Annotated in this window: 48 protein-coding genes (1 of these 48 cut by a window edge); 27 read left to right on the top strand and 21 right to left on the bottom strand. The window is 70.5% G+C overall.

The genetic code is table 11. The annotated features are described in order from the left end of the window. Window positions 1-75: the 5' portion of a hypothetical protein gene (locus AB0M27_RS00505; protein WP_356303381.1), read on the bottom strand. Its footprint begins 204 nt before the window's first position; 75 of the gene's 279 nt are visible here — the first part of the coding sequence; it begins with the start codon at window positions 73-75; its stop codon lies off the left edge, out of view. A gap of 136 nt (window positions 76-211) precedes the next feature. Between AB0M27_RS00505 and AB0M27_RS00500 the strand changes: the two genes are divergently transcribed. Further along, a complete protein-coding gene (locus tag AB0M27_RS00500) occupies window positions 212-958 on the top strand; it encodes an alpha/beta fold hydrolase (protein ID WP_365716365.1) in 747 nt (248 codons plus the stop codon). Window positions 959-1,204: 246 nt separating this feature from the next. On the opposite strand, the gene AB0M27_RS00495 is transcribed toward AB0M27_RS00500, so the two are convergent. Further along, window positions 1,205-1,519: a hypothetical protein gene (locus AB0M27_RS00495; RefSeq protein ID WP_365716363.1), complete on the bottom strand. Its 315-nt coding sequence runs from the start codon at window positions 1,517-1,519 to the stop codon at window positions 1,205-1,207. Between the two features lie 220 nt (window positions 1,520-1,739). Between AB0M27_RS00495 and AB0M27_RS00490 the strand changes: the two genes are divergently transcribed. Beyond that, complete coding sequence (locus AB0M27_RS00490; protein ID WP_365716361.1) at window positions 1,740-2,108, top strand: arsenate reductase family protein; 369 nt, start codon at window positions 1,740-1,742, stop codon at window positions 2,106-2,108. A gap of 121 nt (window positions 2,109-2,229) precedes the next feature. Further along, entirely contained in the window at window positions 2,230-2,961 is a 732-nt protein-coding gene (locus tag AB0M27_RS00485) for a hypothetical protein (protein WP_365716359.1), read from the top strand. Between the two features lie 3 nt (window positions 2,962-2,964). On the opposite strand, the gene AB0M27_RS00480 is transcribed toward AB0M27_RS00485, so the two are convergent. Beyond that, a complete protein-coding gene (locus tag AB0M27_RS00480; protein ID WP_365716357.1) occupies window positions 2,965-3,828 on the bottom strand; it encodes an alpha/beta fold hydrolase in 864 nt (287 codons plus the stop codon). Window positions 3,829-3,898: 70 nt separating this feature from the next. Here AB0M27_RS00480 and AB0M27_RS00475 point away from each other — a divergent pair, with 70 nt between their 5' ends. From AB0M27_RS00475 to AB0M27_RS00440, 8 genes are all read left to right on the top strand, one after another. Continuing rightward, window positions 3,899-4,375 (top strand): MarR family transcriptional regulator, encoded by a 477-nt coding sequence (locus AB0M27_RS00475; RefSeq protein WP_365716355.1) that lies wholly within the window; start codon window positions 3,899-3,901, stop codon window positions 4,373-4,375. A 158-nt stretch (window positions 4,376-4,533) separates the two neighbouring features. Beyond that, window positions 4,534-5,565 carry a glutamine synthetase gene (glnII, locus tag AB0M27_RS00470; RefSeq protein WP_365716353.1) on the top strand — a complete coding sequence of 344 codons (1,032 nt, stop codon included), beginning with the start codon at window positions 4,534-4,536 and terminating at the stop codon, window positions 5,563-5,565. Window positions 5,566-6,016: 451 nt separating this feature from the next. After that, entirely contained in the window at window positions 6,017-6,139 is a 123-nt protein-coding gene (locus AB0M27_RS00465) for a hypothetical protein (protein ID WP_365716350.1), read from the top strand. A gap of 118 nt (window positions 6,140-6,257) precedes the next feature. Then, window positions 6,258-6,824: a winged helix-turn-helix domain-containing protein gene (locus AB0M27_RS00460; protein WP_365716348.1), complete on the top strand. Its 567-nt coding sequence runs from the start codon at window positions 6,258-6,260 to the stop codon at window positions 6,822-6,824. Window positions 6,825-6,890: 66 nt separating this feature from the next. Continuing rightward, on the top strand, window positions 6,891-7,943 hold the full coding sequence (locus AB0M27_RS00455) for an NAD-dependent epimerase/dehydratase family protein (protein WP_365716346.1): 1,053 nt from the start codon (window positions 6,891-6,893) through the stop codon (window positions 7,941-7,943). 31 nt (window positions 7,944-7,974) lie between these two features. Further along, window positions 7,975-9,249, top strand: coding sequence for a sensor domain-containing protein (locus AB0M27_RS00450; RefSeq protein ID WP_365716344.1), 1,275 nt, complete (start codon window positions 7,975-7,977; stop codon window positions 9,247-9,249). Further along, a complete protein-coding gene (locus AB0M27_RS00445) occupies window positions 9,234-9,887 on the top strand; it encodes a response regulator transcription factor (protein ID WP_365716342.1) in 654 nt (217 codons plus the stop codon). The genes AB0M27_RS00450 and AB0M27_RS00445 overlap by 16 nt, the downstream gene beginning before the upstream one ends. A gap of 136 nt (window positions 9,888-10,023) precedes the next feature. After that, a complete protein-coding gene (locus tag AB0M27_RS00440; RefSeq protein ID WP_365716340.1) occupies window positions 10,024-11,559 on the top strand; it encodes a DUF1996 domain-containing protein in 1,536 nt (511 codons plus the stop codon). A 66-nt stretch (window positions 11,560-11,625) separates the two neighbouring features. Here the strand turns inward: AB0M27_RS00440 and AB0M27_RS00435 are convergent, their stop codons facing one another. Next, entirely contained in the window at window positions 11,626-12,027 is a 402-nt protein-coding gene (locus AB0M27_RS00435; RefSeq protein ID WP_365716339.1) for a hypothetical protein, read from the bottom strand. Between the two features lie 172 nt (window positions 12,028-12,199). Between AB0M27_RS00435 and AB0M27_RS00430 the strand changes: the two genes are divergently transcribed. The 4 genes from AB0M27_RS00430 to AB0M27_RS00415 all read left to right on the top strand — a co-directional run bounded on the left by AB0M27_RS00430 (window position 12,200) and on the right by AB0M27_RS00415 (window position 16,854). Next, window positions 12,200-14,113, top strand: coding sequence for a hypothetical protein (locus tag AB0M27_RS00430; RefSeq protein ID WP_365716337.1), 1,914 nt, complete (start codon window positions 12,200-12,202; stop codon window positions 14,111-14,113). A 78-nt stretch (window positions 14,114-14,191) separates the two neighbouring features. Beyond that, the gene (locus AB0M27_RS00425) at window positions 14,192-15,070 is read left to right on the top strand and encodes a metal-dependent hydrolase (RefSeq protein ID WP_365716335.1); all 879 of its coding nucleotides are present in this window, start codon (window positions 14,192-14,194) and stop codon (window positions 15,068-15,070) included. Continuing rightward, window positions 15,070-16,128 (top strand): PDR/VanB family oxidoreductase, encoded by a 1,059-nt coding sequence (locus AB0M27_RS00420; protein ID WP_365716333.1) that lies wholly within the window; start codon window positions 15,070-15,072, stop codon window positions 16,126-16,128. Before AB0M27_RS00425 ends, AB0M27_RS00420 begins: the two co-directional genes overlap by 1 nt. 36 nt (window positions 16,129-16,164) lie before the next feature. Then, complete coding sequence (locus tag AB0M27_RS00415) at window positions 16,165-16,854, top strand: TetR/AcrR family transcriptional regulator (protein ID WP_365716331.1); 690 nt, start codon at window positions 16,165-16,167, stop codon at window positions 16,852-16,854. 6 nt (window positions 16,855-16,860) lie between these two features. Here AB0M27_RS00415 and AB0M27_RS00410 read toward each other — a convergent pair whose 3' ends face one another. The 7 genes from AB0M27_RS00410 to AB0M27_RS00380 form a co-directional block, all read right to left on the bottom strand. Further along, window positions 16,861-17,226, bottom strand: coding sequence for an isomerase (locus tag AB0M27_RS00410; RefSeq protein WP_365716329.1), 366 nt, complete (start codon window positions 17,224-17,226; stop codon window positions 16,861-16,863). Window positions 17,227-17,258: 32 nt separating this feature from the next. Then, complete coding sequence (gene pulA, locus AB0M27_RS00405) at window positions 17,259-22,670, bottom strand: pullulanase-type alpha-1,6-glucosidase (RefSeq protein ID WP_365716327.1); 5,412 nt, start codon at window positions 22,668-22,670, stop codon at window positions 17,259-17,261. Window positions 22,671-23,186: 516 nt separating this feature from the next. After that, a complete protein-coding gene (locus AB0M27_RS00400) occupies window positions 23,187-24,563 on the bottom strand; it encodes an alpha-amylase family protein (protein ID WP_365716325.1) in 1,377 nt (458 codons plus the stop codon). 155 nt (window positions 24,564-24,718) lie between these two features. After that, the gene (locus AB0M27_RS00395) at window positions 24,719-26,446 is read right to left on the bottom strand and encodes a glycoside hydrolase family 13 protein (RefSeq protein WP_365716323.1); all 1,728 of its coding nucleotides are present in this window, start codon (window positions 26,444-26,446) and stop codon (window positions 24,719-24,721) included. Between the two features lie 195 nt (window positions 26,447-26,641). Next, complete coding sequence (locus tag AB0M27_RS00390; RefSeq protein WP_365716321.1) at window positions 26,642-27,547, bottom strand: ABC transporter permease subunit; 906 nt, start codon at window positions 27,545-27,547, stop codon at window positions 26,642-26,644. Window positions 27,548-27,566: 19 nt separating this feature from the next. Next, window positions 27,567-28,571 carry a sugar ABC transporter permease gene (locus tag AB0M27_RS00385; protein WP_365716319.1) on the bottom strand — a complete coding sequence of 335 codons (1,005 nt, stop codon included), beginning with the start codon at window positions 28,569-28,571 and terminating at the stop codon, window positions 27,567-27,569. A gap of 100 nt (window positions 28,572-28,671) precedes the next feature. Continuing rightward, window positions 28,672-29,955, bottom strand: a complete 1,284-nt coding sequence (locus AB0M27_RS00380; RefSeq protein ID WP_365716317.1) for an extracellular solute-binding protein — start codon at window positions 29,953-29,955, stop codon at window positions 28,672-28,674. A gap of 382 nt (window positions 29,956-30,337) precedes the next feature. Between AB0M27_RS00380 and AB0M27_RS00375 the strand changes: the two genes are divergently transcribed. After that, window positions 30,338-31,372, top strand: coding sequence for a LacI family DNA-binding transcriptional regulator (locus tag AB0M27_RS00375; RefSeq protein ID WP_365716315.1), 1,035 nt, complete (start codon window positions 30,338-30,340; stop codon window positions 31,370-31,372). Window positions 31,373-31,440: 68 nt separating this feature from the next. Continuing rightward, a complete protein-coding gene (locus AB0M27_RS00370; RefSeq protein WP_365716313.1) occupies window positions 31,441-32,313 on the top strand; it encodes a phosphatase PAP2 family protein in 873 nt (290 codons plus the stop codon). A 54-nt stretch (window positions 32,314-32,367) separates the two neighbouring features. Here the strand turns inward: AB0M27_RS00370 and AB0M27_RS00365 are convergent, their stop codons facing one another. Further along, entirely contained in the window at window positions 32,368-35,367 is a 3,000-nt protein-coding gene (locus AB0M27_RS00365) for a bifunctional [glutamine synthetase] adenylyltransferase/[glutamine synthetase]-adenylyl-L-tyrosine phosphorylase (RefSeq protein ID WP_365716311.1), read from the bottom strand. 405 nt (window positions 35,368-35,772) lie between these two features. Here AB0M27_RS00365 and AB0M27_RS00360 point away from each other — a divergent pair, with 405 nt between their 5' ends. Genes AB0M27_RS00360 through AB0M27_RS00350 form a run of 3 tightly spaced genes read left to right on the top strand, consistent with a single transcriptional unit; the run spans window position 35,773 to window position 38,937 of the window. Further along, the gene (locus tag AB0M27_RS00360) at window positions 35,773-36,660 is read left to right on the top strand and encodes an alkaline phosphatase family protein (RefSeq protein ID WP_365716309.1); all 888 of its coding nucleotides are present in this window, start codon (window positions 35,773-35,775) and stop codon (window positions 36,658-36,660) included. Window position 36,661: 1 nt separating this feature from the next. Continuing rightward, complete coding sequence (locus tag AB0M27_RS00355) at window positions 36,662-37,921, top strand: MFS transporter (RefSeq protein ID WP_365716307.1); 1,260 nt, start codon at window positions 36,662-36,664, stop codon at window positions 37,919-37,921. Continuing rightward, entirely contained in the window at window positions 37,918-38,937 is a 1,020-nt protein-coding gene (locus AB0M27_RS00350) for a TolB-like translocation protein (RefSeq protein ID WP_365716305.1), read from the top strand. The genes AB0M27_RS00355 and AB0M27_RS00350 overlap by 4 nt, the downstream gene beginning before the upstream one ends. A gap of 13 nt (window positions 38,938-38,950) precedes the next feature. Here the strand turns inward: AB0M27_RS00350 and AB0M27_RS00345 are convergent, their stop codons facing one another. Genes AB0M27_RS00345 through AB0M27_RS00335 form a run of 3 tightly spaced genes read right to left on the bottom strand, consistent with a single transcriptional unit; the run spans window position 38,951 to window position 43,475 of the window. Continuing rightward, window positions 38,951-39,925, bottom strand: coding sequence for an antibiotic biosynthesis monooxygenase (locus AB0M27_RS00345; RefSeq protein WP_365716303.1), 975 nt, complete (start codon window positions 39,923-39,925; stop codon window positions 38,951-38,953). Between the two features lie 5 nt (window positions 39,926-39,930). After that, a complete protein-coding gene (locus AB0M27_RS00340; protein WP_365716301.1) occupies window positions 39,931-42,648 on the bottom strand; it encodes a molybdopterin-dependent oxidoreductase in 2,718 nt (905 codons plus the stop codon). Then, a complete protein-coding gene (locus AB0M27_RS00335) occupies window positions 42,645-43,475 on the bottom strand; it encodes an FAD binding domain-containing protein (protein ID WP_365716299.1) in 831 nt (276 codons plus the stop codon). The genes AB0M27_RS00340 and AB0M27_RS00335 overlap by 4 nt, the downstream gene beginning before the upstream one ends. A 387-nt stretch (window positions 43,476-43,862) precedes the next feature. Here AB0M27_RS00335 and AB0M27_RS00330 point away from each other — a divergent pair, with 387 nt between their 5' ends. Then, a complete protein-coding gene (locus AB0M27_RS00330) occupies window positions 43,863-44,522 on the top strand; it encodes an NAD(P)H-dependent oxidoreductase (protein ID WP_365716297.1) in 660 nt (219 codons plus the stop codon). Window positions 44,523-44,543: 21 nt separating this feature from the next. Here the strand turns inward: AB0M27_RS00330 and AB0M27_RS00325 are convergent, their stop codons facing one another. After that, entirely contained in the window at window positions 44,544-45,653 is a 1,110-nt protein-coding gene (locus AB0M27_RS00325) for a SpoIIE family protein phosphatase (RefSeq protein WP_365716295.1), read from the bottom strand. A 157-nt stretch (window positions 45,654-45,810) separates the two neighbouring features. Further along, window positions 45,811-47,172: a type I glutamate--ammonia ligase gene (gene glnA, locus AB0M27_RS00320; RefSeq protein ID WP_365716293.1), complete on the bottom strand. Its 1,362-nt coding sequence runs from the start codon at window positions 47,170-47,172 to the stop codon at window positions 45,811-45,813. 304 nt (window positions 47,173-47,476) lie between these two features. On the opposite strand from glnA, the gene AB0M27_RS00315 reads away from it, so the two are divergent. After that, complete coding sequence (locus AB0M27_RS00315) at window positions 47,477-48,661, top strand: globin domain-containing protein (RefSeq protein WP_365716291.1); 1,185 nt, start codon at window positions 47,477-47,479, stop codon at window positions 48,659-48,661. A gap of 52 nt (window positions 48,662-48,713) precedes the next feature. Here the strand turns inward: AB0M27_RS00315 and AB0M27_RS00310 are convergent, their stop codons facing one another. Then, window positions 48,714-49,760, bottom strand: coding sequence for an FAD-dependent monooxygenase (locus AB0M27_RS00310; protein ID WP_365716289.1), 1,047 nt, complete (start codon window positions 49,758-49,760; stop codon window positions 48,714-48,716). Between the two features lie 85 nt (window positions 49,761-49,845). Further along, entirely contained in the window at window positions 49,846-50,298 is a 453-nt protein-coding gene (locus AB0M27_RS00305; RefSeq protein ID WP_365716287.1) for an Rrf2 family transcriptional regulator, read from the bottom strand. 153 nt (window positions 50,299-50,451) lie between these two features. Here AB0M27_RS00305 and AB0M27_RS00300 point away from each other — a divergent pair, with 153 nt between their 5' ends. From AB0M27_RS00300 to AB0M27_RS00290, 3 genes are all read left to right on the top strand, one after another. After that, window positions 50,452-51,129, top strand: a complete 678-nt coding sequence (locus AB0M27_RS00300; protein ID WP_365716285.1) for a DUF3105 domain-containing protein — start codon at window positions 50,452-50,454, stop codon at window positions 51,127-51,129. Further along, window positions 51,129-51,764 carry a DUF305 domain-containing protein gene (locus AB0M27_RS00295; protein ID WP_365716283.1) on the top strand — a complete coding sequence of 212 codons (636 nt, stop codon included), beginning with the start codon at window positions 51,129-51,131 and terminating at the stop codon, window positions 51,762-51,764. Before AB0M27_RS00300 ends, AB0M27_RS00295 begins: the two co-directional genes overlap by 1 nt. Window positions 51,765-52,009: 245 nt before the next feature. Then, a complete protein-coding gene (locus AB0M27_RS00290; protein WP_365716281.1) occupies window positions 52,010-53,947 on the top strand; it encodes a S53 family peptidase in 1,938 nt (645 codons plus the stop codon). 55 nt (window positions 53,948-54,002) lie between these two features. Here the strand turns inward: AB0M27_RS00290 and AB0M27_RS00285 are convergent, their stop codons facing one another. Together AB0M27_RS00285 and AB0M27_RS00280 are read right to left on the bottom strand one after the other, a co-directional pair. Then, window positions 54,003-54,290, bottom strand: a complete 288-nt coding sequence (locus AB0M27_RS00285) for a DUF397 domain-containing protein (protein ID WP_365716279.1) — start codon at window positions 54,288-54,290, stop codon at window positions 54,003-54,005. After that, window positions 54,262-55,125 carry a helix-turn-helix transcriptional regulator gene (locus AB0M27_RS00280; protein ID WP_365716277.1) on the bottom strand — a complete coding sequence of 288 codons (864 nt, stop codon included), beginning with the start codon at window positions 55,123-55,125 and terminating at the stop codon, window positions 54,262-54,264. The genes AB0M27_RS00285 and AB0M27_RS00280 overlap by 29 nt, the downstream gene beginning before the upstream one ends. A gap of 111 nt (window positions 55,126-55,236) precedes the next feature. Between AB0M27_RS00280 and AB0M27_RS00275 the strand changes: the two genes are divergently transcribed. Together AB0M27_RS00275 and AB0M27_RS00270 are read left to right on the top strand one after the other, a co-directional pair. Then, on the top strand, window positions 55,237-55,461 hold the full coding sequence (locus tag AB0M27_RS00275; protein WP_365716275.1) for a hypothetical protein: 225 nt from the start codon (window positions 55,237-55,239) through the stop codon (window positions 55,459-55,461). Next, a complete protein-coding gene (locus tag AB0M27_RS00270) occupies window positions 55,458-55,817 on the top strand; it encodes an ATP-binding protein (protein WP_365716273.1) in 360 nt (119 codons plus the stop codon). Before AB0M27_RS00275 ends, AB0M27_RS00270 begins: the two co-directional genes overlap by 4 nt. Window positions 55,818-56,356 lie beyond the last annotated feature (539 nt).

The raw sequence follows: 56,356 nt of genomic DNA, 5'->3' as shown, positions 1-56,356 counted from the left end.
GGCGAGCCACCACAGATGGTTTCCGATTCCGAGGATCACCAGGACGACGGTCCCGGACGCGACGATGCCACGCATGACGGACCTCCGTTGGGGTGAGTGTGGCGGGGTGGAGTGTGTCGGCTTCGTGCCGTTTGTTCAGAGTAGGGAGGCGATGACGGGGAGCGCATCCCGTTTTCCGCCCGGCGCGGGACGGCCGTGAGTGAATGAACCCGTGACCGAACTCTCCGATTTCATCTACGACTTCGACGGCGAACGACTCAGCGGCCTGACGGCCGGTCCGCCCGGCCGGGCCACGGCGGTGCTGCTGCACGGCGCGGGCAACGGCAGCAAACAGCGCCTCCTGCCGCTGCTCACGGAGTTCACCGAGCGCGGCTGCCACGCCCTGGCCTTCGACTTCTCGGGCCACGGCGACAGCACGGGAACCCTCGCGGAACTGAGCCTGCGCCGCCGGTTCGAGCAGGCGGTGGCGGTAGTCGACGCACATGTGCCGGCGGACGACCCGCTGGTGCTGGTCGGCTTCAGCATGAGCGGCCAGACGGTCGCCGATCTCGTACGGCACTACGGCCCACGGGTGGTGGCCGTCGGCCTGTGCGCGCCGGCCGTCTACGCGCCCGAGGCCTGGGAGGTGCCGTTCGAGAACGGCCAGGGCCGCTTCAGCGAGATCATCCGCACGCCGGCCGGCTGGCGGAGTTCACGGGCACTGGAGGTGTTCCGGGCGTACGAGGGCCGGGCGGTGCTGGCGGTTCCGGGCACCGACGCGGTCATCCCACCGGCCGTGACCGAGGCCGTACAGGACGCTCTGTCGGCGCGGGCCCGGTACACCCGCTTCGAACTTCCTCAGGCGGAGCACCGGTTGGGGTTGTGGTTCCGGGACCACGCCGGGGATCGGCGGGAGTTCGTCGAGTGCGTCCTGGCGGAGTCGGACGAGCGTGCTGCGGTGGAGGCCGCATCGGTCTAGGCACGGCCGGAGGGCGGGAGACGCCGGGTGCCTCCGGGAGGGCGGGGCACCCGGCGCCGGCGCGGGCTTTCAGCGGCTGTAGCGCATGAACGCGCGCACCATGTGACACGTCGTGTCGGACGGCGGGCGCATGCCGATCTCCTCCGCCGTGCTGCGGTGGAGGCCGCATCGGTCCAGGCACGGCCGGAGGGCGGGAGACGCCGGGTGCCTCCGGGAGGGCGGGGCACCCGGCGCCGGCGCGGGCTTTCAGCGGCTGTAGCGCATGAACGCGCGCACCATGTGACACGTCGTGTCGGACGGCGGGCGCATGCCGATCTCCTCCGCCGTGCTGCGGATCGTGTCGTCGCGGGCCTGGGCCGGCTGGTAGATCCCGGAGTCGAGCAGGGCTATCGCCAGGCGCATGGCCTTCAGGCGGCGGTTGTGGGTGACGTACCACTCGCGCGGCCGCCCGGCCGGCAGCGGTCGCTTCACCACGGGCTCGTAGGGCGAGTCGAACAGCACGGGATGCTTGGCGGTGGACTGGGTGGGCAACGGCTTCGGCTTCAGGGCGGCAGCGGGCACGGGCATCCTCCTGTCGCGGTCAGGGCAGCCCTCCGGGGTTCCGGCGACTGTCTCGAACACTGCTTCCAGTCTACCGGCGGCCACTGACAATCGGAGGTCCGCGACGGCAGCCTAATACCCAGGTGAGACACGGTATTTGGGGTGCGTGACAGGCGGTCGAGAAGGGGCTGCCGGGGCGTCGGGAATTCGAACAGAGTCGGGGCCGAGTACCGTGTGCGGCATGGAAATCTGGATCAACCCGGCCTGCTCCAAGTGCCGCAGTGCCATCAGCCTGCTCGACGCCGAGGGAGCCGAGTACACCGTCCGCCGCTATCTGGAGGACGTGCCGAGCGAGGACGAGATCAGGGCCGTGCTGGAGCGGCTGGGGCTCGAACCGTGGGACATCACCCGCACCCAGGAGGCCGAGGCCAAGGAGCTGGGCCTCAAGGAGTGGGCGCGGGACGCCGGCACCCGGGGCCGGTGGATCGCCGCGCTCGCCCAGCATCCCAGGCTCATCCAGCGGCCGATCATCACCGCCGACGACGGAACGGCCCTGGTGGCCCGCTCCGAGGACGCGGTACGGGAAGCCCTGTCGCACAACAAGGACTGAGCCGCTTACTCAACCCCTCTGTGACGCAGCCCACTTCACCGACTCCCGCAACCGCTGAGTAACCCCGTTCGGTATCTCGTACATAGCGGCGTACGCTCCCCTAGCTCTTCAGGAGGCGCGCATGTCGCGCAGGAGAACTCTCGGTACGAAGAAGAAGATCGCGCTGCTCGTCGGTGCCGCGGCGGTGGCGGGCGGCGGGGCCTTCGCACTGGCCACGACGTCCAACGCCGCCCAGCCCGCGCACAACGCGAAGACGCTGTCCGCCGGGGACTCGACGGTGTGCCAGGGACTGGCCACGGCCCACGGCAACAACGACCGGTTCATCGCGGACCAAAAGGCTCATCCGGACGCGCAGTCGGCGGCCCGGATCGCCAACCGTGAGGCGGTCGTCAAGCAGATCGAGGTCCAGCAGAAGGCGGCCGGTTGCACGGTTGGGGAGTCGGCTCAGGGCTCCCAGACCGGACACCAGGCGCAGAACGGCCAGCAGGGCGCCGGACAGCAGGCCGGCCAGCAAACCGGCCAGCAGGGCGCCGGTCAGCAGGGCGCGCAGCCCTCGCAGTCCGCCGCCGCGGGGAACAACGGCGGTGGCGCCGCCGCGGCCTCCGGTCAGCAGGTCTGCAACGGCTCCACGGTCACGCTCTCCGGTGAGGGCGGCGCCCCGGCCGCCTCCAGCAACCAGTTCCCGGCCGGGACCACCCTGAAGGTCACCAACCTGGACAACAACAAGTCCACGACGGTGAAGGTCACCTCCGTCTCCGGCAGTTGCGTGCTGCTCAACAACGCGGCCTTCGAACAGGTCAGGGAACCCGGCAAGTTCCTCATCCGCCACGCCCGGATCGAGAAGGTGGGGTGAGGCTCAGGCCGCCAGGAAGTCCGTGAGGCGGCGGGCCGGATCGCCCGGTGCCGACTGGGGCAGCCCGTGGTGCGAGACGTCCGGCAGCACGGCGGTCTCCACGTGCGGCAGCAGCGCCGTCGCCCGGGACGCCACCGCACGGGCGTCATGGGTCCTGCTGTTCGCCGCCACGAGCAGCAGGACCCGCGCATCCAGGGCCCGCAGCGCGTCCGGCGCCGGGCGCGGGCCGGTCACCGGCTTCGCGGCCGGGAAACCGGCGGCCGCCTCCTGGAGGGCGAGCCAGTCCGGGTCCAGCGGCGCTCCCCCGGTCTCCCACTCCAGGAAGGCGCGGACCCGGCGGGGCGTGGGCCGCAGCAGCATCGGCAGGGCGCGCAGCAGATACGCCGCCTTGTACCCGGCGAAGCACTGGGTCGGGTCCAGGAGGAACAGGCGGCGTGTCCGCGCGGGGGCGCGCAGGGCGTGGTGGAGGGCGATCCAGCCGCCGTACGAGTGGCCGCCCAGGTCGGCCGAGGCGGCACCCAGGCCGTCCAGGACCGCGTCCAGCCAGAGCGTCAGGTCGGCGACCGTACGGGGGTGGCGGTCGCCGGCCGGGGCGCTCAGGCCCGGGGCGCCGATCACGTCGACCGCGTGCACCCGGCGCACCCGGGCCAGTTGGGCGACCTGGGCGTACCAGGAGACGGAGGTGGCCCCACCACCGCCCGGGAGCAGGAGCAGCGGGGGTGCGTCGCGGGGGCCGCAGGTGTTGACGCGGGTGTCTCCGAAGGGCGTGGCGACCGTCAGCGCCTCGCGCTCGGCGGGCCATTTCGCCAGGACCTTGTCGTACGCAACCCGGAAGGCCTCGCTGTCGTATCCGGTGTCTCCGGCCACGGAACCGCCCCCTTATCATCTCGTTCAGCAAGATACTCGCCGAGCGAGATGATAGTCCGGGAGGCCCCGCGTGCAATCCGACCTCGAGACCGTCCACCTGCTGCGTGCCGTCGCCGTCGAACTCGGCCTGCACGGCGGCCGGTTCGCGCAGCAGAACGGCATGCACCCCACGGACGTACGCGCTCTGATCGCGCTCATGGACGCGCGGCGCGCGGGCGAGGAGCTGACCGCCGGGCGGCTCGGCGCCGCGCTCGGGCTCAACTCGGCGGGCACGACGGCGCTGCTGGACCGGCTGGAGCGGGCGGGCCGGGTACGGCGGGTGCGCGGGCGGAGCGATCGGCGGAAGGTCGTCGTGGAGGTGACGGACAGCGCCGTGGAGCTCGGCTGGACGTTCTTCGGGCCGCTGATCGAGCGCTCGCTCGACATGCTGCGCGGCTACGACGACCATCAGCGGGCCGCGATCCGGGACTTCCTCTACGGGGTCCGGCAGGCCGCGGCGGAGGGCGCCCATACCCCGCCCGCCGGTACCTCACAACGTGAGCCGTGACACAGAACGACCAGGTAACACCGGGTTCACACAAGGGCAATGATCGGGAAATCGCCTGTTGACAGGCTGCCCGGCAGATCGAGCGGCGCCCCAGTGCCGCAGCGCCGCAGCACCCGCGACGACGAGTGCGCCCGACTTACCCCTAAGGATGTGGCCCCGTGACCTTCAAGGCTGAGTACATCTGGATCGACGGCACCGCGCCGACGGCCAAGCTCCGTTCCAAGACGAAGATCATCGCGGGTACTCCGGCCGGTCTCGACGCGCTGCCGATCTGGGGCTTCGACGGCTCCTCCACCAACCAGGCCGAGGGCCACTCCTCGGACCGCGTGCTCAAGCCGGTCTTCACCTGCCCGGACCCGATCCGCGGCGGCGACGACGTCCTCGTGCTGTGTGAAGTCCTCGACATCGACATGACCCCGCACCGGTCCAACACGCGGGCCGCGCTGGCCGAGGTCGCCGAGCGGTTCGCCGCCCAGGAGCCGATCTTCGGCATCGAGCAGGAGTACACCTTCTTCGACGGCTCCCGCCCGCTGGGCTTCCCCGAGGGCGGCTTCCCGGCCCCGCAGGGCGGCTACTACTGCGGTGTCGGCGCCGACGAGATCTTCGGCCGCGAGATCGTCGAGGCCCACTTGGACAACTGCCTGAAGGCGGGTCTCGCCATCTCGGGCATCAACGCCGAGGTCATGCCCGGCCAGTGGGAGTTCCAGGTCGGCCCGGTCTCCCCGCTGGAGGTCTCCGACCAGCTGTGGGTGGCCCGCTGGCTGCTGTACCGCACCGCCGAGGACTTCGGCATCTCCGCGACCCTGGACCCCAAGCCGGTCAAGGGCGACTGGAACGGCGCGGGCGCGCACACCAACTTCTCCACCAAGGCCATGCGCGAGGGCTACGACGCGATCGTCACCGCGTGCGAGTCGCTCGGCGAGGGCTCCAAGCCGCTGGACCACGTCAAGAACTACGGCGCCGGCATCGACGAGCGCCTGACGGGCCTGCACGAGACCGCCCCCTGGGACAAGTACTCCTACGGCGTCTCCGACCGCGGTGCCTCGGTCCGTATCCCGTGGCAGGTCGAGAAGGACGGCAAGGGCTACATCGAGGACCGCCGCCCGAACGCCAACGTCGACCCGTACGTGGTGACCCGCCTGCTGGTGGACACCTGCTGCTCCGCGCTGGAGAAGGCCGGCCAGGTCTGATCCGTCCCGTTGCACCCAGGGGCGCCCGCCGTGATGGCGGGCGCCCCTGCTGCGTATCGTGCGCTGTCGTGGAGATCGACGGGGAGAACGGCACGGAGAGCGCCGGGCAGATCGACGGGCAGGCCGACTGGGGGAAGCTGTCGCACGCGTACGGCCCGGCGGACGACATCCCCGGGCTGCTGCGGGAGATGGAGTCCGAGGACGCGGACGTCCGCGAGGAGGCCATGGAGGACCTGGTCTCCGCACTGCACCACCAAGGGGACGTCTACGACGCGTCCGCCGCCGTACCCCACCTCGCCCGGCTCGCCCTTCGGACTACGTACTGCGCGCGGCGGCGCGAACGTTGCTGGCGAGCGCGACGGTGGTCGACTGAAACGGCCCTTGTCCGGATACCGAGACGACATTTCACGCGGGGGTCCTGTCCGGTGCCCGCGTCTGCTTCAATGGGCCCATGGCCAGCTTCCAGAAGACCACCGCGACGGGTCGCCATGACCTCGAGCCCTTCTGGCCCTCCCGTCAGCACCACGACTTCGACCGGGTGTGTTGCCGCGCGGTGAACGCGCGGGCCCTCTAAAGCCGTAACCCCCGGCCTTCGGCCAGCGCGGAACGACGTACGTCCCCGGCGCGCCCGACCACGAGTCGCGGCCGTCGCTCCCACCGACGAACTTCTCGCGCGAAAGAGCTGACCTCTCATGGCGACCACTCGTTCCCTCTCCTCCCCCTCCGCCCTCACCGCCCCCGCCCGGCACCGGCTGCGCGCCGTCGACCGGGACGAGGTGGTCGACGTCGCGGACTTCCTGCCGCCGGGCGCCACCTGGCTGCCCGCGCCGCAGCACACCCTGCCGTCCCTGCCCGGACAGCCCCCGATGGTCGGTTACCTGGTGCTGGTCCCGGCCGACCAGCGGCCGCCGTTCCTGCCGGTCGCGGTGCCGGACCGGCCGGAGACGGCCGCCGGGGCGGGCACCGAGCCGCTGGTGCGGATCGACCCCGTGCAGCGCATCGCGAGCGTCGACGGCCGTGAACTCGACCTCACCTACCTGGAGTTCGAGCTGCTCGCACACCTGGTGGCCCATCCGCACCGGGTGCACACCCGCGACCAGCTGGTCACCACGGTGTGGGGCTACGGCCACGTCGGGGACGGACGCACCGTCGACGTGCACATCGCCCGGCTGCGCCGCAAGCTGGGCGCCGAGCACCGTCAGACGATCCGGACGGTGCGCCGGGTCGGCTACAAGTACGCGCCGCCGACCGGCCGCTGACCGGGCCGCTCTGCCCTCGGCAGAGTCCCGTACCGCCGGGCGCCCGGAGCGGGCACGATCACCGGTATGAGACTTCTGGTGCTGGGTGGTACGGAGTTCGTGGGGCGGGCCGTCGTGGAGGCGGCGCTGGGGCGCGGCTTTGAGGTGACCGTCTTCCACCGGGGACGGCACCAAGCCCCGCCCGGGGTGCGGTCGTTGCACGGCGACCGCACCGCCCCGGACGGCCTGGCCGCGCTTGCCGAAGGGGCCGGAACCTGGGACGCCGTGGTCGACACCTGGTCGGCCGAGCCGCGTGCCGTGCTCGCGGCGGCACGGCTGCTGCGGGGCCGTTCCGCCCGGTACGTGTACGTCTCCAGCCGGTCGGTGTACGCCTGGCCCTGGCCCACCCTGGGCGGGGCCGCCGAGGCCGGGGCGCCGGTCGAGGGCGCCGCCGCCGACGCCGGACCGACCGACTACCCACGCGACAAGCGGGGCGGCGAGCTGGCCGCCGTCGAGGCCTTCGGGGAACAGGACTCGCTGCTGGTGCGGGCCGGGCTGATTCTCGGCCCGCACGAGAACGTGGGCCGGCTGCCCTGGTGGCTGACCCGGATCGCCCGCGGCGGCCCGGTCCTGGCGCCGGGGCCGCGCGAGCTGCCGGTGCAGTTCATCGACGCCCGCGACCTGGCCGGCTGGCTGCTCGGCGCGGTGGAACAGTCGCTGAGCGGGCCGTACGACCTGATCGGCCCGCCGGGGCACAGCACCATGGGCGAGCTGCTCGACCTGTGTGCCCGGGTCACCGGAGCGGACGCCGAGCTGCGCTGGACCGACCCGGAGGTGATCCTGGCCGCCGGGATCGAGCCGTGGACCGGGCTGCCGGTGTGGGCGCCACCGGGCACCGAGTTGTACGACTGCGTGCACCGGACGGACGTGTCACGGGCGCTGGCCACCGGTCTGGTGTGCCGGCCGGCCGCGCAGACCGTGGCGGACACCTGGCGCTGGCTCACGGAGCTCGGCGGCGTGGCACCGCTGCGGCCGGACCGGACGGCCAAGGGCGTCGATCCGGAGGTGGAGGCGAGGGTGCTGGCCGGGGCGGCAGGTGTACCTGGCACCACCCTCCAGGAGGGGGCCTCGGACGACTGACGCGCCCGGGGCCGTCGGCGAGACTGGCGGCATGAACACCGACACGAAGAGCCACGACGTCCGTGCCCGTGCCCGGGAGGTGCTGCTCGCCGCCGTGCAGGGGCTGGTGCTGGCCCTCGTGGTGCTGCCGTGCGGGGTGGCGTTCCTCGTCCTGACCCTCGTGTCCGTCGCGCTCGTCCCGCTCGGCGTCGGGCTCGTCACCACCCCGGCGATCCTGACCGGCGTACGGGCGCTCGCGGACGCCCGCAGGAGGCTCGCGGCGGAGTGGTGCGGGATACGGATCCCGGCGGTCTACCAGCCGCTCCCCAGGACCGTCAACCCCTGGCGGCGCACCTTCGCCCTGCTCCGGGATCCGCAGGTGCGGCGGGACGTGCTCTGGCTGCCGGTGGACATCACCGCGGGATTCGCCACCGCCCTGCTGCCGGCCGTGCTGCTGTTCTACCCCGTCGAGGGGATCCTGCTGGCGGCCGGACTGTGGCGGGCGTACCTGCCGGCCTCGGGCCACGCCTACTGGTACCTCTTCGTGCCGGTCTCCGGCCAGGGCACCGCCTTCCTCGCCGCGCTGCTCGGCGCCGTGCTCCTCGCCGTCGCCTGGCGCCTCACCCCCCGCGCGCTGACCGCGCACTTCCGGCTCACCCGGGCCGTTCTCGGCGGCGACGCGGAACTCGCCGAGCGCGTGCGGGTGTTGACCGAGAGCCGGCGCGACGCCGTGGACACCTCCGCCGCCGAGCTGCGGCGCATCGAGCGGGACCTGCACGACGGGGCGCAGGCCCGGCTGGTCGCCATGGGCATGGACCTCGGCACCATCGAGTTGCTGGTGGAACGGGACCCGGCCCAGGCGAGGCGGCTGCTCGCCCAGGCCCGCCGGAACTCGGCCGAGGCCCTGGAGGAGCTGCGCGACCTGGTGCGCGGCATCCACCCGCCGGTCCTCGCCGAACGCGGGCTCGGCGACGCCGTACGGGCGTTGGCGCTGCGGCTGCCGCTGCCCACGGAGGTGACGGTGGAGCTGTCCGGCCGGGCGGACGCGCCGGTGGAGTCGGCGGCCTACTTCGCGGTCAGCGAGGTGCTCACCAACGCCGCCAAGCACTCCGGCGCCGACCGGGTCTGGGTCGACGTGCACCACGCCGACGGCCGGCTGCGGATCACGGTCACCGACAACGGCAGGGGTGGCGCGGTGATCGAGGCCGGGTCGGGTCTCGCCGGGGTCGAGCGCCGGCTCGGTACATTCGACGGCGTCCTGGCCGTCGGCAGCCCCGCCGGCGGCCCCACCCTGGTGACCATGGAGATCCCGTGCGCGTTGTCCTAGCCGAAGACCTCTTCCTGCTGCGCGACGGGCTGGTGCGGATGCTGGAGGCCTTCGGCTTCGAGATCGCGGCCGCCGTCGAGTCCGGCCCCGAACTCGCCCGGGCGCTGGACGAGTTGGACCCGGACGTGGCCGTGGTCGACGTACGGCTGCCGCCCACGCACACCGACGAGGGCCTGCAGTGCGCGCTCGCGGCCCGGGGGGCGCGGCCCGGACTGCCGGTGCTGGTCCTCTCCCAGCACGTGGAGCAACTGTACGCACGCGAACTGCTCGCCGACGGCAACGGCGGGATCGGTTATCTGCTGAAGGACCGGGTGTTCGACGCCGAGCAGTTCGTCGACGCCGTACGACGGGTCGCGGCGGGCGGTACGGCGATGGACCCGCAGGTGATCCAGCAGCTGCTGTCCCGGCGGGCCGGCGACGACCGGCCGCTCGCCGGCCTCACCCCGCGCGAGCTGGAGGTGCTGGAGCTGATGGCGCAAGGCAGGTCGAACGCGGGCATCGCGGCCCAGCTGGTGGTGACCGAACGCGCCATCGCCAAGCACACCTCCAACATCTTCACCAAGCTGGGTCTGGAGGTGTCGGACGACGACAACCGGCGCGTGCTGGCGGTCCTCGCCTATCTGGACCGGGACCGCTGACCTGCCAACTCCCCTGTTTCTGCGAGGAATTTGTGAGACGGGTGAACACCTCTGGGGCGGCGTCCGTATGGAAGGGCGCCGCTTCACTCCTGTCGGGCGCCTCGATGCTGCCCCGCAAGGAAGTCAGAGGAGTTCCATGGGACGCAACACACGAAAACGCCGTACGCCGCTGGCCACCAAGGCCATAGCCGCATCGGCGGCCCTAGCGCTCGGTGGGGGCGGGCTGATCTGGGCGAACTTCTACGCCTCTGCGCACGAGTCGCACAACCAGACATGGGGAGGCAACCAGACGAAGGCCGCGACGGCGCAGGTCGCGACGATCTCCTGTCCGGACGTCCAGCAGAAGCTGACGAACGTGCCGTGGCGGGCCCGCCAGGGTGTGGCGACGGAGCTGGCCAATCTCGACAAGCAGATCACCGAGGCCTACACCCGGCTCGCCTCCACGCGGGACGCGCAGGGCAAGGATCCGAACTTCGTGCAGAACGCGATCGTCGGCCCCCTCAAGGAGAAGCGGGCGGCGACGATCGACCGGATCCGGATCGACATCCAGCGCGTCGGCGGGTCCTTCGACAACGCGATCCAGCAGCTCGCCGCCTGTACGACGCAGGCCGCCAACCAGACCACCGCCGGGGGGAACGGCGATGGCCAGCAGCAGAACAACGGCGGAGAGCAACAGAACAACGGCGGTCAGCAGCAGGGCGGTCAGCAGCAGGGCGGTCAGCAGCAGGGCAACAACGGCGGCCAGGCCGGTGACGGACCCTCCGCGGCGGACTTCGTGGACATCACCAAGGTCGCGCCGAACGTCCTGTCCAAGCCGAACAAGACCCCCAACGCCTCGACGGGCACGTTCACCACGCGCTGCGGTGTGAACGCGAACCAGAACCACAACAGCGACAACGTGATCGTCGCCCCCGGCGTGACCAACGGTGCCCACCACGTCCACGACTACGTCGGCAACCAGAAGGTCAACGCGTTCTCCAGCAACCAGACGTTCCTGCAGGGCGGAAGCAGCTGCCAGAACCGGAACGACCTGTCGGCGTACTACTGGCCGGTCATCCGCGAGCAGGACGGCACCCAGGAGAAGGACGCGAACGCGGACGGCGGTGGCAAGGACCTCAACGTCGGCAAGATCCTGGTCGCCCAGCAGGCCCAGATCAAGTACGTGGGCAGCCCGGCGAGCAAGGTCGTCGCGATGCCGCAGTTCCTGCGGATCATCACCGGTGACGCCAAGGCCGCCACCAACGGCACGGCCAACGCCAACGCGCACTGGAGCTGCACCGGCTTCGAGAACAGGGTGCAGCTGACGGACAAGTACCCGATCTGTCCCACGGGCAGCAAGGTGGTGCGCACGTTCGCCTTCCAGAGCTGCTGGGACGGCCAGAACATCGACAGCGCCAACCACCGTACGCACGTGGCCTTCGCCGACCCCGGCAGCGGTGTCTGCCCGAACGGTTTCAAGGCGATCCCGCAGCTGACGATGCGCCTGGTGTACAACGTGCCGCAGCCCGTCATCCAGGCGGACGGCACGGTGAAGAACGCCTACGCGGTCGACGGCTTCCCGGAGCAGTTGCACAAGGCGATCACCGATCACGACGACTTCATCAGCGTCACGACCGGCGGCCTCGCGAACAGGATCGCCACCTGCATCAACCGCGGTCAGAACTGCGCGTGACCTGCTGACCGGGCCAAGAACGAGGCCGGTGACGGACCCCCTCCCGTCACCGGCCTTCCCGCGTCTTCAGCCGCCGTGCCCGGCATGGGCGGCATGGTTCGTGCCCAGCTCCACGTCCCCGCCGAGGGTGCCCCGCAGCGCCTTGACGACCCCGTCGTCGCCGACGGCGACCCACTTGCGGCCGACGAGGTAGTAACCGCCGTAGTCCTTGGCGTCGTTGATCCACTCGCGCTGACCGCGGTCGGTGGCGAAGGTGGCGAGGATGAATTTGCCGTCGCTGTTGTTGCAGATGGCCTGGCGGATGTCGTCGGCGTCGGTCTGCATGTTCGGCTTGCACTTCACCTCGGCGGCCAGGCTCTCCAGGCTGCCGGTCGCGGTGGGCGGGACCGCCCTGGTGTCCCCGCCCGAGCCGCAGCCCGCCAGCGCCAGTACGGCAGCGGCGGCCGGCAGCAGTCGTGTCACCCTCATCTGATCCTCCGGTCCTGTGGGCCAAGCATGCCTCAGCTCCTTCGGATACGGCTCCGGGTCGCGGTGCGCTCAAATGCGGTGACGTCCTGAGCCACACCTTCGGCGATGCCGTCGGCTGACCGCATCACCCATCCGTTGGTGACCAACTCACGGCCCACTCGTTCTTCATGATGTGCAGTCACATGTAGCCCAGCGTCACGCACGCACCTCCGAGAACTCCGGACCGGTCGATGTCGGGCAGGCCGAGGCCGCGCTCGTCGAGCACTATCCACGGCTGGTCCGGATCGCCTATCTGGTGCTGCCGCCGGGCCTCGGCCGCAGCCGCCGGGTGCTGACCGCACACGCGCTCGTCCAGCGCGCCCTGCCCAGGGGCCGGGGGCAGCTTTCCGCGATCCCGGCCCAGGCCGCCGGGCGCGACGGCGATCCCGGGTACTCCTTCCTGCGCGAGCGCGTCCTGCGTACGGCCCTGGAGACGGCCCGGCCCCGCAAGGGCCTGCCCCGCCTCTCCCAGCTGCCGCCGCTGCTGCCGCAGGTGTGGGGCCTCAGGCTCTTCCCGCGCTCGGGGGGCGCCGACGAACTCGCCCTGGAGCAGCGGCTGTCCGCCCTGTCCGGCCCGGCCCGCGCCGCGTATGTGCTGCGCGGTCTGGAGAAGCTGCCCGACGCCGGGATCCGCAAGCTGCTCACCGCCGCCGGGGTGGACGACCCGGGCGGCGCGCTGGCCTCCGCGAACGGCGTGCCCACCCAGCCCGCGCTGCTCTCCTCCCCCGAGTTCGACCCCTGTCTGCTCCAGGCCCGGCCCACCGATCTGATGCGCCGCCGCCAGCACACCAAGGCCGCCCTCGCCGCCGCCGCCGCGCTCGCGGTGTGCGGGGCGCTGGTCGCCCTGCCCAAGGGCGGCTGGGGCCCGGACGGCGCCGCCGCGCCCTCCTACGCCGAGAACCCGGCCGCCGAGGCCGCCCTCGACCCCGGCCGGCTGGTCCGGGTCTCCCCCGCCGACTGGAAGACCGCCGCCCGCGCCGACTTCTCGGTGTGGCCCGCGCGAGGTCCGCTCACCGGCGACTCGGCCCTGCTGCGCCGCGCCCTCGCGGTGTGGGCCCGCCCCGGCGCCAAGGTCCGGGTCTCCGCGACCCCCGGCACCCAGACCGGCGGCCCGGCCGGTCCACCCCAGCTGCTGTACGCGGGCCAGGTCGACAACGCGCGCGTGGTGATGTTCTACGACGGTCTGCGCATCGCCCGGTACGCCGAGCCGGTCGACGGCACCCAGGGCGCGGCCCTGGACTTCGCCCGGGTCGACGGCGCGACCGGCGCGGAGGCGAGCACGCTGGTGCTGGGCCGCTCCGACAGCAATGTCCGCTATCTGACCGCGCCGTGGGTGAAGAAGGCGGCCTCGCGGGACCTGACGAAGCCGGACGCGGACGCGACCCCGCTGACCGTCACCGACGGCATCACCGCGCCGCTGGCCAGCCCCGCGCTGCGGCCCGGCGGCTGCACCTCCTGGACCGTGCTCCAGCTGACCGACGCCTCGGGCACCGAACTCACCACCGACCTGGGCGAGTTGGTACCGGCCCGCCTGACCGCCGGGCGGCCCGGATCGGCGGGCGAGGCGTCCGGCGCCGCCGGGCTGCAGGCCTGGGCGCCGTTCGCCTGCTCGCTGCAGGCGGAGCGGTCCGCCGGGGTGCGCAGCGTCAACGCATGGGCGTTCGCCGACCAGCCGCTGCCCGACGGCAGCGGGGCCAGCGGATGGGTGTGCACCAGGGCCGAGACCTGGCGCGGCGACGGTACGGCCGCGCTGGCCCAGTTCCGCACGCCGGGCGCGGCGGTGGGGGCGGCGGTCGCCAAGGGCACGGACGCGCGGGCCTGCGGTCCGCGTGATGCCCATGTGCTCGCCGGGGTGCTGTGGAAGTCCGCGGCCGGGCACTGGTATCTGCTGGCGGCGGGCGACAAGGACACGGCGTCGATCCAGGCTGGCGGCGGAGTCACCGCGGCCGGGCAGGGGCAGTTCCTGGTCGCGCGGGCCAAGAAGGGGGCCCAGGCCTCGCTTAAGGGCACGCTGGCGGACGGGACCGAGATCAGCGGGTTGCGGTAGAGCCCTCTATTGACAGCGGCGTAAATAAGGGTTGTCCCAGGGGTTCTCAGCACACCTACCCATCAGTACATTGACGCCATGTCTAACACGCAGGCCCGGGTGCCGCTCAAGGCACGCAAGGTGTCCTTCTCCTGGGACGGCACGCCGTTGCACTGGGTGCCGGAGGATCCGTTCACCACGCACACCATCAACGTGCTGCACCTGCTGCTGCCCGCCGGTGAGCGGTGGTTCGTGCACGTGTACAAGCAGGTGCTGCCGTACATCCGCGACGAGCGGCTGCGCGAGGACGTCATCGGGTTCATCGGCCAGGAGGCCATGCACTCCCAGGCCCACGACGAGGTGCTGCCGCATCTGCGCGAGCAGGGGCTCGATCCGACGCCGTACACCGCGCAGGTCGACTGGTTCTTCGAGAAGCTGCTCGGCGACCGGACGCTGCCGCCGGGCAGGGCGCGCAGGTGGTGGTTGATGGAGCGGGTCGCGCTCATCGCGGCCATCGAGCACTACACCGCGTTCCTCGGCGACTGGGTGCTCAACGCCGAGGAACTGGACCGGCGCGGCGCCGACTCGACCATGCTGGACCTGCTGCGCTGGCACGGCGCCGAGGAGGTCGAGCACCGCTCCGTCGCCTTCGAGCTGTTCATGCACGTCGACGGCAGCTACCGCCGGCGCGTGCGGACCTGGGCGACGGCCTTCTCGGCGCTGGTGTTCCTGTGGCAGCGCGGGGCGCGGTTCTTCATGGAGAACGACCCGACCCTCATCGACGGCAAGGCCTCCTTCAAGGACTTCTACGTGCGTGGCCGGCGGGGCCTGCTGCCCGGGACCGGGGACATGCTCAGGTCCATCCCCCGCTATCTGAGCCGCGACTACCACCCCTCGCAGGAGGGCGACACCGAGCAGGCCGTCGCCTACCTGGCCTCCTCCCCGGCGGCCACGGCGGCGGAGAAGAGGGCCGCCTGATGCCGAAGCTGCGCAACCTCGTGCTCGTCGCGGGCGCCGCCCTGCTGACCCGGCGGGCCCTGCGCCGCCGCATCCAGGCCTCACCGCTGTGGCCGATGCCCGCGCTGGAGAAGCCCACCTCGGGCCGGCCGCGCTCCCGTGCGCTGCGGCTGCTGGTGACCTCTCGCGAGACGGTGGCCGAAGGCGTCGTCCAACTCCGCCTCGAAGGAAGGGACTTGCCTTGCTGGGAGCCCGGAGCCCATCTCGACCTCGTCCTGCCGTCGGGGCTCGTCCGGCAGTACTCGTTGTGCGGGGACCCCGAGGACACCTCCTCGTACACGGTCGCGACCCGGATGGTGGAGGACGGGCGGGGCGGCTCGCGCGAGGTGCACGAGCAGGTCACGGAGGGCATGGAACTTGAGGTGCGGGGGCCGCGGAACCGTTTTCCGCTGGTCGAGGCGCCGTCGTACGTCTTCGTCGCCGGCGGGATCGGGATCACCCCGTTGCTGCCGATGCTGCGGGCCCTGCCGGAGCGGGCCGAGTGGCGGCTGCTGTACGCGGGGCGCGACCGGGCCTCGATGCCGTTCCTGGAGGAAGTCGAGAAGCTGGGCGGCATGGGGGTCCCCCCAGGCGAGCGAAGCCGAGCCCGCGGGAGGGTGACCATCGTGGAGGGGCGGCCGGACCTCGACGCGCTGGAGGTCAGCGAGGGGGCCGCCGTCTACGCCTGCGGTCCCAAGGGACTCATGGCGGCCGTCGCGGCACGCTTCCCGGACGTCCGACTCGAACGGTTCGCGCCCCGTACGTCGTCCGACGGCAACACGGAGTTCGAGGTCGAACTGAGGCGCAGCGGCCGGACCTTGACCGTGCCCCCCGACTCCACCGTGCTGGCCGCCGTACGCCGGGAACTGCCGGGCACCGCCTACTCCTGCGAGCAGGGCTTCTGCGGGACCTGCCAACAGAGGGTACTGGAAGGAGAGATCGACCACCGGGACGAGCTGCTGACCGACGAGGAGCGCGCCGGCTCGATGCTGATCTGCGTCTCGCGGGCCCGCAGCGATCGTTTGGTGCTCGACATGTGAACACCTGCGGCCGAATCCGATCGGTAAGGTGTTCGCATGAGTACCGGGGTTCGCCGCAGGATGGGTGTCGAGGAGCGGCGGCAGCAGTTGATCGGCGTCGCCCTCGACCTGTTCAGCCGACGCTCGCCCGACGAGGTCTCCATCGACGAGATAGCGTCGGCCGCGGGCATCTCACGCCCGCTCGTGTATCACTACTTCCCCGGCAAACTCAGCCTGTACGAGGCGGCGTTGAAGCGTGCCTCGGAGGACCTCGCGGGCCGCTTCGCCGAGCCGCACGAGGGCCCGCTCGGCGTGCGGCTGCTGCGGGTGATGGGCCGCTTCTTCGACTTCGTGGACGAGCACGGCCCCGGTTTCTCGGCGCTGATGCGCGGCGGCCCGGCCGTCGGCTCCTCGGCGACGAACGCCCTCATCGACTCCGTACGCCAGGCCGCGTACGAGCAGATCCTGTCGCACCTCGGCGTCACCGACGCCTCCCCGCGCCTGGAGCTGGTCGTCCGCTCCTGGATCTCGCTCGCCGAGTCCACGGCACTGATCTGGCTGGACGGCCGGCGCATCCCGCGCGCCGAACTGGAGCTCCAGCTGGTGCACGACTTCGCCGCGCTGGCCGCGGTCAGCGCCGCCTACGACGAGGACATGGCGACGCTGCTGAAGGAGATGGTCAAGGACGAGCCGGCCGACGGCCCCTTCGCGGAGCTCGTCGGCCGGCTGATCGCCCTCGGTTCCTAGCGGTCCTTACCGCTCGAACTTCCGGTACGACGGGTCGAGGTCGCGGACCTCGGCGGAGGCGTGCAGCGTGATCCCGTCCTCCGGCTCGATGTACCTGCGGAGCAGTTCCAGCGTGGCCTCCGTCAGCCTCGCCTTGGTCTCCTCGTCGCGGCCGGCGAGGAGACCGATGGTGACGTGCACGAGGGCGTGCCCTTCCTCCTCGGGATCTTCGTACCCGAAGACGGAGAGGCAGTCGTACCGGATCAGCGTCTTGCAGGACTCCGGCTTGGCCGCCGCGATGTCGACGACCGTCTCGTGCAGCGCCCGGGCGAAGCCGTCGACTTCGAAGGCGTCCTCCACCGGGCTGGAATAGTCGACGGTGATCTGCGGCATGGGCACTCCTGTTCTACGACGACGCCCCGACCCTACTTCGCCGCCCTGGTGAACACCGCCACGGTCCGCGCCGGGACGCTGAAAGTGCCCGAGCCGGCCGTGTAGGCGGAGGTCTTCACCACCGGGTCGGCGCCGGAGGCCTGCACCGGGTGCAGCGTGTACCGCGTCCCGGCCAGGTCGCCGATCTTCTGCTCCTGCCGCTCCGGTGTGGCGTTGAAGACGACGACCAGGTCACCGAGCTTCATGGTGATCACACCCGGGGTCTCGTCCTTCCCCGACAGCGGGAAGGAAAGCTGGTCCTGCACCTGCGTGGCCGTGCCGAGCGAGAACGCCTTCTCGGTGGTCCGGATCCTCAGCAGGTCCTGGTAGCCGGCGGAGGTGCCGGTGATCTGCTCGCAGCCCACCTTGACGCTGGTGAGCAGCGGCCTGGCGTACTCCCACTTGGACTGGTTGTCGGCCGCCATGGGCAGTCCGCGTCCGAAGCCGTTGCCGTCGGCGCAGTTCCAGTGGATGGCGTTGAACCAGTCCCCGCTGTCGAAGGAGTTGCGGTCCAGCGACTTCGAGCGCAGCAGGTCGGTACCCGCCTGGGACAGGGCCGGCCCCTGCGACAGAGCGGCCGTGGCCATCGCCAGGACCTGCATCCGGGCCCGGTCGGAGACGGAGGTGTCCTTCGGGAGCTTGTAGGTCAGGGCGTCGAACAGCGACTCGTTGTCGTGAGCGTCCACATAGGCGAGGGCGTCGCCGGGTGCGTCCGCGTAGCCTGCGGGCGAGCCGTTGTAGTCGACCTCGGCTCCGGTGACCTCCTTGCCGTCGGTGTCCGTGAAATGGTATTTCGCCAGGTCTCCGGTCAGACCGATCTTGATCAGGTCCTGGTAGTGCAGGAGGCGCGCCTTCTGCTCCTCCTTGGTCCCGTTCGCCGTGGACGAGTTGGGGTCGGTGTACAGCCCGGACGCGAAGCCCTGGATGCCGGGGTCGGAGTCGAAGGGGCTGCCGCCGCGCACCGCGTCTCGGGCACGGTCGGAGAAGGTGGCGATGCCGGTGCCGGCCATGTTCGCCTGGGTGGCCTGCACGAAGCGGGCGTCGTTCGCGACCTCGCCGAAGTTCCAGCCCTCGCCGTACAGGATGATCTTCTTGCCGTCGACGCCGTCCTTCTCCAGTGTCAGCGCGTCGAGGGCCTTCCTGACCGCGAGGATGTTGGCCTTCGGGTGGTGGCCCATGAGGTCGAAGCGGAACCCGTCGACCTTGTACTCCTTCGCCCAGGTGACGATCGAGTCCACGACCAGCTTGCCCATCATCGCGTTCTCGGGTGCGGTGTTGGAGCAGCAGGTGCTGTTGGCCACCGAGCCGTCGGCGAGCAGCCGCTGGTAGTAACCGGGCACGATCCTGTCCAGCACGCTGGTGTCCGCCTGGCCGCTGGCCGCCGTGTGGTTGTAGACGACGTCCATGACAACCCGGAGGCCGTCCTCGTTCAGCGCCTGCACCATCCTGCGGAACTGGACCGTACGGGCCGTGCCGTCCGGGTCGGTGGCGTACGAACCCTCGGGCACCGTGTAGTGGTACGGGTCGTAGCCCCAGTTGTAGGCGTCCTTCGCGGCGGTCTTCGCCACGCACTCCTGCTGCTTGTCGGAGTCGGCCGCGTAGGAGGCCAGGTCGCAGTCGGGACTCGCCTGGTCGGCCTTCTTCTCGGGGATGGTGGCGATGTCGAAGGCGGGCAGGAGGTGCACGTACGACGTGCCGGACTTCGCCAGCTCCTTCAGGTGCCTGGAGCCGTCGCTGCCCTTGTCGGTGAAGGCCAGGTAGGTGCCCTGGTCCTTCGCAGGGACCGTCTTGTCGGCGACCGAGAAGTCCCGGATGTGCAGCTCCTGGATCTGCGCGTCCCTCAGCGGTACGGCCTTGGGCTTGCGCAGGGCCGACCAGCCGCTCGGGGCCAGGGCCTTGTCGTTCAGGTCGACGACGAGGCTGCGCTCGGAGTTCGCGGTGAGAGCGACCGAGTAGGGGTCGGTGACCCTGTTGGTCACCATCTTGCGGACGCTCGGCGCCCAGACCTTGACGACGTACCGGTAGGGCTTGCCCTTCCAGGACGCCGGGCCGGTGACCGACCAGACGCCGCTCGTGTCGTCGCGGTGCATGGGGTGGGTCGAGCCGTCCAGCTCCAGCACGACGCTCTGCGCGGTCGGCGCCCACACGGAGAGGGTGGGCTTTCCGCCGTGGAAGACCGGGCCGAGCTGCGCCTTGGTCGCGCTTGGGTACAGGTCGTCCAGCACGCCCGCGATCTGCACGCCGGTCGCGGCCAGCACGGCTCCGTTGGCGGCCCGCTGGGAGGCGACGAGCTGGCCCTTCAGCGCCGCGCGCACCCGGTCCCGGTCACGCGGGTCGACGGACCACGCGGTGTAGTCCTTCAGATGCGGGAACCTCGCCTTCTGGGCGTCGGTCAGCGTGGTCTTCTCCAGCCGGATCCAGCGCTCGTCGTCGCTGGTCAGCATCCCGTCCTTGACGGCGATCGAGCCGCCCCGGGAGTACAGCAGCTGGGTGGAGGCGGCGCCCTCCACACCGTTCCAGGCGACCGTGTCCCGGTCGATCCAGACCGCCTTGGAGGTGCTCAGGTCGAGGGCGGCCGAGCTGCCCGCCGGCTGCGGCAGCAGGTATTTCTCCTGACCGTTCAACAGCCACACCTCGTAGCCGCTGGCTTTGAGATCGAGGGACTGGTCCGCTGCCAGGTCCTTCTCGTCGCCCTTGTGGATGATGTAGCTGAGGCTGGTGGCACCCTCGGTGAGCGGCACCTCGAAGACCACGCCATAGGCATCAGTCTTCACCGGCTTCAGCGGGTTCGACCAGTCGGTGGGGTTCGCGGCACCCGTCCACACGTGCAGGCCCCAGCCCTCGTAGTCGCCGTCGACCCGGTGGTAGTGGATGACCGCCTTGGTCTTGTCCTGCGCGGGATAGCCGGGCTTCTGGGTCAGTACGTCCGTCTTCCCCTGCTCGACCCAGACCTCACCCGTCTTGGTGACGTCGATGCTCCGGTCGGCGGAGACGTCCTTGTCGCCGTTCTTGTCGATGACCAGGAAGCCGACGTTGGACGCGCCGGGCTTGAGCTTGACCCAGGCGAAGGCGCCGTAGGCGTCCCGGCCGGTGAAGGGGTGGCTGGCCGGCCAGTTCGTGGCCTCGCCGTCGGCGATGTCGCCCCAGGCGTACAGGCCCCAGTTGTCGTAGTCGCCGTCGGTGCGCTTGTAGTGCACGATCGCGTAGTCGCGGGAGGAGGCCGTGGGGACCTCGGGCGCGGGTGGGGTGCCGGAGGTGCTGCTCGCCGTGGCGCTCGCGGTGTGCCCGGCCGAGTCGACCACGACGGCCTTGTAGCGCAGCGCGGTCCCGGCGGGGACGTCCCTGCCCAGGGTCTGGTTGACCTTGTACGGGACGTGGTCGGCGGAGCCGAGCACCTGCCACCGGGCGTTGCCGACCTGGGCGGCGAAGACGACCCGGTCGAGCTGACCGCCGTCGACATCGGCGCCGAGTTCCACCGTGCCGGTGGCTCCTGCGGCCGGGGCCTTCAGAGTGATCGTCGGCTCGGCGGCGGGCTTCGCGAGGGTGCCGGACGCCCTGTAGACCACGGCGGACTCGGCGGGGACGGTGACGCTGACCTTGCGGTCGCCGTCGGACGTCACGGAGTCGGTGGCGCCGTAGATGCCCCGGTACGCCATGTCCGCGGAACCGGTGGCGAAGGTGGCCGACTTCGCCTCGCCCGCGTTGTTGAGGGCGACCACGTACTCCTGGCCGGTCCTGGCGTCCGTGCGGGTGAAGGCGTAGACGCCGGCGCCGTCGGCCGCGTAGCGCTGGGTCTGGACTCCGTCGGTCAGGGCCGGGTTGGCCTTGCGGAGCCCCGACAGCTCGGCGATCTGCTCGTACAGCGGCGCGCTGGTGTCGTACGAGTTGCTGGCGTGGGTGCGGTCGGTGCCGATCTCGTCGTCGTCCAGGTAGTCGGCGACCTTGGAGGCGAACATGGTCTGGCGGGCGTCCTTGTCACCGCCGGAGCCGGTGAAGCCCTGCTCGTCGCCGTAGTAGACGACCGGGTTGCCGCGGCTGAGGAACATCAGCTCGTTGGCGAGTTCGTCCTTCTTCAGGACCTCGGCGTCGGTCGTCTTCGGGTTGTCCTGCTTCAGGAAGTACCCGATGCGGCCCATGTCGTGGTTGCCGAGGAAGGTGACCTGCTCGTACGCGTTGGCCTTGTCGGTCGTGTACTTGTAGTCGTCCCCGAAGACGCTCGCCAGCTTCTGGGCACTCGCGCCCTGGGAGGCGTAGGCCCGCGCCGCGTCCTGGAAGGGGAAGTCGAGGGTGGCGTCGAGGCGGCCCTGGGTGACATACGGGGACGTGATGTTCGTGTCGGCGGAGTAGACCTCGCCGAACATGAAGAAGTTCTTCCGCCCGTGCGCCGCGGCGTACTTGTCGAGCGCGGTCGCCCACTGGGTCCAGAACGGCATGTCGACGTGCTTGACGGTGTCGATCCGGAAGCCGTCGACGGCGAAGTCCCTCACCCACCGCTCGTAGATCTTCTCCATGCCGTGGACGACCTCGGGACGCTCGGTCCACAGGTCGTCCAGGCCGGAGAAGTCGCCGTAGGTGGTGGACTCGCCGGCGTACGTCGAGTCGCCCCGGTTGTGGTACATCGTCGGGTCGTTGAGCCAGGCCGGGACCTTGGACCGGCTGGTGACCTTCGGCGTGTACGGGAAGGAGCCGTTGGATACGGCCGGGAACGTCCGGCTGCCGTCCGCGTAGTCGGCGTCGTCGAAGGGCCTGCCGTCCTTGGTCAGATACGGGAACGCGCCCTTGGAGAGGTAGTCGTAGGACTTCTCCTGGTAGTCCACGACGTCGGCGGTGTGGTTGGTGATGACGTCGAAGAAGACCTTCATGCCCTTGGCGTGGGCCTTGGAGATGAGGGTCTTCAGGTCCTCGTTGGTGCCGAAGTGCGGGTCGACCTGGGTGAAGTCGGTGATCCAGTAGCCGTGGTACCCCGCGGAGGCGTTGGCGCCGGTGCCCTGCACGGGCCTGTTCTTGAAGATCGGCGCCATCCAGATGGCGGTGGTGCCGAGCCCCTTGATGTAGTCGAGCCTCTTGGTCAGGCCCTTGAGGTCGCCGCCCTGATAAAAGCCCTTGTCGGTGGGGTCGTAGCCGGTGCTGAGCCGGGAGCCGGTCAGTCCGCCCTTGTCGTTGGACGTGTCACCGTTGGCGAAACGGTCCGGCATGACGAAGTAGAACTGCTCGCGGGTGTCGTCGTGCCGGGCGGGTACGGCGGCGAGCTTCGCCTCCGACGGAGGCGCCAGCGGGGTGGCGGCCCGGGCCGCGAGCGGCTGCACGAGGGCTGCGGCGAGCGCGGCGACGGCGACGGCCGCGACCCGTCTGGCATGGGCGGTGCGGCGCGTCGGGGGCGCCTGCCTTCTCGGTATCACAGGCATGAACTCCTTGCGATTGCGGCTCTCTTGGGTCCGACCCCGCGCGACCGTACCGCTGGCGAAAGGTTTACAGCAAGACCCTTGAAATCCATAGCAAGGAGTTTCAACGTCAACCTTGACGTACGCTCCTCAACTGCTCCACAGTCACTGTTTGCTGAAGGCTGACCCCTTCTGGAGCGCTCGCCGGACGGCAGGGGTCGCGATGGGGCCAGGGGCCCGGGTCTGGCGACCTGTCCTACCGCGACGACTATTGCTGCGTTCTCGTCCGGATTTCAAGCGAAGCCACAGAAGGAGCGGACGAACTCGGCTTGGCTCTTGCGCGAGTTCTTCGCATCCCAGATTGACCTCTGTCCCGGGACGTTCGCCGAGTCTGAAGACCGTTGCATCAACGCCCAACCGCTGTGCCTCGTCCGACGCACGGTGGAATAGGCTGAGCGCCGATCCGCGACGACTCGAGTGCCTGCGCAGTGATCCCTGGTCGCCGCGCCTGGGTGGCGACCAGGGACCACCTGTCGTTACTCAGCAGCTCGACTTCCCGGCGTAGATCGCGAGCGCCGTGTTCGAGCCCAAGGTGGCGGTGAACTGCCCACTGGAGTTCACCGTCACCGTCGTGTTGTTCTGCACGTTGCAGTACGTGCCCGCGGGCAGGGACGTCAGGTACGTCCTGGTCAGGCTGCCGGACTCGTGGTTGATCGCCACATAGCCCTTGCTCCCCCGCCCGAACGCGATCGCGTTGTTGCCGTTGTCCCACCAGTTGGTGACCGACTGGCCGCGGGTCGCGTTGCGGAAGGCGACCATGCGGATGATCTCCGGCCAGGCGTGCTGGCACTTCCAGCCGTCCTGCCAGCAGGCGTTGACCTGGCCGCCGTTGGGCGGGCCGGCGTCCGCGTCGGACCACTCGTAGCCGGAGTTGATGTCGGGGGCGCCGTAGGGCCAGGCGAGCATGAAGACGTTGGCCAGGGTGTAGTTGGCGCCGTCCTTGTAGTTCAGGGTACTGCCGTTGCGCTCGGTGTCGTGGTTGTCGACGAAGACGCCGGCCACCGAGCTGCCGAGGTAGCCCCAGCCCTCGCCGAAGTTGCTGAGGTAGGCCAGCTTCTCGTTGTTGAAGACGCGCTTGAGGTCGTAGGCGTAGCGGAACTCCTGGACGTCTCCGTCGCCGGTGTACTCGGAGGGCTGGACGGCCTCGTTCGCGCCGTAGATGACCTCCTGCTTCCAGTAGACGGAGGGGTTGGTGAGGCGGGACTTGATGTTCGCCAGGTCGTCCGCCGGGATGTGCTTGGCCGCGTCGATGCGGAAGCCGTCGGCGCCCAGGGAGAGCAGGTCGTTCATGTAGCCGGCGATCGTCTTGCGGACGTACTCCTCGCCGGTGTCGAGGTCGGCCAGGCCGACCAGTTCGCAGTGCTGGACGTTCCAGCGGTCCTGGTAGTTGGTGACCTGGGACATGCAGTCGTCGAAGTCGTAGACCGAGTACAGGCCCGGGTAGTCGTACTTCGTGTACGACGAGCCGCCGGTGCCGGTGCCGCTGCCCGCCGACATGTGGTTGACGACGGTGTCGACGACGACCTTCAGGCCGGCCGCGTGACAGGTGTCGATCATGTTCTTGAAGGACGTGCGGTCGCCGAGGCGGCCCGCGATCTTGTACGACACCGGCTGGTACGACGTCCACCACTGGGAGCCCTGTATGTGCTCGGCGGGCGGGGAGACCTGGACGTAGCCGTAGCCGGCGGGGCCGAGGGTGGTGGTGCACTCGCGGGCCACCGAGGCGTAGTTCCACTCGAACATGACGGCCGTGACGTCCTTGGTGCCGGGCGGGGAGGCCTCTGCGATGGTCGGGTTCATGCCAACCGTGACGGCGGCTGCGAGGGCGAGCGCCGCGGGGAGGGTTCTGCGTGCCATGTGGGGGTCCTTCGTCCTTGAAGGCTGTGGAAAGACCGCTGAAGGCGCTTGCTGCAATGTTTCAGCAAACTTGCGGTGACGCAGATGTTAAAGGCCCGCTGCCTGAAAGGCAGCGGGCCGTTGTGAAGTTGATGCAAGAACTTGTCGACGGACCGTCAGGCCACCGTCGTCCACCACACCGTGGTGTCCGCCGGCACCTTCGTCTCGCCGTCGGCCTCGGTCACCTCACCGCTGGTGAGCAGGACACGGCCGTAGGAGGGGGTCGTCACGGACTCGCCGGTCGTGTTAGTGACGCACACGAACTCGTTCCGCCGGAAGGCCAGGACGCCCTCGGGGGCCCGCAGCCACTCCACCGCGTCGCCCGCGCCCAGGTCGGACCGGGCCCGGCGGACGGCCAGGGCCGTGCGGTACAGCTCCAGCGTCGAGCCGGGGTCACCCGTCTGTGCCTCCACGCTCAGCTCACCCCAGCTCGCCGGCTGCGGGAGCCAGCTGCCGCCGCTGCCGAAGCCGTACGACGATCCGGTACGGGTCCACGGGATCGGCACCCGGCAGCCGTCGCGGAAGCCGTCCTGGCCGGCGCCACGGAAGTACGCCGGGTCCTGGCGGACCTCGTCGGGCAGGTCGACGACGTCCGGCAGGCCCAGTTCCTCACCCTGGTAGATGTACGCCGAGCCGGGGAGCGCGAGCATGAGGAGGGTGGCGGCACGGGCCCGGCGCAGGCCCAGCTCCCGGTCCCCGGCCGTGCGGATCTGGGTGCCGAGGCCGGGCGGGTTGGCGAAGCGGGTGGCGTGCCGGGTGACGTCGTGGTTGGACAGCACCCAGGTGGCGGGGGCGCCGACCGGGCGCATGGCCTCCAGCGTGCGGTCGATGACCGTACGGAGCTCCTTCGCGTCCCATTCCGCGCTGAGGTACTGGAAGTTGAAGGCCTGGTGCAGCTCGTCCGGGCGGACGTAGTTGGCGGTGCGCTCGACGGTCGGGGTCCAGGCCTCGGCGACGAAGATCCGCCCGCCCGTCTCCCACCACCGCCCTTCTGACGAAGGCCCTTCAGGCCCCTTTTTATCCGCGTACTCGTCGAGGATCGTGCGCCACTGGCGGTAGATCGCGTGGACGCCGTCCTGGTCGAAGAACGGCATGACATCGTTGCCCAGCAGCTTGAGCTGGTCGTGGGAGCCGAGGTCGGGCAGGCCGTCGGCCTTGACCAGGCCGTGGGCCACGTCGATGCGGAAGCCGTCCACGCCCATGTCCAGCCAGAAACGCAGGATCGAGCGGAACTCGTCACCGACGGCCGGGTGTTCCCAGTTGAAGTCGGGCTGCTCGGGCGCGAAGAGGTGCAGGTACCACTCCCCGTCGGCCACCCGTGTCCAGGCCGGGCCGCCGAAGATGGACTCCCAGTCGTTGGGCGGGAGTTCGCCGTTCTTCCCCTTGCCGGGACGGAAGTGGTAGCGCTCGCGCAGCGGGGAGCCCGGGCCCTCGGCGAGGGCGCGCTTGAACCACTCGTGCTGGTCGGAGGAGTGGTTCGGCACGAGGTCGACGATGATCCTGAGTCCCAGCTCGTGGGCGTCGCGGATCAGCGCGTCGGCGTCGAGCAGGTTGCCGAACATCGGGTCGACGGCACGGTAGTCGGCGACGTCGTAGCCCGCGTCGGCCTGCGGGGAGGCGTAGAAGGGGCTGAGCCACACGGCGTCGACGCCGAGGTCGCGCAGGTACGGCAGGCGGGAGCGTACGCCTTCCAGGTCGCCCATGCCGTCGCCGTTGCTGTCGGCGAAGCTGCGCGGATAGACCTGGTAGATGACCGCGTCCCGCCACCAGTCGCGGCGGCGGTCGGCGACGGCGGCGACGACGGCGGAGTGGTGGGCCGGTGCGGCGGGGGGCTGCTGGCTCATGGCGTCCTTGGTGTGATGGGGGTCCCCCCGCGCGAGCGCGGCCGGGCGTGGGGAGGAGTTCGGGTCATGGGCGCGTGGGTGCGGCGGCGGATGCGGGTGGGCCGGGGTGTGCGAGGCGGCCGCGGTGACAGCGGGGTCGGATGGACACCGCGGCCGCCTACCCGCGCGGTGAGGCGCGCGGGAGTCCCGGGGGCGTCAGCCCTTGGTGCCGCCGGCGGTGAGGCCGGTCACGAGGTTCTTCTGCACGAGGTAGAAGAACACCGACACGGGTATCGCGATCAGCACCGCGGTGGCGGCCATGTAGTTCCACTGGGCGTCGTGCTCGCTGACGAAGGTCTGCAGACCGACGGCGAAGGTGTACTTGGAGTCGTCCAGCATGAACGTGGTCGCGAAGGCGACCTCGCCGACCGCGGTGATGAAGTTGTAGAAGGCGGCGACGGCGAGGCCCGGCCGGGCCAGCGGCAGGATCAGCCGGAAGAAGGTGCCGAAGGGGGTCAGTCCGTCGACGCGTCCGGCCTCGTCGATCTCGAAGGGGATGGTGTCGAAGTACCCCTTGAGCAGCCAGGCGCTGTACGGCACGGCGGTGGTGCAGTTGATGACGATCAGCGCCCAGTATGTGTCGATGAGATCGAGCCGGCTGAAGATCTCGTACATCGGCACGATCAGGATGGCGATCGGGAAGGCCTGGGTGAGCAGCAGGACCCACATCAGCTGCTTGTAGCCGGGGAAGCGCATCCGGGAGACCGCGTAGCCGGTGGTGGCGGCGACGAGGACACCGATCAGGGTGGTGCCGAGGGCCACGATCATCGTCGACTTGAACCAGTCGAAGAAGCCGGTGTGCTGGAGCACGAAGCTGTAGTTGGAGAACGACAGCTTGCCGGCGATCTTGGCCGGGTGCAGGTAGTCGTCCTTCTCGGGGCCGAGCGACAGGAAGATCAGCCAGGCCACCGGGGCGAGCGCGATCAGGCTCGCGACGGCGAGACCGCCGTGCAGGAGGGCGGCGCCGACCGGGCCGCGTTCGCCGCGCCGGCGGGTCCGGCGCGGGGGCTGCGCGGCGGGGATCGGCCCGGCCTCGGTCTTTTCCAGGGTCGTGGTGCTCATGGCGGCGGCTCCTGCGGCGTCAGACGGCGAGCTGGTCATTGCGCTTCAGCCAGCGGAAGTAGAAGGAGGTGAAGACGGTGATGATCGACAGCAGCAGTACGCCGTACGCGGCGGACTGGGCGAAGTCGCGCGGCTGCTGTCCGAAGCCCAGGAAGTAGGCCCAGGTGACGAGGATCTGGGCGTCGGGGGCGCTGGTCGGGCCGAACAGCAGGAAGATGATGGCGAACTGGTTGAAGGTCCAGATGATGCCGAGGAGGACGACGGTGGAGCTGACGGACCTCAGCCCCGGCAGGGTGACGTGCCGGAAGCGCTGCCAGGCGCCGGCGCCGTCCATCTCCGCGGCCTCGTAGAGCGAGGAGTCGATGGACTGCAGTCCGCCGAGCAGCGAGAGCATCATGAACGGCACACCGCACCAGGTGTTGACCATGATCGCGGCGAACCGCTGCCAGAAGGTGTCCTCCAGCCACTGCGGCTGGGGCAGGTGGACGGCGTGCAGGATCTGGTTGATCACTCCGGAGTCGGAGAGCATGATCCGCCAGGAGAAGACGGTGACGAAGGTCGGCACGGCCCAGGGCAGGACGAGCAGCACACGGTAGAAGGTGCGGCCGCGCAGCTTCTCGTTGAGCATGAGCGCGAGGCCCAGGCCGATCGTGTAGTGCAGGGCCACACAGGCGGCCGTCCAGACGACGGTCCACAGGAAGTGCGACCAGAACCGGTCGTACGACAGCGGGCCGAACAGGATGTCCTTGTAGTTGTCGAGCCCGATGAACTTGTAAGTGGCCGGGATGTGGTTGACGCCGATCGTGCGCGCGGAGTTGAGGCTGTTGGCGTCGGTGAGCGTCAGGTAGACACCGCGGATCAGCGGATAGCCCACGATCACGGCGAGCACGACGACCACCGGGGCGATCATCGCGTAGGCGTACCAGTACTTCTGGTAGCCGTTCTTGATGCGCTGCCCCAGCCCGGGCCGAGGCGCGCGGTCACCGCGGCGCTTGCCGGTCGCGCGGTCGATGGCGACTGTCATGGTTCGACACCTTCAAAACGATCAGGGGTTGGGCCGGGCACAGGGCGGTGGCCGCCGGATCCTTCCCCTCCTTCGAGAGGATCCGACGGCCACGCGGGCGTCACTTGCTGAAGTCGGGCACCAGCTTGGTGATGGCGACCTCGGCATTGCTCAGGCCCTTGTCCAGCGACTCCTTGCCGCCGGCGATCTTCGGCAGCTCGGTGTCGAGCGGACCCCACAGGCTGCTGTACTCCGGCAGCTCCGGGCGGGGCTGGGCGGCGGGCAGGACGGCCTGGTAGCCGGCGATGCCAGGGTCGGCCTTGACCTGCGCGGTGTAGGCGTCCTCACGGGTGGGCAGGGTGGAGTTCTTCAGGGCGATGGTCTCCTGGGAGGCCGCCGAGGTCATGAACTTCACGAACTTCAGCGCCGCCTCCTGGTGGGACTTGTCCGAACCGGCGTAGACCGCGAGGTTGTGGCCGCCGGTCGGGGCGCCCGCCTTGCCGCTGGAGCCGGCCGGGACGGTGGCGATGCCGAGGTTGGACTTGTCCTTGAAGGCGCTGCCCTTGTAGAAGTTCGTGATCTCCCAGGGGCCCTGGATGATCGCGGCGACCTGGCCGTTGACGAAGGCGTCCTGGATGTGGGCGTAGGCGTCGGCGGTGGTGTCGGCCTTGTGCAGGCCCTTGCCGGAGAACGTGCTCAGCCAGGTGCCGTAGGCCTTCTTCGCGGCGGCCGAGTCGACGGTGATCTTCTTGGCGGCGGCGTCGACGGTGTCGGTGCCCTCGCCGTAGAGGAAGGTCTGCGCGTAGTAGGCCTGGGTGGAGCCCCAGTAGCCGAACTGGCCCGTCTTGGCCTGGACCTTGGCGGCGTCGGACTTCAGCTCGTCCCAGGTCTTGGGGGCCTCGGTGATGCCGGCCTTCTTGAACAGGGCCTTGTTGTAGACGAGGGCCAGGGTGTCGGTGACCAGCGGCACGCCGTAGGTCTTGCCCTGGTACTGGGCCTGCTTGATCAGGCTGGGCTGGAACTTGGCCTGGTCGGTGAGGGCCTCGGTGCCGTCCAGCGGCAGGAAGTAGCCCTTCTTGGCGAAGGCCGGGGTCCAGCCGACCTCGGAGCGCAGCACGTCCGGGGCACCCTTGGAGCCGGCCGCGGTGTCGAACTTGTTCTGCGCCTGGTCGAAGGGGACGTTGACGTACTTGACCTTGATGTTCTTGTTGGCAGCCTCGAACTGCTTGATCAGGGCCTGGTACGTCGGCGCCTCGTTCGTGGCGTTGGAGGTGTCCCACCAGGTGATGGTCACCGGGCCGCCGGCCTTGTCGCCGTTGCCGCTGTCGCTGCTCCCGCCGCCGCAGGCCGTCGCCGCGAGGGCGAGGGACGCCACCAGCGCGGAGGCCGCTATGCCACGCCGCATGAGTTCTCCTTGAGGGTTTAAGCCCGAGTGAGGCAGGGGCGGTCCCGTCCGCCGTCCCTGCGGTCTTGCCGACAGCGCCGTTGCGGCGGCCGGGCGACCAGGAACGTAACAGCGATGTAAGCGTTGCGAAAGACCTTGCAGAAAAAAAGTGCAAGGGAACACGATGGTTACCCGCCCGTGACCGGGGCTCGACCCCGGCGCAACCGCGCATTGGGGCCGGTGGGGCGGCGACGACGGTACTTGTGCAAGACTCTGCAAGCTCTTGCCACCATGAATTCGAGGGAGCGCGATGAGGCAGCAACCCACGGCGGGCCGTTCGGCTGCCCGTGCCCGGCGTCCGGCCGGTGGGCAAGGCGACATACGACCGGTACAGTCCGGTGCCGTGACCACACGGCTTGCCGACATCGCTGCGCAGGCGGGGGTGAGCGAAGCGACTGTCAGCCGGGTCCTCAACGGGAAGCCGGGCGTCGCCGCCACCACCCGCCAGTCCGTGCTCGCCGCGCTGGACGTCCTGGGCTACGAGCGCCCGGTGCGGCTGCGGCAGCGCAGCGAGGGGCTGGTCGGTCTGATCACTCCGGAGCTGGAGAACCCGATATTCCCGGCGCTGGCCCAGGTCATCGGCCAGGCGCTGACCCGCCAGGGCTATACGCCGGTGCTGGCCACGCAGACCCCGGGCGGCTCGACCGAGGACGAGCTGACCGAGATGCTGGTGGACCGCGGGGTCGCCGGGATCATCTATGTCTCCGGGCTGCACGCCGACACCACCGCCGACATGCAGCGCTATGAGCGACTGCGGGCGCAGGGCGTGCCGTTCGTGCTGGTCGACGGGTTCTCGCCGAAGGTGCAGGCGCCGTTCATCTCCCCCGACGACCGGGCCGCGATGACGCTCGCGGTGACCCATCTGGCCTCGCTCGGGCACACCCGGATCGGGCTCGCGCTCGGGCCGAAGCGGTTCGTGCCGGTGCAGCGCAAGATCGAGGGCTTCGTGCGGGCCATGCAGGACCAGTTGGGGCTCGCCGCCGAGGCGATCGAGACCGAGCTGATCCAGCACTCGCTGTACACGCTGGAGGGTGGTCAGGCGGCGGCGACCGCGCTGATCGAGCGGGACTGCACGGCCGTGGTGTGTGCCAGCGACATGATGGCGCTCGGTGCGATAAGGGCGGCCCGGCAGCGGGGTCTGGAGGTGCCCCGGGACGTGTCGGTGGTGGGCTTCGACGACTCTCCGCTGATCGCCTTCACCGACCCGCCGCTGACCACGGTCCGCAAGCCGGTGCCGGCGATGGGCCAGGCCGCGGTGCGCACGTTGCTGGAGGAGATCGGCGGGACGCCCGCGCCGCACAGCGAGTTCGTGTTCATGCCGGAGTTGGTGGTGCGCGGTTCGACCGCTTCGGCGCCGAACGTCGTCCGTATGTCGTAGAAGGTGCGCGGCGGACCCGACCTTGGGATGATCGGTCGAAGGACCCTTTTCTGGCAGACTTGATGCCTATGAGTGACTCGACCGTGACGCAGTCGGAAGGTCGCGAGGAGGTGGCCGTTCGACAGGCCGTCACGAGTGAGGACAGAAGAGGTGCGCGGGGTCTCGTCGGCCGGCTACGGCGCCCGCGCCGGCCCCGGCTCTGGTTCGAGATCCTTCTGATCGCGGTGAGTTACTGGACGTACTCACTGATCCGCAACGCCGTCCCGGAGCAGCGGGGCAAGGCGCTGCGCAACGCCGACTGGATCTGGCGGGTCGAGCACCACCTGGGCGTCGCCGTCGAGCAGGCCGTCAACCATGCCGTGAACTCGGTGACTTGGCTGATCATCGGGATGAACTACTACTACGCCACACTGCACTTCGTCATCACGATCGGTGTCCTGGTGTGGCTGTACCGGTGGCATCCCGGCCGCTATGCGGCGGCCCGGCTCGTGCTCTTCGCGACGACGGGTGTGGCCCTGCTCGGTTACTACCTGTTCCCGCTCGCACCGCCTCGGTTGATGCGCGGCGGGCACTTCGTGGACACCGTGATGGTGCACCACACATGGGGCTCGATGGCCTCCGGCGATCTGAAGGACATGTCGAACCAGTACGCGGCGATGCCGTCGATGCACATCGGCTGGTCGCTGTGGTGCGGGCTGACGATCTTCGCGCTGGCGTCCGTACTGTGGGTGCGGGTGCTGGGCCTGCTCTACCCGGCGGCCACCCTGCTGGTCATCGTTGCCACGGCCAACCATTTCTGGCTGGACGCCGTGGGCGGTGCGCTCTGCCTGGCCTTCGGGTTCACCGTGGCGCGGGTGTGGTACGGCACGCTGCCGTACGCGCTGCCCCGCGTGGTGCCGGTCCGCAGGCCCGAGCCGGAACGGGCGGCGGTTCGGGCTTGAGCGCCGCCTCTCCGGCCGGGCGTCACCCTCCGTCGCCGCGGCACCGGCCGGAGCTCACCCTCCGTTGCCGTAGAACAGCTCCTCGACCACCGTGCGCGCCCTGCGGGTGGTACGGCGGTACGCGTCCAGCATGTCCCCGGCGTGCCCGGCGCCGTAGCCGAGGTAGCGGCCCACGGCGGACAGCTCGCGCGGCTCGGTGGGGAAGGTGTCCCCGGCCCGGCCGCGCACCAGCATCACCGCGTTGCGCACCCTCGTCGCCAGCACCCAGGCCTCGTCCAGGATCTCCGCCTCCTCGGCGGACAGCAGCCCGGCCTCGCGCGCGGCGGCCAGCGCCTCCCGGGTGCGGGTGGTGCGCAGACCGGGCTGCTCCCAGCCGTGCCGGAGCTGGAACAGCTGGACGGTCCACTCGACGTCGGACAGCCCTCCGGGACCGAGCTTGGTGTGCAGTTTCGGGTCGGCGCCGCGCGGCAGGCGCTCGGACTCCATACGGGCCTTCAGCCGGCGGATCTCACGGACGGCGTCCTCGTCGAGGCCGCGCCGCGGGTAGCGCAGGGGGGCGATCAGCTCGGTGAAGCGGCGGCCCAGGTCCTCGTCCCCGGCGACCGGCTCGGCCCGCAGCAGCGCCTGCGACTCCCAGACCAGGGACCAGCGGCGGTAGTACGCCTCGTACGACTTCAGGGTGCGCACCAGCGGGCCCGACTTGCCCTCCGGGCGCAGGTCGGCGTCGATGAGCAGCGGCGGGTCGGCGCTGGGCAGCTGGAGCAGGCGGCGCATCTCGGCGACGACCTTGTTCGCGGCGGCGGCCGCCTCGTGCTCGTCCACGCCGTCCTGCGGCTCGTGCACGAAGACGACGTCCGCGTCGGAGCCGTAGCCCAGCTCGTGGCCGCCGAAACGGCCCATCCCTATGATCGCGAACCGGGTGGGGAGCGTGTCGCCCCAGCCGTCCCGGACCACCGCGCGCAGGGTGCCGGCGAGGGTGGCGGCGGTGAGGTCGGAGACCGCCGCGCCGACCCGGTCGACGAGGGCGCCCTGGTCGGCCTCGGCGGGGCTGGTCTCGGTGCCGTAGGAGCCGACGATGTCGGCGGCGGCCGTACGGAACAGCTCGCGGCGGCGCACGCCGCGGGCCGCGGTGACGCCCTGCTCGGCGTTCTCCGCGCGGCCCACGCCGGCCAGGATCTCCTGCTCCAGGTGGGCGCGCCCGCGCGGGTCGAGGCCGCCGCCGTCGCCGTCGCCCAGCAGGGCCACCGCCTCGGGGGCGCGCATGAGGAGGTCGGGGGCGAGGCGGCCCGCCGACAGCACTCGGGCCAGGTTCTCGGCCGCCGCGCCCTCGTCGCGCAGGAGGCGCAGATACCAGGGGGTCTTGCCGAGCGCGTCGGAGACCTTGCGGAAGTTCAGCAGGCCCGCGTCCGGGTCCGCGGAGTCGGCGAACCAGCCGAGCAGGACGGGGAGCAGGGTGCGCTGGATCGCCGCCTTGCGGGTCACGCCGGACGCCAGTGCTTCGAGGTGGCGCAGGGCGGCTGCCGGGTCGGCGTAGCCGAGGGCGACGAGGCGCTCGCGGGCCGCCTCGGGGCTCAGACGGGCCTCGCCGGGGGCGAGTTGGGCGACCGCGTCGAGCAGCGGGCGGTAGAACAGCTTCTCGTGCAGCCGCCGTACGACGCCGGTGTGCCGCTTCCACTCCCGGATCAGCTCGGTCGCCGGGTCGGTGCGCAGGCCGAGGGAGCGGCCGAGGCGCCGCTGGTCCTCCTCGGCGACCGGGACGAGGTGGGTGCGGCGCAGGCGGTAGAGCTGGATGCGGTGCTCCATCGAGCGCAGGAAGCGGTACGCCTCGTCCAGGCGGGCGGCGTCCTCGCGGCCGACGTAGCCTCCGGCGGCCAGGGCCTGGAGGGCGTCGAGGGTGGTGCCGCTGCGCAGCGACCGGTCGGTGCGGCCGTGCACCAACTGCAGGAGCTGGACGGCGAATTCGACGTCGCGCAGGCCGCCGGGGCCGAGTTTGAGTTCGCGCTCGATCTCGGACGCGGGGATGTTCTCGACCACGCGCCGGCGCATCTTCTGGACGTCCGCCACGAAGTTCTCGCGCTCGGCCGCCTTCCAGACCAGGGGTTCGAGCGCGTCGACGTACGCCTGGCCGAGGTCGGCGTCGCCCGCCACCGGGCGGGCCTTGAGGAGGGCCTGGAACTCCCAGGTCTTCGCCCAGCGCTGGTAGTAGGCGAGGTGGGAGGAGAGGGTGCGGACCAGGGGGCCGTTGCGGCCCTCGGGGCGGAGGTTGGCGTCCACCGGCCAGATGGAGCCCTCCACGGTGGTCTCGGAGCAGATCCGCATAAGGTGCGAGGCGAGGCGGGTGGCCGAGGTGAGGGCCTTGGCCTCGGTGGTGCCGTCGGCCGCCTCGGCCACGAAGATCACGTCCACGTCGGAGACGTAGTTCAGTTCGTGGCCGCCGCACTTGCCCATCGCGATCACCGCGAGGCGGCAGGCGGCGGCGTCCCCGGGGGCGTTCGCCTGGGCGATGGCGAGGGCGGCGCGGAGGGTGGCCGTGGCGAGGTCGGCGAGTTCGGCGGCCGTCTCGGCGACGTCCGTGGTGCCGCAGACGTCGCGGGCGGCGATGGAGAGCAGACAGCGGCGGTAGGCGACGCGGAGGGAGACGGGGTCGGTGGCCCCGGCCAGGCCGCGCTCGAACTCCTCGACGCCCGGGTGCAGGTCCCGGGGCTCGTAGGTGACCAGGGCGTGCCAGTCGCTCGGGTGGCGGGCCAGGTGGTCGGTGAGGGCGGCGGAGGCGCCGAGGACGCCGAGGAGACGGTCGCGCAGCGGCTTGGCCGCGATGAGGGTGTCCAGCAGTTCGCGGTGGGCGGTGGGGCCGTCCTGGGCCTCCAGGAGGCGGACCAGGCCGTGCAGGGCGAGGTCGGGGTCGGCGGTGGCGCCCAGGGCTTCCAGGAGGACGGGGTCGTTGCGGACGGGGGTGAGCTCCGGGCCGTCCAGGAGGCGCTCTGCGGCGGAGGGGTCGGTGAAGCCGTGTCGGAGCAGGCGGGTGAAGGTACTGCTTCTGCGCCCCGGCGTCATCTCCGTGGCCTCCCCTGCGTGCGTCTCGGATCGGGATCGTCCTGGCCAGAGCCTAACCGGAGGGGGGCGGGGGGGCTTCGCCGAGCGGGTGTGGGTCCTGCGGGGGCTGGGTCGGGTGCGAGTGGGGGCCCGTGCTGGGCCGGTGTGGGGTGCCGGTGTGTGGGAGTCGCCTGCGGGTGCGAGGTCCTGCGTGGTTCCTACGATGCGTGGCCCTGCGGGTGCGTGTCCTATGTCCGCGGCGGGCGGACACCGCCCGGCACGTCCCCTTCCCGCCGTGCGCGGCCGCGGGCAGTAGTTCATCCGGTCTTCATTCTCCCGGTTGGGTGCCGTGCGGCGGGGGAATGTTGGCGTGTGCATGCTCTGTCCGCACCGCCAACCCCGTCCCGCCCCCAACCGGAGGTTGATGTGTCCGGCAGTTCCGTGTACCGCCGTGCCCGTACCGTCGTGGCGTCTGCAGCGGCGCTCGCCGCGGCCGCGTTCGGGCTGTGGACCGGGATCGGCGAGGAGTCCGCGCACGCCGCGGGCGCCGTGCCGAGCCCGGACCACGTCGTCGTCGTGGTCTTCGAGAACCACGCGTACAGCCAGGTCATCGGCTCCTCCAGCGCCCCGTACATCAACTCGCTGAAGTCGTCAGGTGCCAACCTCACGCAGTCGTACGCCGAGACCCACCCGAGCCAGCCGAACTACTACGCCATGTTCTCCGGCTCGACGCAGGGAATCACGGACGACAGCTGCGTCACGCCGGGGTTCTCCTCCGCCCCCAACCTGGCGTCCGAGCTGATCGCCGCCGGCCGCACCTGGGCCAGCTACAACGAGACCCTGCCGAGCCAGGGCTCGACCGTGTGCACCAGCGGCAAGTACGCCCAGAAGCACAACCCGTGGTTCGGGTTCAGCAACGTGCCGACGTCCAGCGCCAAGACGTTCGCCCAGTTCCCCACCGACTACACCCAGCTGCCCCAGCTGTCGTACGTGGTCCCCAACCTGTGCAGCGACATGCACGACTGCTCGGTGTCCACCGGTGACACCTGGCTGAAGAACAACCTGGGTGCCTACGCGACCTGGGCCAAGACCCACAACAGCCTGCTCGTCGTCACGTTCGACGAGGACAACCGGCTGAGCGGCAACCGGATCCCGACCGTGCTGTACGGGCAGCCGGTGACGGACGGGTCGTCCAGCTCGACCACGTACAACCACTACGACCTGCTGCGCACCCTGGAGGACAGCCAGGGGCTGACCTCGCACGCGGGCAACGCGGCCTCCGCCAAGGACATCACCGGCATCTGGGCGTCCTGACGTGTACGTAGCGGACAGCCGCGCGAGTACGCCGGCGTCCGCGGACGGTGCCGTCCGGCCACTGGCCGGGCGGCGCCGTGCCGCGATCGCCCCGACCGTGCTCGTGCTCGGAACGGTCAGTCTGGTGACGGACGTGTCGTCCGAGATGGTCACGGCCGTGCTGCCGTTGTACCTGGTCAGCGGGCTGGGCCTGTCCCCGCTGGGCTTCGGCCTGCTCGACGGCGTCTACAACGGGTTCTCCGCGGTCGTACGGCTTGTGGGCGGGCACCTCGCGGATCGCGGTGGCGGGCGGCACAAGTGGGTCGCCGGGTTCGGGTACGCGGTCTCGGCCGTGTGCAAGCCGCTGCTGCTGGTCGCGCACTCGCTGACCCCGATCGGTCTGGTGCTCGCGGCCGACCGTACGGGGAAGGGCCTGCGGACCGCTCCCCGGGACGCCCTCATCTCGCTGTCGAGTACGGCGGAGTCCCGGGGGCGCGCCTTCGGTGTGCACCGGGCCATGGACACGGCGGGTGCGCTGCTCGGCCCGCTGGTGGCCTTCCTGATCCTGCGGGCGACGGTCGACGGATACGACGCGGTGTTCACCGTCAGCTTCTGTGTCGCTGTGCTGGGCGTGCTGGTCCTGGTGCTGTTCGTGCCGGGCGGGCGCGGTGGCGCGGTCGCGGACGAGCGGCCCACCCTGCGGGGTGCGGTGGCGCTGTTGCGGCGGCGTGGGCTGCGGCGGATCGCGGTGTGCGCGCTGCTGCTCGGTCTGGCCACGGTCAGTGACTCGTTCGTCTATCTGCTGCTCCAGCGCCGGCTCGGCGTCCCGGACCGGTGGTTCGCGCTGCTGCCGCTCGGTACGGCCGCCTCCTTCCTGCTGCTGGCGGTGCCGCTCGGGCGGCTCGCGGACCGGGTGGGCCGGTGGGCGGTGTTCGTCGCCGGGCACGGTGCCCTGCTGGTCGCGTATGCGTTGCTGCTCACGGCGTGGCACGGCTCGGCCCTGCCGTACGTCGTCCTCGCCCTGCACGGCGCCTTCTACGCGGCCACCGACGGGGTGCTGATGGCGGCGGCCTCGGACGGGGTGCCGGAGGCGCTGCGCTCGTCCGGGCTGGCCCTCGTGCAGACCGGGCAGGCGCTGGCCCGGTTCGCCTGCTCGCTGCTGTTCGGCGCGGCCTGGACGGTGTGGGGCGACCGGGCGGCGCTGGCGGGCGCGGCGGTGGCGCTGGCCGCGTGTGCCGCCTTCTCCCTCACCCTGCGCCCGAAGGGGACGGTGCCCGCATGACCATACGCAACCGCGTCCTGATCCTGGTCGGCGCCGTCGCCGTGCTCGCGGCGGTGGGACTGGCGTCCGTGCTGCACGCCTCGGCCCGGGCCGACCGCCGTGACCACGCCCAGGCGGGCGGCCCCCGGGTGACGCCGGGGACGGTGGCGCTGACCGGGCGCGGGGTGATGGAGTTCCGGAACATGGCCTGGGGGCCGCACCGGGACGAGATCGTCAGCGTTCCGGCGTCCGATCCGTCGGGTCCGCGTACCGCCTCCGGCGTCAAGTGCCTGCGTTTCTACACCGCTTCCGGAACCGGCGTGTGTCTGCAGGCGGTGCACGGCCCGGTCTCGGACACCTACCGGGCACTGATCCTGGACGCCCGCCTGCGCACCGTCCACCGGTACGACGTCCCCGGCATCCCGTCCCGCGCCCGCGTCTCCCCCACCGGCCGCTTCGCCGCCTGGACGGCGTTCGTGGGCGGCGACTCCTACGCCGGTACGAACTTCTCCACGCGTGCGGCGATCGTGGACACGAGGAGCGGTGAGCTGATCCCGTCCCTGGAGGCCTTCCGCGTCGTCAGGGACGGGCACACCTACCACGCGGCGGACGCCAACTTCTGGGGCGTGACGTTCGCGGCGGACGACCGCACGTTCTACGCCACCCTGGCGACGCAGGGGAAGACCTATCTCGTACGAGGTGATCTGCGCGCCCGCACGGTCACGACTGTGCACACGAACGTCGAGTGTCCGTCCCTCTCGCCCGACGGCACGCGGATCGCCTACAAGAAGCGGGTCGCGGGGCTGCCGAAGGACGCCCCTTGGCATCTGTACGTGCTCGACCTGCGCACCTTGCGGGAGACCCCGCTCGCCGAGTCCCGCAGTGTCGACGACCAGGTGGTGTGGCGCGATGCGCACACCCTGGTCTACGCCCTGCCCGGGGACTTCGGCGCGGACCTCTACACGGTTCCCGCGGACGGCTCCGGGGCCCCGCGCCGGATCGCCTCGGCCGCGGTGTCCGCCGCGTATGTCGGCTGACCGTGCGGACGGGTCAGGGCAGCGTCCAGAACCGGACCGTGACGAGATAGAAGACGGCGGCCCAGAAGACCATCGCCACCGCGACCACGGCGAGGCCGCGGACGTTGGTTCTGACCACCGCCTCGCCCGGTGGCGGGCGCAGCCACCGCCCGAGCAGCGGGTTCACGTAGAAGGGCATCGTGAGGAAGCTCATGAGGAAGCTCGACAGCAGGTTCCCCACGAGCAGGCCGATCCAGAGCGGCAGGTGCAGCGGGAACAGCGCGAGCGTCAGCAGCACGACGGTCGGGTACAGGCCGACCCAGACGGCGAGGGAGGTCTTGGTCGCGGAGGGCGGCGGCGGTGCCTCCTTGCCGTCGCCCTCGAAGGCGAACCAGCTGCCGAACGAGTTGTCGATCGTGCGCAGTTTGAAGTCGTTGAACTTCTCGCCCGCGGCCAGGATCTTCTGCCGTTGCGGCGACGTGAGCCAGGCGTCGAGGTGCTCGGCGGTGTCGTAGCGGTACAGCGTGGTCCACTCCTCCTGCAGTCCCTCGACGGGGCGGAAGAGCTCGGTCCCGCGGAACCCCTCGAACTTGCTCTCCTCCTCGACCATGTGATGCTGCCACTCGAGGAAGTCGTCGACGTGGTCCGGGTGGACGCGGTGGGTGACCACCACGGTCACCAGGGGATCCAGTGACTGCGTGCCGCTGCTGACCACCTGCTGGGTCGCCGGGCCGTCGAAGTACTTGCTGCCGACGTCGAGGTACGTCTGCCGGGTCGCGCTGTTGATCCAGGTCTGAAGGTGCGCGACCGAGTCGAAGCGGTACACCACGACCCAGTCGGGTTGCAGGGGGGTCGGCGGCGAGATCTCGGCGCCGAGGAAGCCGGGGTAGTAGGCGGCGGCGTCGTTCAGGTCCTCCTGCCAGGTCTCGTACTCCTTCTCCATGCCGGGCAGGACCTTCTGCCCGATGATCGCCGTGGCCGCGGCGGCGACGTTCTTCGTGGTGTTCATGGTGCTCAACCTGCCGGCACCGACTGCTGTGCGTGGAGTCGGCCGTAGATCCGTTCCGGTGTCAGCGGCAGCGCGCGGTAGCGGACGCCCGTGGCGTCGTGGACCGCGTTCGCCAGCGCGGGGGCCACCGGGTTGATGCAGCACTCCGCCATGCCCTTGGAGCGCATGGGCCCCACCGAATCCGCCGAGTCCACGAGGAGAACCTCGGTACGGGGGACGTCCGCGTAGGTGGGCATGCGGTAGTTCCGGAAGTTCGGGTTGGCCATCGCGCCGTTGTCGTCGACGTGGTGGTTCTCGGTCAGCGCGAAGCCGATCCCCTGGGCGACGCCGCCCTCCACCTGTCCGCGGACCTGCGCCGGGTTGATGATCACTCCGGCGTCCGCCGCCTGCACGCTGTACAGGATCCGTATCTCGCCCGTCACCCGGTGGACGGCGACCCGGAACCCCTGGGTGTTGGAGGTGACGCTGCGGGGCGAGCCGTACGCCTTGCGGGCGGCGGCGAACCGGATGCCGCGCGCTCGCGCCGACGCGACGAGTTCGGCCAGCGACACCCGGCGGTCCCCGCAGACGACGCCGTCGTCGTCCATGGAGCACAGCACGACGTGCACGCCCGTGTGTGCCGCGGCGAACTCCAGGATGCGGTCGCGCACGGCGCCGGCCGCGCGCAGGACGGCGTTGCCCGCCACGAAGAGGCCCGCGCTCGCGAAGGCGCCGGTGTCGAATCCCGTGCGGTCGGTGTCGGACTGCACCAGTCGGATCCGGGCCGGCGTGGTGCCCAGCTGGCTCGCCGCGATCTGGACATGGGCCGTGGAGGTGCCCTCCCCGAACTCCACCGTTCCTACGGCCAGTTCGTAGATGAGGTCGTCGCCGAGCGTGACCCAGGCCTCGGAGAGGTGCTCGGTCGGGGGCGCCGTCTCGTGCAGGGAACTCGCCACACCGGTTCCGACGAGCCACTCGGGTCCGGGCGGCGGCTGGCCGGCCGTACGGGCCAGGGCGTCGCCCACGAGGTCGATGCAGGTGGCGAGCCCGTCCTCGGTGAAGAGCACGTCGTCGGGGCCCTCGTGCAGGGCGACCAGCGGCTCGCCCGGCCGCACGATGTTGCGCCGGCGCAGCTCCAGCGGGTCGAGGTGCAGGGCGCGGGCCAGTTCGTCCATCGCCGACTCCACGGCGAACGCCGGCTGGGTCATCCCGTAACCGCGCAGGGCACCGCTCGGCACCGTGTTCGTGTACACGGAGTACGCGTCGTACCTCTTGTTGGGGCAGCGGTAGATCATGACGGCGGCGCCGCCCGCGTACACCGTCTCGCCACCGTGGTTGCCGTAGGCGCCGGTGTTGGAGACGTTGCGCACCTGGAAGGCCGTCAGCGTGCCGTCGGCCTTCGCTCCGAGCTTGACCGTCAGGGTCATCGGATGCCGCGGCGAGGCCGTGGTGAACTCCTCCTCCCGGGTGTACTCGAGGCAGGAGGGCCGCCCGGTGTCCAGGGTGGCGAGCGCGACCAGGTCCTCCGAGATCACCTCTTGCTTGCCGCCGAAGCCGCCGCCGACCCGCTTGCAGAACACCCGTACCTGGTCGGGGCGCAGGCCGAACAAGTGCTCCAGTTTGCCCTTGGCGATGGACGGCGACTGCGAACTGGTGCGGACGTTCAGCCGGCCGTCCTCCATCCAGGCGATCGAGCCGTGGGTCTCCAGGTGCCCGTGCTGCACCCGCGGTGAGAAGTACGTGCCTTCGTGGATCACGTCGGCGGCGGCGAACCCCGCCTCGACGTCACCGATGTGCGAGTGGAGTTCCAGCAGGATGTTGTGGACGGGGTCACGGACGAACGGGTCGTCGAACCCGTGCAGTTGGGGGGCGCCGTCGGCCATCGCCTGCTCCGGGTCGAACACCGGCGGAAGCACCTCGTAGGTGACGGCCAGGCGCCGGCAGCCCTCCTCCGCCGCCCCGACGGTGTCGGCCAGGACGGCGGCGACGCGCTGGCCGACGAAACGGACCGTGTCGTCGAGGATGTACGTGTCGGCCGGGTCCACCAGGTGGTCGGTGTGGATCGCCGTGGTGAAGAGTCTGCGGGGTACGTCCTGCCAGGTGTAGACCCGGTGCACGCCGGGCACGGCCAGTGCGGCGCTCTTGTCGACCGAGAGGATCCGGGCGTGCGCGTGCGGCGAGTGGAGCACCTTGAGGTGCAGCAGGCCGTCGATGTGCGTGTCCATGGTGAACTCGGCGTGACCGGTCACGACGTCCTGGCCCGCGGGGGCGCCGACGCTCGTCCCGACGGCCTTGCCCGGCGCGGCCGTCTCCACCGCGCCGACGCCCCGCACCGCGTCCTCGATCGCCCGGTAGCCGGTGCAGCGGCAGAGGTTGCCCTTCAACGCCCGCGGCAGATCCGCCTTCTGCTCCTCGGTGAAGGCCGCCGAGGTCATGATCATCCCAGCGGTGCAGAAACCGCACTGGAACCCCGGGGCGTCGCGGAACTGGCGCTGCATGGGATGCAGGGCGCCGGGCCGTCCCAGGCCCTCGATCGTGGTCACCTCACGGCCGTCCGCCCGGAACGCGGGGGTGATGCAGCTGTGGACGGGTTCGCCGTCCAGCCACACCGTGCAGGCGCCGCAGTCGCCCGCGTCACAGCCCTTCTTGACGCCGAAGTGCCCGAGTTCACGGAGGAAGGTGCGCAGGCACTGGCCGGGTGCCGGTTCCCGGTCGAACTTGTTGCCGTTCACGAGGTAGGTCATGCCAGGTCCCCAGCCAGGAGTTCACGGCGAATCTCTTCGGCGAAGTGCTGTGTCAGATGGCGACGGTGGTCGGGCGTCCCGTTGGGATCGGCGAACCAGACGTCGGCGGGAAGGGCGTCGATGCTCTGCCGCAGAGTCCGGGCGTCGGGTACGACGTCGAAGGCGATCCGGACGGGCCGCGTGGTACCGGCGGTGACGCTGAGCAACAGATCGGCCCCTCCCGGCCGTTGGGTACCGATGAGGAACACCGTCGAACGGCCTAGCCGGGTGAGGGAGAAGCGGCGGTGCGCGGTGCGTCTGCGCAGCGCGTGCGCCGGAACGGTGGCACGCCGCAGGATCTCTCCCGGAGCGAGAATGTTGCGGTGCTCGCCCGTCACGAAGTCGAGGGCGTCGACGACGCGTACGGAGCCGTCGGGAGCCCACAGTTCGTACTGCGCCTCCAGCGCCACCGTCAGGGTGATCATCGGTCCGGCCGGCAGGGACATGCAGATGTTGCCGCCGACGGTCGCCGCGTTCCAGACCTTGAACGAGGACAGGAAGGCCTCGCAGCTCGCGCGGAGGAGAATTCCCGCGGTCCAGTCCACGGGGCAGGCGAAGGCGTGCAGATCGCGGATCGTACAGGTGGCGCTGATCTCGAGTCCGCCGTCGACCGTCGGGACAAGGGGTTCCCAGCGCAGGGCCGTGAGGTCGATCAGCCGGTGCAGGTCCGGCTGCTCGACGGAGTAGAGCCAGGTTCCGCCGGCGAGCCAGGCATCGCCGTTGTGCCAGTCCTCGCCCGGACGATCGGACGGCTGCCGGACTACTTCGGTGATGGTGTTGAGGTCCATGAGAAACGACCTACGGAGAAAAAGACCCACGGCAGACGGATGTCCCGTGACACCGTGGGAATTGCTGTCCCGCTCATGGACGACCCGCGGGTACATATGTCTGTGACTACGCTTTCGGCCAGCGTATCCCAGCGTGCCGACGACGGCCCTCGGAGCGAGAAGAGCAGCGCGTAGCCGCACACCCGGACACTCGCGCCGGCGTCCGGGCAGGGGGCTGACCAGCACGGATGTGCGATGGTCCCTGGTCCCCCGGCGGCCCCGGCGGGTAGCCGAACCATCGGTCCGGCCGGCTCCGGGCTGTCGGTCGCGCGTCGGCTCTCGCGGAACCACACTGGTCATCGGGGCCGCCTCGCCGGAAGCGCGTGCCCACGACAAGAGGACGACCCCATGCCCACGGACACGTCTCCCGGCCCGCTGCGATTCCTGGTCTTCGGTGCGGCGCTGCGGGCCGATTCGGCCAACGCCCGCCTCGCCTCACTCGTGGCCCGACTCATCTCCGACACCGGTGCCACCGTCGACCTGGCCGCCATGCGCGACTTCGACATGCCCTTGTACGACGGCGACATGGAGGCCGGCGAGGGGCTGCCGCGCGGCGCCCTCGCCCTGCGCGACCGACTCGACCGGAGCGACGCCTTCGTCATCTCCTCGCCGGAGTACAACGCCTCCGTGCCGGGAGTACTGAAGAACGCGATCGACTGGGTCTCCCGTATCCGGCCGCAGCCGTTCAAGACCAAGCACGCGCTGCTCGTCTCCGCCTCGCCGTCCCTGGTCGGCGGCAACCGCGGGCTGTGGGCCCTGAGGATTCCCCTGGAACACCTGGGCACCCGCGTCTACCCGGACATGTTCAGTGTGGCCAACAGCTACCAGGCCTTCACCGAGGACGGAACGCTGGCCGACCCCGGGCTGCAGCGACGTCTCACCGATACCGTGGCGGGTTTCCTCAGCCTCGTCGAGGCGGACGTGCGCTACGTCTGTCTGGAACGCCGGTGGTACGAGTTCCTGGGAGACCGCACCGAGGCAGCCGTCACCCAACGGGCCGAGGCGTGACGCGAACGCAGCGGGCCGGGTTCACAGGCGCACGATGACCAGGGCGGTGTCGTCGGTGGCGCCACCGGGTGGGAGCAGGTCGTCGAGCACGGCGTCGGCGAGGGCTTCGGGCTCTTCCGCCCGGTGGCGCGCCAGGGAGTCGGCGAGCCGGGCGAGGCCGGTGTCGATGTCCTCGTGGCGGCGTTCGATCAGGCCGTCGGTGTAGAGCACGAGAACGGCGCCCTCGCGGAAGGCCGTGACAGCCTGGACCCGGGGGGCGTGTTGAGGGCGGGCGGCCAGGGGCGGGTCGGTGGCCTGGTCCAGGAACTGGACGGTCCCGTCCCTCTGTAGGAGCCCGGGCGGGGGGTGGCCGGCGCTGCTGTACGTGATGGTGCGGGCCTCCCAGTCGACGAATGCCGTGGCCACGGTGGTGTTCTCGGCGCCGTCGACGGTGCGGGCGTACAGCCCGAGGATTTCCAGGGCGCGGGCGGGGCCTTCGGCGGCGAGGGAGGCGGCGGTGAGGGCGCTGCGCAGTTGTCCCATGACGCCGGCGGCGTGCAGGCCGTGACCGACGACGTCGCCGACGGCGACGACGATGCGATCGCCGGGCAGATCGGCCAGCTCGTACCAGTCGCCGGCCACATTCAGCGCTTCGGCGGCGGGCCGGTAGCGTACGGCCGCCGGATGCCGACCGACCGGCCGGGGAGCGGGCAGCATGGCTTCTTGCAAGGTCAGCGCGACTTCCCGGGCGCGGAAGAGCTCGGTGACGTCCTCCACCCGGTGCAGCAGCAGCGTCACCTGCCCATCAGGTCCGACCAGGGGAATGTTGGTCATGTTGAAATACCGCTCGTGCGCTACCCCGGGCTGGTCGGGGTCCTCCATGTCGAAGCGCTGCAGCGCTACGATGCTGCGCTCACCGGTTTCCACCGCCCGGCGCAGTGACGCCAGAATTCTGAGCAGGAGAGGCTCGGCGGGGTCCTTGTCGGGGCGGTCCTCGGGCAGGAAGCGACCGACCACTTGCTCGCGGGGGAGGCCCCTGAGGGTCAAGAACTCCGGGTTGGCGTCCACGAAGACCAGCTGCGGGGTCACCAGCGCCACCGCTCCGGGAGTGGCCTGGAACACCGCCGCGTAGTCGACCGCCGGTACCTTCATGACTTTCCTGCCTTGCCACCGCGGCTGCGTCTCTTTTCACGATACGAGGGAGGGTCCCAGCCGGCCCCATGAGCCCTCGGCAGACGCGACGGGGCCGACGGTCCACGACCGTCGGCCCCGTGGGTTCGTTTCGCCGGAAACCCGCCCTGACCTGCGCTTACAGCACCGGCAGGTTCTTGCGCAGCTCGAACGCCGTGACCTCCGAGCGGTACTCCTCCCACTCCTGCCGCTTGTTGCGCAGGAAGAAGTCGAAGACGTGCTCGCCGAGGGTTTCGGCGACCAGGTCGCTGCGTTCCATGAGGGTCAGGGACTCGCCGAGGTTCTGCGGGAGGGGCTCGATGCCCATCGCGCGGCGCTCGGCGTCGGAGAGGGCCCAGACGTCGTCCTCGGCGCCGGGCGGGAGCTCGTAGCCCTCCTCGATGCCCTTCAGGCCGGCCGCCAGGAGGACGGCGTAGGCCAGGTAGGGGTTGGCGCCCGAGTCCAGGGAGCGGACCTCGACGCGGGCCGAGCCGGTCTTGCCGGGCTTGTACATCGGAACGCGGACCAGGGCGCTGCGGTTGTTGTGGCCCCAGCAGATGTACGACGGGGCCTCGCCGCCGGCGCCGGCCGTGCGCTCGGAGCCGCCCCAGATGCGCTTGTAGGAGTTGACCCACTGGTTGGTGACCGCGGAGATCTCCGCCGCGTGCCGCAGCAGGCCCGCGATGAAGGAGCGGCCGACCTTGGAGAGCTGGTACTCGGCGCCGGACTCGTAGAACGCGTTGCGGTCGCCCTCGAAGAGGGAGAGGTGCGTGTGCATGCCGGAGCCGGGGTGCTCAGAGAAAGGCTTCGGCATGAAGGTCGCGTGCACCCCCTGCTCCAGCGCCACCTGCTTCATGACCAGGCGGAACGTCATGATGTTGTCCGCCGTGGAGAGCGCGTCGGCGTAGCGCAGGTCGATCTCCTGCTGGCCCGGCGCGCCCTCGTGGTGGGAGAACTCCACCGAGATGCCCATCGACTCCAGCATGGTGATCGCCTGACGGCGGAAGTCCATGCCGACGTTGGTGGGCGTGTGGTCGAAGTAGCCCGAGTTGTCGGCCGGGGTGGGGCGGGAGCCGTCCAGCGGGCGGTCCTTCAGCAGGAAGAACTCGATCTCGGGGTGGGTGTAGAAGGTGAAGCCCAGGTCGGAGGTGCGGGCCAGGGCGCGCTTGAGCACGTAGCGGGGGTCCGCGAAGGACGGGGAGCCGTCCGGCATGAGGATGTCGCAGAACATGCGGGCGGTGCCGGGGGTCTCCGCGCGCCACGGCAGGACCTGGAAGGTGGACGGGTCCGGCTTGGCGATCATGTCGGACTCGTAGACCCGGGCGAATCCCTCGATGGCCGAGCCGTCGAAGCCGATGCCCTCGTCGAAGGCCTGCTCCAGCTCGGCGGGGGCCACGGCGACGGACTTCAGGAAGCCCAGCACGTCCGTGAACCACAGGCGTACGAACCGGATGTCGCGCTCCTCCAACGTCCGGAGCACGAACTCCTGCTGCTTGTCCATCTTCCGCTACCCCATCCTTGCTGGTCAGGCCGCCTGTCCCCCGTCCCGCGGGAGGCGGTCGGGCACCTGAGCATCCCACCACAACACCATTTCATGCGCGTTGCGGACCTTGATCGCGGACGCATCCTCGGCCTGAACGCCTCTCGTACGGCAGATGTACTGCCGTGTCGCCCATCTTGCCTGTTCGGACCGACATCCGTAATGGCCGGTCCGCTCCCGACGTGAGCGATGCCACGCCCGTTTAATTTGCATCTCAGATGCAACTTTTCTGACGGTCGGATCAGTTGAGATGCAAGGAGTCCTGATGCTGACCGAGCAGTCCGCAGCCACCGTCCGCGCCACCCTTCCCGCAGTCGGCGCGGCCATCGGCGAGATCACCGAGCGCTTCTACGCCCGCCTCTTCGCCGCCCACCCCGAACTGCTGCGGGACCTGTTCAACCGCGGCAACCAGGCCTCCGGCGCCCAGAAGCAGGCCCTCGCCGGCTCCATCGCCGCCTTCGCCACGTACCTGGTGAACCACCCGGACCAGCGGCCGGACGCGATGCTCAGCCGCATCGCCCACAAGCACGCCTCTCTGGGCGTGTCCCCCGAGCACTACCCGATCGTGCACGAGCACCTCTTCTGCGCCATCGCCGAGGTTCTCGGCGAGACCGTCACGCCCGAGGTCGCCGCCTGGCCCGAGGTCTACTGGCTGATGGCCAACGCGCTCATCGCCATCGAGAAGCGGCTGTACGAGGAGAGCGGCAGCACCGAGCGCCGCCTCTGGGAGGTCGTGGAACGCGTCGAGGAGACGGCGGACGTCGTCACCTTCCGGCTGCGCCCGGCCGACGGCGGGCCGGTGCGCGACTTCCGCGCCGGCCAGTACGTCTCCGTCCAGGTCGAGCTGCCCGACGGCGCCCGGCAGATACGGCAGTACAGCCTGTCCGGCGCGCCCGGCGACACCCTCCGCCAGTTCAGCGTCAAGCGCGTGACCGGCGACGACGCGGCGCCCGACGGCGAGGTCTCGAACCGCCTCCACGCGCGCGTGCGGGTCGGTGACGTCCTGGACCTGTCCGAGCCGTACGGCGACCTCGTCCTGGACGCCGACGCCGAGACCCCCCTGCTGCTCGCCTCCGCCGGTATCGGTGTGACCCCGATGACCGCGATGCTGGCCGACCTCGCGGCGAGCGGGCACGGCGGCCCGGTCACCGTCGTCCACGGCGACCGCTCCCCCGCCGACCACGCCCTGCGCACCGACCACGGGACGTACGCCGGGAAGCTCGCGGGCGCGTCCGTGCACTTCTTCTACGAGCGGGACGCCGAGCCGGGCACCCGCACCGGCCTGGTCGACCTCACCGACATCGCCGTACCGGCCGGCACGCGCGCGTACCTGTGCGGCCCGCTGCCGTTCATGCGCGCGGTGCGGGCCCAGCTGATCGAGAAGGGCGTGGCCCCGGCCGACATCCACTACGAGGTGTTCGGTCCGGACCTGTGGCTGGCCCAGGGCTGAGCAGCGGCAGCGCGCCGAAGGGGTGCGGGGAATGGGCCCTACGGCCTCCGGATCACTCGGCGCCGAAGCGGCGGGCGCCCTCGCGGCCGATCTCCTGGTTCTCCGCCACGTACGGGCGCAGTTCCTGCTCGTAGGCGGCGAAGGCCTTGGTGTGGTCGCCGCCGGACTCCGCGAGGTGCCGGGCGAGGGCGCGGGCGCCGATCAGGGCCTGGGAGGTGCCCATGCCCGAGGTGGGGGCGGCGCAGTAACCGGCGTCGCCCACCAGCACGACCCGGCCCTCGGACCAGTGGTCGAGGTGGACCTGGCAGGCCGACGAGAAGTAGAGGTCCTCGGCGGCGGACATGTCATCCAGCAGTCGGGGCACGATCCAGCCTGCGCCGGCCATCCGCTCCCGGGTGATCCGCTCCTGCTCCGCGCGGTCCAGCAGGTCCAGCTTCGACGAGTCGCTGGCGAAGGAGAGGCTGACGGACATCCGCTCCGGGTCGGCCGTACTGAAGGCGTAGACCGCCCGGTCCGGGGTCTGCCACAGCGCGCCCCGGTGGTCCAGGCCCAGCCGGTTCGGTGAGGTGAAGCCCACGCCCGACAGGCCCAGGTGCCGGATCGCCTCGCCGTGCGGGCCGAAGACCAGGCGGCGTACCACTGAGTAGATGCCGTCGGCGCCGACGACCAGGTCGAAGGTGTCCGGTGCGGCCCGTTCGAAGCCGACCCGGACGCTGTCGGCGTCCTGCTCGATGGCGTTGATGGAGTCGTCGAAGACGTAGCGCACCGCGTCCCGCGTGTGCTCGTGCAGGATGCGGGTCAACTCCCGCTTCGGCACTTCCAGTTCACCGGCGAAGACCTCGGCGGGCAGCTCGCCCGCGCGGTTGCCGTCGGCGTCCAGCAGATCGGTGCCGCGCATCCCGGTGGCGTGCCCGCGCACCTCCTGAAGGATCCCCAGGTCTTCCAGCGCGTCGAAGGCCCCACCCCGGAAGTCGACTGCGTAGCCGCTGTCGCGCGGCGCCGAGGCGCGCTCGACCACGGTCACCTCGTGGCCGTCGCGGTGCAGGAAGAAGGCGAGCGCGGGACCTGCGACGCTCGCGCCGGAGATGAGGACCTTCATGACATACCCCCGTCATCGTGATCAAGTCGGGTACCAGCCTTCATCAGGTCCGCCCCGCGATCAACACGACTTTCGGCCACCGGCGTCAACCGCCCCGCGGGCCCCGGGAGATGCCCAGCAGCAGCGGGCCCGTCGGCTCGGTGACGAGTTCGTCGATCGTGACCGGGTCCAGCGCCGCGTAGAACGCCTCCTGGGCCCGGCGCAGGGCACCGCGCAGACGGCAGGCGGAGTTCAGGGGGCAGGGGGCCGTACCCGCCGTACCCTCGCAGTCGACCACGTCGCCCTCGCCCTCGAAGGTGCGCACCACCGCGCCGACCGAGGCCGTACCGCCCTTGGCGGTGAGGGCGAGGCCGCCGCCCCGGCCGCGCCGGGCGTCGACGAGGCCCAGGTGCTGGAGTTCGGCGACGACCTTCGCGGCGTGCGTGTAGGGCACGTCCATGTCCGCCGCGACCTGGCGGGTGGTGGGCGTGGCGTCGGCGGCCACGGCCAGTCGCATCAGGACGCGCAGGGCCAGGTCGGTGGAGCGCAGGAGCCGCATACCACGAGCGTAGGTAATGCGCATCCACGGTTCAAATTTTTGCCTCGGTCGCCTCTTTGCCGTGCCCTGTCTACGGAAGCCGCACCCTTCCCCATTACGATCAGCGGGCCCCACCCTTCCCGTTGCCGGCCCTTTCCCCCAGAAGGACACCTCATGGGTTCCGCCAAGAACAGCAGCGCGGCGCGCAAGGCGCGCATCGAGGAGATGCGCCGTGCCGAGCGTGCGCGCGAGCGCCGCAACCGCGTGCTCACCATCGCCGCGAGCGCGGTGGTCGTCGCCGGCCTCGTGGTCGGCGGTGTGGTCCTCGTGAACTCCCAGTCCGGGAAGAAGAAGGACACGGCGAGCGACTCCAAGGCCTCCGGGAATTCCGGGGACTCCGGGCACTGGACCACCGGCAAGGACGGCGTGCAGACCTGGTCCGGCAAGCTGGCGCGGACGCACGTCCAGACCAAGGTGTCGTACCCGATGCACCCGCCGGTCGGCGGCAACCACAACCCGATCTGGGCGACCTGCAACGGCACCGTCTACACCAAGCCCCTGCAGGACGAGAACGCCGTGCACTCGCTGGAGCACGGCGCGGTCTGGGTGACGTACACCAGCAAGGCGAAGAAGGCCGACGTCGACGCGCTGGCGGCGAAGGTGAAGAAGACGCCGTATTCGCTGATGAGCCCGTACGAGAACCAGGCGGCGCCGCTGATCCTGTCCGCCTGGGGCCACCAGGTGACCGTCAAGAGCGCGGACGACCCCGAGGTGAACAAGTTCTTCGCCGCCTACGTCCAGGGCCCGCAGACCCCGGAGCCGGGCGCCGCCTGCACCAGCGGGGCGATGTAGTGAAGCGCCGGCACGTCGGCTGGATCGCCGGAGCCGCGGCGGCGGTTCTCGTCGCGGCCGGCGCCATCACCTACGCCGTCGCCGAGGACAGGAGCGGCGGCTCGGCCGTACAAACGCCGGGCGCGGAGTCGGCGGACGCCGGGTTCGCGCGGGACATGGCCGTGCACCACCAGCAGGCCGTCGAGATGTCGTACATCGTCCGGGACCGCACGCGGAACGCGGAAGTGCGGCGGCTCGCCTACGACATCGCGCAGACGCAGGCCAACCAGCGCGGCATGCTGCTCGGCTGGCTGGACCTGTGGGGGCTGCCGAAGGTGTCGGAGAAACCGCCGATGGCCTGGATGGGCATGGGCGACATGCCCGAGCGCGGGGACGGCTCGCTGATGCCGGGCATGGCGACCGACACGGAACTGAAGAAGCTCCAGTCGCTGAACGGCGAGCAGGCCGAGATCCTCTACCTCCAGCTGATGACGGACCATCACAAGGGCGGGATCCACATGGCCGAGGGCTGTGTCGCCAAGTGCACCGTCGGCGTGGAGAAGCGGCTCGCGCAGGGCATGGTCGACGCGCAGCAGGGCGAGCTCCAGGTGATGGCCCAGATGCTCAAGGAGCGGGGCGCGAAGCCGCGTTCCTGAGCGGCGGACCTGAACAGCCGCCACACATTTCCGTTACACAACCGTGAGGCACGAAAGGCGCAATTCGCCCTATCTGACGGCTACTTGGGCTTCTCTTGACCTTTTCGTTCCCCTGGCATGAACGGTTCATCGAAAGAGTGACCCCATCGTGTGATCCATTCGCCGGCCGAACCGCCGCGGGCCGGTGCGCGGACGCATGACGTACCAGCCACTACATGCATGCGAACCGCATCGCAGGGGGTTCTATGAGATCCAACCGCGCCAAGCTGCGCGCCGTGAGCATGGCAGCGACGCTGCCCATGGTCGCCGGCGCGCTGGCGCTGGGCATACCCGCGGCAAACGCCGCGGACAGCCCCGCCCGTGAGGCACTGAAGGGCACCAAGCCGCTCTGGGCCACGGCCAAGGCGGACAAGGGCGCGACCTCGAACAGCGCCCAGGTGAACGCCCGGGTCTACCTGGCCGGCAAGGACGCGGCGGGCCTCGCCGCCTACGCCAAGTCCGTGTCCGACCCCAGCTCGCCGCTCTACGGCAAGTACCTGAGCGCCAAGAAGGCGCAGGCCGCCTTCGGGGCCACGAAGGCCCAGGTGGCCGCCGTCAAGTCCTGGCTGACGTCGGCCGGTCTGAAGGTCACCGAGGTCACCCAGCACTACGTCGCCGTCTCCGGTGACGTGGCCGCCGCCGAGAAGGCGTTCGGCACCCAGCTGCACAACTTCGCCAAGGGCTCGGCGACTTACCGCGCCCCGGCGCAGTCGGCCACCGTGCCGGCCGGCCTGAAGGGCGCCGTCCTGACCGTCACCGGCCTGGACAACGCCCCGCACAAGGCCAACCACGACGACCAGCTGCCGCCACCGGACGCCGTGTTCAAGAACTCCGGGCCGTTCTCCTCGTACTACGGCTCGAACATCGCGACCACGCTCCCGGACGCGTACGGCGGCAAGATCCCGTACGCGATCAAGGGCTACACCGGCGAGCAGCTGCGCGCCGCCTACGGCGCCGGCGACTACACCGGCAAGGGTGTCCGCATCGCGATCACGGACGCGTACGCGTCCCCGACGATCGCCTACGACGCGGGCACGTACGCGGTCAAGCACGGTGACGCCGCCTGGAAGACCGGCCAGCTGCACCAGGTGCTGCCGAAGAACTACACCAAGACCAAGGAGTGCGGCGCGGCCGGCTGGTACGGCGAGGAGACCCTCGACGTCGAGGCCGTGCACGCGGTCGCCCCGTCCGCCGACGTCACCTACGTCGGTGCGGCCTCCTGCTACGACGACGACCTGCTGGACTCGCTCAGCAAGATCGTCGACAGCCACCTGGCCGACATCGTCTCCAACTCCTGGGGCGACATCGAGGCCAACCAGACCCCGGACCTCGCGGCCGCCTACGACCAGGTCTTCCAGCTGGGCGCGGTGCAGGGCATCGGCTTCTACTTCTCCTCCGGTGACAACGGCGACGAGGTCGCCCACACCGGGACGAAGCAGGTCGACACCCCCGCCAACTCCGCCTGGGTGACCGCGGTCGGCGGTACGTCGCTGGCCGTGGGCAAGGGCAACACGTACGAGTGGGAGACCGGCTGGGGCACCGAGAAGGCGACCCTGTCGGCCGACGGCAAGAGCTGGACCAACTTCCCCGGCGCCTTCACCTCGGGCGCGGGCGGCGGCACCAGCAAGACGGTCGCCGAGCCGTACTACCAGAAGGGTGTAGTCCCCGACGCACTCGCCAAGGCCAACAGCGCCGACGGCAACCGCGTCGTCCCGGACATCGCGGCCATCGCCGACCCGAACACCGGCTTCCTGGTCGGCCAGACCCAGTCCTTCCCGGACGGCTCGGAGCAGTACAGCGAGTACCGCATCGGCGGCACCTCGCTCGCCGCTCCGGTCATCGCGGCGGTCCAGGCCCTGGCCCAGGAGGCACGCGGCGGCAAGGCGATCGGTTTCGCCAACCCGACGATCTACGCCAAGTACGCCAAGGGCGTCTTCCACGACGTCACGGACAACCCGACGGGCTCCGGCCTGGCGGTCGCCCGCGTGGACTTCGCCAACGGCTTCGACGCGTCGGGCGGCCTGATCTACTCGGCCCGCACCCTCGGCAAGGACAGCTCCCTGTCAGCGGTCAAGGGCTACGACGACGTGACGGGTGTCGGTTCGCCGGCGAACGGGTACGTGCAGTCGTACCGCAAGCACTGACGCTCCGCTGAGGAGTGGGGGGCGTGGGGTCTGGTGACCTCGCGCCCCCTTTGCGTTACGCGGACTTCGACTTCAGCGCGGTGATGAAGGGGGTCCAGGCGGTGGGGGTGAGGAGGAGAGTGGGGCCGCTGGGGAACTTTGAGTCGCGTACGGGGATGAGGGCGGGGATACCGTCCGCTACTTCGACGCAGTTGCCGCCGTCACCGTTGCTGTAGCTCGACTTTCGCCAGAGGGCGCCGCCGGGGAAGTCGCTCGCGATCTCGACGCAATCCCCGCCGTCACCGTTGCTGTAACTGCTCTTGAACCAGAGCGCTTCACTCAAGTCGACCCGGTTGCTTGCCATTTCGGTAATCCTCTGCCGCTGACTTGATCATGGCGAGGGACGTGTCTGGTGACAGCGCGACGGCCCTGAGCCGATCGTATGCCTTGCGGTACTGCTTCACGAGGGCCGGATCGTCGATGGTGTCCCCGCTGTACGACGCCTCGATGTAGAGCAGCGGTGGCGCGTCCGGAAACGTCATGACCTTGATGGAGGCGGCCATCAGGGGATACGCCCTGCACGTTCGCGGAACGACCTGCGGAGTGATCCGGCGCCGCTCGGCCAACTCCACGACTCGGTCCAACTGTTCGGCCATCTCCAGCGGCGGCAGCATCGGGTCCACGATCAGCGACTCGTGCAGGATCGCCCAGTACTCCGGGGTGGAGTGGTCCTCCTCGAAGAGACGGGCACGAGCGAGCCGGGCGGTCACCTTCTCCTGGACCCACTCGTCGGAGGCCGCCGGGTGGGCCGACCGGACCAGCGCTCGTGCGTACGGCGCCGTCTGGAGCAGCCCAGGAAACGTGACGGCGCACCATTCCTCAATGGACTCCGCGTACTTCTCCGCCTCCAGGACCTTCTCGAAGTACGCGGCATGCGGCCCCCTCCGCGCCTTCCGGACATCCTCGCAATGCCGCTCGAAGAAGCCGTCGGTCTTCAGTACCCGGTCCGCATGCCGAGCCAGGTCGAGCGGCAGTCTGCGTTCCCCGCGCTCGATGTCGCTGAGGTAGGTCTTGCCGTAGAAGCTGCCCTCGAGGAACGCCTCCAGCGACAGGCCCGCCGCCTCCCTCTTCCACCGCAACTCCTTGCCGTAGAAGGTCGGGACGCTCATCGAGCCGTCGATGTCCTTGCGCCGTGCCATCGCTCACCTTTCGCTGCCCCGGTCGCGAACGCCAAACCTCTTTTACGGTAGCCAGCGGGGCGACAGTCTGTGAGGTGTTCGTCACACAACGCACAGAAGGTTGCCCTCTCCATGCCCGACAACCACTCCCCCACCGCCTACGACGTCACCCTCTGCGTAGAGGACCTCCGCACCGCCCTCGCCCTGCACGGCATCACGCTCCCGTCCCTCCGCGTGGATCTGCCGGGTTTCGCGGGTACGTACGCCAAGCCCGCCGGACTCGTCACGCTCGGGAACTGCAACACGGCGACGGCGCGGGCGCTGGCCGCCGCGCTCAGGAAGACGGCGGGCCGGTGAGAACAGTGCTCGAACTCCGTCTGCTCGCCACACCGAAGGCCGCGCCGGAGCTGCGCCACCGGCTCCGTGGACACGACTTCGAGGTCCGGCTGTGTGCGACGGAGTTACTGACGAACGTCATCGACCACCTCGGCGAGGGCACACCGGTGACCGTACGAGTCATGGGTACGGCGGCGGATCAGGGCCCCCGTACCCGCATCGAAGTGACCGACCCCGCCCCGCGCGCCCTGCCTGTCCTGCTGTCCGCGACGGAAGTGGAGGAGTCCGGACGAGGGTTGGCGCTGCTCGCCGCGCTCGCCGAGCGGTGGGGCGTGGAGCAGTGGCCGGACAGGAAGACGGTGTGGTGCGAGCTGTGAAGTTGCCGTGTGGCCGCCCGCTTCTTCGGCCAGTGTCGTGCTTACGTGAGGTGCGTCAAGGGCGCTGCGCGTCGCCTTCGGCGATGGCCCTCCGGGCCACCCTTGACACACCTCACTCCAGCCCGGGCAAGAAGCGAGCGGGCAGCCCGGGAAAGTGGCCGCCTCACCGGGGTTGGCCCCTTAGGTCGGCTGCGCACGCGCCCTGGGTTGCGGGGGCGCGCTCGCGGAGTGGCGGCACGCCGGGTGGGCTTAGCGGCGATCGGCGGGTTGGGGGGCGCAGTCGCACCTCGCCTGCACGCCGGGTGGCCTTAGCGGCGATCGGAGGGTGGGGGGCGCGGTCGCAGGGTGGCACACGCCAGGCCGGTTCAGCGGCTTCCGGAGAGCGGGTCGTGCGCGCTCGCGGAGTGGCGGCACGCCGGGCCGGTTCGGCGACTTCCGGAGGGCGGGTCGTGCGCGCTCGCGGAGTGGCGGCACGCCGGGCCGGTTCGGCGACTTCCGGAGGGCGGGTCGTGCGCGCTCGCGGAGTGGCGGCACGCCGG

It is taken from the genome of Streptomyces sp. NPDC052107 (genome assembly GCF_040680215.1).
In the GTDB taxonomy this organism is placed as follows: domain Bacteria; phylum Actinomycetota; class Actinomycetes; order Streptomycetales; family Streptomycetaceae; genus Streptomyces.
Note: the sequence above shows the minus strand (reverse complement) of the source record. Positions and strands in the feature narration are given on the sequence as shown.

Bases quoted from the DNA above. Each gene is read 5' to 3' on its own strand.
- AB0M27_RS00490 (WP_365716361.1), top strand. From the start codon at position 1,740: ATGGAAATCTGGATCAACCCGGCCTGCTCCAAGTGCCGCAGTGCCATC.
- AB0M27_RS00485 (WP_365716359.1), top strand. From the start codon at position 2,230: ATGTCGCGCAGGAGAACTCTCGGTACGAAGAAGAAGATCGCGCTGCTC.
- AB0M27_RS00465 (WP_365716350.1), top strand. From the start codon at position 6,017: ATGGCCAGCTTCCAGAAGACCACCGCGACGGGTCGCCATGACCTCGAG.
- AB0M27_RS00460 (WP_365716348.1), top strand. From the start codon at position 6,258: ATGGCGACCACTCGTTCCCTCTCCTCCCCCTCCGCCCTCACCGCCCCC.
- AB0M27_RS00455 (WP_365716346.1), top strand. From the start codon at position 6,891: ATGAGACTTCTGGTGCTGGGTGGTACGGAGTTCGTGGGGCGGGCCGTC.
- AB0M27_RS00450 (WP_365716344.1), top strand. From the start codon at position 7,975: ATGAACACCGACACGAAGAGCCACGACGTCCGTGCCCGTGCCCGGGAG.
- AB0M27_RS00440 (WP_365716340.1), top strand. From the start codon at position 10,024: ATGGGACGCAACACACGAAAACGCCGTACGCCGCTGGCCACCAAGGCC.
- AB0M27_RS00435 (WP_365716339.1), bottom strand. From the start codon at position 12,027: ATGAGGGTGACACGACTGCTGCCGGCCGCCGCTGCCGTACTGGCGCTG.
- AB0M27_RS00425 (WP_365716335.1), top strand. From the start codon at position 14,192: ATGTCTAACACGCAGGCCCGGGTGCCGCTCAAGGCACGCAAGGTGTCC.
- AB0M27_RS00420 (WP_365716333.1), top strand. From the start codon at position 15,070: ATGCCGAAGCTGCGCAACCTCGTGCTCGTCGCGGGCGCCGCCCTGCTG.
- AB0M27_RS00415 (WP_365716331.1), top strand. From the start codon at position 16,165: ATGAGTACCGGGGTTCGCCGCAGGATGGGTGTCGAGGAGCGGCGGCAG.
- AB0M27_RS00410 (WP_365716329.1), bottom strand. From the start codon at position 17,226: ATGCCGCAGATCACCGTCGACTATTCCAGCCCGGTGGAGGACGCCTTC.
- pulA (WP_365716327.1), bottom strand. From the start codon at position 22,670: ATGCCTGTGATACCGAGAAGGCAGGCGCCCCCGACGCGCCGCACCGCC.
- AB0M27_RS00400 (WP_365716325.1), bottom strand. From the start codon at position 24,563: ATGGCACGCAGAACCCTCCCCGCGGCGCTCGCCCTCGCAGCCGCCGTC.
- AB0M27_RS00395 (WP_365716323.1), bottom strand. From the start codon at position 26,446: ATGAGCCAGCAGCCCCCCGCCGCACCGGCCCACCACTCCGCCGTCGTC.
- AB0M27_RS00390 (WP_365716321.1), bottom strand. From the start codon at position 27,547: ATGAGCACCACGACCCTGGAAAAGACCGAGGCCGGGCCGATCCCCGCC.
- AB0M27_RS00385 (WP_365716319.1), bottom strand. From the start codon at position 28,571: ATGACAGTCGCCATCGACCGCGCGACCGGCAAGCGCCGCGGTGACCGC.
- AB0M27_RS00380 (WP_365716317.1), bottom strand. From the start codon at position 29,955: ATGCGGCGTGGCATAGCGGCCTCCGCGCTGGTGGCGTCCCTCGCCCTC.
- AB0M27_RS00370 (WP_365716313.1), top strand. From the start codon at position 31,441: ATGAGTGACTCGACCGTGACGCAGTCGGAAGGTCGCGAGGAGGTGGCC.
- AB0M27_RS00365 (WP_365716311.1), bottom strand. From the start codon at position 35,367: ATGACGCCGGGGCGCAGAAGCAGTACCTTCACCCGCCTGCTCCGACAC.
- AB0M27_RS00350 (WP_365716305.1), top strand. From the start codon at position 37,918: ATGACCATACGCAACCGCGTCCTGATCCTGGTCGGCGCCGTCGCCGTG.
- AB0M27_RS00345 (WP_365716303.1), bottom strand. From the start codon at position 39,925: ATGAACACCACGAAGAACGTCGCCGCCGCGGCCACGGCGATCATCGGG.
- AB0M27_RS00340 (WP_365716301.1), bottom strand. From the start codon at position 42,648: ATGACCTACCTCGTGAACGGCAACAAGTTCGACCGGGAACCGGCACCC.
- AB0M27_RS00335 (WP_365716299.1), bottom strand. From the start codon at position 43,475: ATGGACCTCAACACCATCACCGAAGTAGTCCGGCAGCCGTCCGATCGT.
- AB0M27_RS00330 (WP_365716297.1), top strand. From the start codon at position 43,863: ATGCCCACGGACACGTCTCCCGGCCCGCTGCGATTCCTGGTCTTCGGT.
- AB0M27_RS00325 (WP_365716295.1), bottom strand. From the start codon at position 45,653: ATGAAGGTACCGGCGGTCGACTACGCGGCGGTGTTCCAGGCCACTCCC.
- glnA (WP_365716293.1), bottom strand. From the start codon at position 47,172: ATGGACAAGCAGCAGGAGTTCGTGCTCCGGACGTTGGAGGAGCGCGAC.
- AB0M27_RS00315 (WP_365716291.1), top strand. From the start codon at position 47,477: ATGCTGACCGAGCAGTCCGCAGCCACCGTCCGCGCCACCCTTCCCGCA.
- AB0M27_RS00310 (WP_365716289.1), bottom strand. From the start codon at position 49,760: ATGAAGGTCCTCATCTCCGGCGCGAGCGTCGCAGGTCCCGCGCTCGCC.
- AB0M27_RS00305 (WP_365716287.1), bottom strand. From the start codon at position 50,298: ATGCGGCTCCTGCGCTCCACCGACCTGGCCCTGCGCGTCCTGATGCGA.
- AB0M27_RS00300 (WP_365716285.1), top strand. From the start codon at position 50,452: ATGGGTTCCGCCAAGAACAGCAGCGCGGCGCGCAAGGCGCGCATCGAG.
- AB0M27_RS00290 (WP_365716281.1), top strand. From the start codon at position 52,010: ATGAGATCCAACCGCGCCAAGCTGCGCGCCGTGAGCATGGCAGCGACG.
- AB0M27_RS00285 (WP_365716279.1), bottom strand. From the start codon at position 54,290: ATGGCAAGCAACCGGGTCGACTTGAGTGAAGCGCTCTGGTTCAAGAGC.
- AB0M27_RS00280 (WP_365716277.1), bottom strand. From the start codon at position 55,125: ATGGCACGGCGCAAGGACATCGACGGCTCGATGAGCGTCCCGACCTTC.
- AB0M27_RS00275 (WP_365716275.1), top strand. From the start codon at position 55,237: ATGCCCGACAACCACTCCCCCACCGCCTACGACGTCACCCTCTGCGTA.